Consider the following 50,441-nt stretch of genomic DNA (forward strand, 5'->3'; position numbering starts at 1 on the left):
GCCGCGTCTGCGGCGCGGTGAGATAAGGCGGCAGCGCGTCGGATCCGGCGGCAGGTCGGGGCGTCTCGCCCCGGCGGCGGCTGCAGGGGACGCCGTGTTCTCGGAGGGCCTTGGTCATATCAGGCCATGCGCCGGTTCCACCCCGTGTCGGGACAGTCGGCGGGCGCGGCGCCGCCGCCCTCAGAGAACCTCGTAGACGCGGTAGAGGACGCCGTCGCGCTGGCGGACGCCGTACCCGACGGACAGGATTCCGGTGAGCCACGCGTAGCGTGGATCGGCCGTTTCGTAGAGCGGCGCCGTTCGGAAATAGTAGCTCGACGGGTCGACCTCCTCGCCAGCGGCGAGGCGCGCCCTGACGTCCTTCCCCACGTTGTGGACGCCCTGGTAGGTCATCAGGATGTCGGCGCCGTCGTCGGTGCGGAGGCTGATCCGGACGTCGATCCTGTTGAACTCCTTGCCCATCATGAGCCAGTCGGCGCCGACCGGCAGCACCGTGCCCCGCAGCCGCTCCCCTTCGAAGGTCCCGCCGAGGACCGGGACGACGAGGCGCCCCAGTCCGGCGTCGTCCCGCAGATCGATCGACGGGCCGACAAGTCCGGTGACGTCGAACAGGTGCCGTGCCTGGAGTGAGGCCATCCTCGCGATCCCTGACTTTTCCCCCGCGCAGCATGAAAACGCCGAGGCGAATGGTCAAGGTTCCGGTTGGGTCGTGCAGGCGCAGGACAGGCACCCCCGCCGGGATCACGCAATCCGCGGCCGACAGGGGACGCCTCATCCGGTGCCGCCGAACGCCGCCTCCATCTCACGGCGAAACCTCACCGCGGAGTCTTCCGGGTCGACCGCCACGTCGCTCCATCGAAGGCGGGCGCCGGCGGGCACGTCGTGCTTGAGCTTCACGTCATGCGCGAGGCCGAGAGGAAGGTAGCCTTCCCGCAGGGACGTCCGCGCAGGCGTCTGCTTGCCCCACACGCAGAAACCGCCCTCGCCGTCGAGGACCTCGCCCGCCTTCAGGTCGCGCTTGGCGGTCGCGACGACGTCGGAGTTGAAGCAGACGGGCGCGCCCGTCGGCTCCTTCCTCAGGGCGACGCTGGCGACGGAGATTCCGAGCTCGAGGCCGATCATGTGGGTCGGGCGGTAGAGAGCGGCGTATTTCCCGCTGCTGTCCGGCAACGCGTTGTACTCGCGGATGCACTGGCGCGAGTAGGCGCTCTGGCTCTCGAAGACCACGTACACGCCCATCGCGAGGTGGTGCGGGACGTCCCTTCCGTCGCGATACACCGAGGACGTGACCTCGGTGACGCCCTTGGCGAACAGGACGCCGCCGTCCTCGCGCGGTTTGCAGACATCCGCATGCTCGAACCGCGTGGCCGGCGGGAAGGACAGCCCCTCGGGCTGCGACTGCAGGCCCGTGGCGTTGCAGACGGCCGTCATCTCGATGCCCGACTTCGTGCCGTCCACGAAGGAGTTGAACATCTTGGGGTTGATCGACCGGCGGTCGTCGATCTTCAGGTACTTGTCGAGGATCTCCCACACCGTATCGGGCGTCGACTGGTGGTAGGTCGGGTGGTAGCGGGTGCCCTTGCCGGCCGCCACGACGTCGAAGCCGTTGGCGCGGGCCCAGTCGACCTGCTCGCAGATCATGGCCGGCTGGTCGCCCCACGCCAGGGAGTAGACGACGCCGGCCTGTCGCGCCTGCCGCGCGAGAAGAGGTCCGGCGAGGGCGTCCGCCTCGACATTGACCATGACGATGTGCTTGCCGTTGCGGATCGCGGCCTGGCACAGGCGAATGCCGGTCTTCGGATCGCCTGTGGCCTCGACGATCACCTCGATGGCCGGGTGGCGGATCATCGCCTCGGCGTCGACGGTCAGGAAGGTCTTCCCCGATGCCAGCGCATCGTCGAGGGAGGTCGCCGCGAACTGCTCCAGGGGCCACGAGGCCATGGTCAGCTGCGATCGTGCCCGCTCGACGTTCAGGTCCGCCACCGCCACGACGTGGACGCCGGCCGTCAGCCGCGCCTGGCTGAGATACATCGTGCCGAACTTGCCGGCCCCGACGATGCCGACCGTGACGGGCCGTCCCGCCGCCTGCCGTTCGAGCAGCAGCCTGTGAAGGTTCATCCGACGGTCTCCGACCTTTGCTCCCGCGGGGGACCTCGTCCCGACGCCGACGACAAACGTCGCCGGTGCGGGCCGTTGCCTCCACGCGGCCGGCCGCGTCACGGCAGCCGGCTCCCGCGCGGATGCTAGTCACGAACCGGGATGCGCGTAAGGGCCGACGAAGGGGCTTCCGGCAGGATGGCAGGGGACCGGAGAAAGGCGCCTCTCGAGCAGGAGGTTCTTCTGCTAATCTACACGTGCGACATGGACGATCCATGGGAGGGCGCGATGGACGAGTTCCTGACAGACTCGATGCGGGCCTTGCAGGAGAAGTTCGAGACCGTGCGGCTCGCCGAGAAGGTGCGGCAGCGTGCGTTCCGGTCTTCCTTCACGGCGGCCGACAGGGCCTTCATCGACAACGCGATGTTCTTCTTCCTGGCGACCGTCGACGCAGGCGGCCGGCCACAGTGCTCCTACAAGGGCGGATCGCGCGGCTTCGTCCGCGCGACAGGGGACGCTGAAGTGACGTTTCCGATCTTCGAGGGGAACGGCCTCTACCTCTCGGCCGGCAACATCGCCGAGACCGGCCGGGTCGACCTGCTCTTTGTCGACTTCGAGAAGCAGGCGCGCCTGCGGGTCAACGGAACGGCCCGCATCGACGACCAGCATCCGATGCTGGGCCGGGTCAGGGCGGCGCAGCTCTTCATCCGCGTCGCGGTCGAGGAGATTCACCCGAACTGCTCGCGGCACGTGCACCGCATGACCTTCGCCGAGGTCTCACCGCATACCCCCGGAGGCGACGGCGACGACGTGGGGAAGGCGGACTGGTTGGAGGTCTATGCCGAAGTCCTGCCGGACTACATGAAGCCGAAGGACATGGCCTGAGGCGCTCCGGCATCCTGCCTGCACCGCACGATGCAGCTTCAGCCGGACCGGGGAATCCGACCGGCAACCTGCGTCGGCGCGTCGAAACGATGTGGCTGCCGGGGACGTCCCTCGGCATCGACGGCATGCTCGTGGAAGGAGTCGAAGCCGGCCGGAACGACCGTGTCGTGCCGGGCGGACCCGAGGAAGATGTGCCGCGCGTTCCCCGGGGCGATCTCGAACCATTCCGGATCATCGAAGGTCCCGGCGTAGACCCCGATGACCTCGGGAAACCGCTCGAAGGAGAGGTAGAGCTTCGTCCCGCAGGCTGGGCAGAAGTGAATGCGAACGATCCTGCCGCTGCCGACGGAGCGCGTCTCGTAGACCTTCGGCTCGCCTGCGACGACCTCCACGGCATCGCGCTGGAAGATCGGCTCGACCATGTAGGCCGACCCCGTGGCGCGCTGGCAGAAGCGGCAGTGGCAGACCGTGACGCGCAGCGGATCCGCCGTGGTCCGGTAGCGAACCGCGCCGCACAGGCAGCCGCCCTCATGGGTGCTCATCCTCGCCTCCCTTGCCGAGGCGCCGAAGGCCTCGTTCACGTCGGGTCGGAACAACTGCCGCACTGGCCGGACATTCGTCGGCGACGCTCGTGGCGCCACGGAGAGGCGGCGGGCCCCTCAGCTACTTCTTCCAGGGCAGCGTCGCGTCGGCGATCTGCATGCAAGTCATCAGCGCGACGTAGCTCCTGGCAGCCTGGGTCTGGGCACCCACGCAGGTGTTGCGCATCCCCGGCTTGGCCGCCGCCCAGACCTTGGCGATCTGGTCGCGCGCCGCAGTCTCGTCCTTCACGCACCCGTTGAACTTCTCACCGGTGCCGTTGGCGGCACCGGTCGAGGCCCGGCAGCTCGCCGCGATGTCCCAGCGCGGCGCCTCGTCGGCCACCGGCACGAGCAGCGCCGTGGAGATGGCGAGGATTCCGATCTTCAGCATGTCTCGTCCCCCTGCGTTTCCGCCAGCCGCCCCCGCGGCATCGGCAACCTCTTCGCCGGCCGGGCCCCCGTCCAGCTCAAGGTCAGACTACGCAACACAGGTGTTGAATGGAAGGGAGGCTGCACGCCGGCCGACGGGGTACGATCCACGGTACCGCCGTGCGCCATGCGGGCCGGGGCGACCTCCTCCGGCCGGGCATGAAATCGGTAACCTTTCGGCCAATAAACCGCTTTGGTCGCGTGTGGATTCACTCTCGTTCAAACTCTCTCTGCAACCTTAGATCGCAGGTTTTCATGCAAGGAGAGCGAGCCATGAACCTGCTGAAGCGTTTTGTCCGCAACGAGTCCGGCGCCACCGCCATCGAATACGGCCTCATCGCCGCGATCATCGCCGTCGGCCTGATCGCGTCGCTGCAGGCTCTGCGTGGCAACCTCCAGGACACGTTCACGAACATCGGGAACGCGGTGAAGTCCGCCAACTGACGCGACGCCCCAAGGCGACGCCACGAAAGCCCCGGAGCGAGCACCGCTCCGGGGCTTTCGCGTTTCAGGCCTCGGACCCAGTCCCGCCCTTCGGGCGCTCCGCGCGGCAGCGGTCGGAGCAGTAGCGCACCTCGTCCCAGACGCGCGCCCACGCCTTGCGCCAGGCGAAGGGTCGGCCGCAGGTGCGGCAGGTCTTGACGGGCAGGTCGCCCTTCTTGCGCATCTTCGGCATCTCAGAGATCCAGGCGAAGCTGGCGCGCGGCGGCGCGGGCACGGCCGGCGGCGACCGCGCGGGCCTTCCCGGGATCGTCGGCATCGGGCCGGCGCTTGCGGCTGCCGTGGCGCCGGTACACGTCCATCGCCGCGGCCCGGTAGCCCGGCTCGCGGCGCAGACGGGTGAGCCGGTCTCGCGCAGCCCGGGCCGCGGCCTCGTGGTCCACGACGGGCGCGGGGTATCCGGCACCGGGCCGGTCCGACGGGTCGGCCGGCAGGCGCCACGGCTCGTGCAGGAAGGCCTGAGGCACGTCGGCGAGCTCATGCACCCACCGCCGCGTGAAGATGCCGTCCGGGTCCTGGTCGTGCCCCTGCTTCACCGGGTTGTAGATGCGCGGCGTGTTGATGCCGGTCTGCCCCGCCTGCATCTGCACCTGCGGCCAGTGGATGCCGGGCTCGTAGTCGGTGAAGAGGCGCGCCAGCCGCAGCCCCACGGCGTGCCAGTCGAGCCCCAGGTGATAGGTGGCGAAGGCCGTCACCATGGCCCGCATGCGGAAGTTGAGCCAGCCAGTGGCCACCAGGGACCGCATGCAGGCATCGACGAAGGGAAAGCCGGTGCGACCGGTCGCCCAGGCCTCGAGCAGCGGATCGTCGGGAAGCATCGGCCGGCGCGCCGCCTCGTGCACCGGGTGCAGCGAGCGGGTCTCGATCGCGGGCTCGGATTCGAGCTTCTGGATGAAGTGACAGTGCCAGTAGAGGCGCGCGACGAGGCTGTCGACCGCACCGAGCGGCACCGGCCGATCCTGCCACGCCAGCGATGAAAGCCGGTCGCGCGCGGCGAACAGGCGCTTCAGCACCTCGCGGATCGAGACGGCGCCCGTCGAGAGGCCCACCGACAGACGCGAGCACGAGGTCTCGCCGGCGAGCGGCGTGGACATGTCGCGCCGGTAACCGGCGCCGCGGCCGGCGAGGAAGCTGTCGAGGCGGGAGAGGGCGTCGGCCCGGCTGCCGGGCTGGGGGGCAGCACATCCGTCCGGCGGAAGGCCCAGCTCCTCCGCCGTCGGGATCGCGCCCGGATCGACGTCGGGACCGCCGAGCGACAGCGGCTCCGGCCAGGGCGGGTCACGCAGGAAGGCGGCGTGGAGCGCGCCCCAGCGGTCGCGGTCGAGGGGGCCGCGGACGACGCCGAACTGCCGGTGCTCGACGACAGGGATGCCGGCCTTCCGGCAGAAGCCTCGTACGGCGCGGTCGCGGGCGAAGGTCCACCCGTTGCCCGTCTCCTCGTGCGCAAGGAGGCGCGTCAGGGCGTGGCGTTCGTGAAGTTCACGCAAGACGGCGACCGCCTCTCCCGTGCGAACCACCAGCGGGAGACCCAGCCCGGCAAGGCGGTCGCGCAGTTCCTCCAGCGCCGGGCGGATGGCGAGCCACTGCCGGCGGCTGGTGTCGGGCAGGCGCCAGTAGCCCGGCTCGACCACGTAGAGGGGGATGACCGGTCCGGCTCGCGAGGCCTCCAGCAGGGGCCTGTGATCAACCGTGCGGAGATCCCGCTTGAACCAGACGACCTGAACCATGCGGCGGGGCGCTGCGTAACCTGATGCCGAAAGACGGACGCCATGCCCGCCACCTGCCTCCCTTACGTCGCCGCCCCCCGCACCGGATTGCCGGGGCCCCAGCCCAACGGCGCCGGAGACGAGCCGTGACGACGCTGCGCCTCATCCTCGGCGACCAGCTCACCCGGTCCGTTTCCGCGCTCCACGGCCTTGATCCGGCCCGCGACACGGTGCTGATGGTCGAGGTGGCAGACGAAACGCGCTACGTGCGGCATCACCGGCAGAAGATCGTGCTGGTCCTCTCGGCGATGCGGCACTTCGCCGCCGCCCTGCGCGCGGAGGGCATCCGGGTCGACTACGTGACGCTCGACGATCCGGACAACACCGGCTCGTTCACCGGCGAGGTGCGCCGCGCCATCGCGCGCCACCGCCCGGAACGCCTCGTCGGAACCGAGCCGGGCGAGTGGCGGGTGTGGGCGATGATGCGGGAGTGGTCGGCGCAGCTCGGCATTCCCGTCGAGATCCGCGAGGACGACCGCTTCTTCTGCTCGCGGGGCCGCTTCGCCCGCTGGGCCGGTGACCGCAAGACGTACCGCATGGAGTTCTTCTACCGGGAGATGCGGCGGGAGACCGGCTTCTTGATGCAACCGGACGGCGAGCCGGTCGGGGACCGCTGGAACTTCGACGCCGAGAACCGGCGCGCCCTGCCCGCTGGATACCGTGCGACGGAACGGCTGCGCTTCGCGCCGGACGCCGTGACGCGCGAGGTCATGGAACTCGTCGAACGGCGCTGCCCGGACCACTTCGGCGACCTCGACGGCTTCGGCTGGCCGGTCGACCGGGCCGGGGCGCTGCAGGCGCTGGAGCACTTCGTGACCGCCTGCCTTCCGTCCTTCGGCGACACGCAGGACGCGATGAAGGCGGGCGAGCCGTTCCTCAACCACGCGATGCTGTCACCCTGCCTCAACATCGGCCTGCTGACGCCGCGCGAGGTGTGCGAGGCGGCGGAGGCCGCGTGGGAGTCCGGGACGGCGCCGCTCAACGCCGTGGAGGGCTTCATCCGCCAGATTCTCGGCTGGCGGGAGTACGTGCGCGGCATCTACTGGCTGCGCATGCCCGACTACGCCGCGACGAACGCCCTGGGGGCCCACCGGCCGCTGCCATGGTTCTACTGGTCGGGCGAGACCGACCTGGCCTGCATCGCCTCGGTGGTGGACGAGACCCGGCGCAATGCGTACGCGCATCACATCCAGCGCCTGATGGTGACCGGCAACTTCGCGCTGCTGGCCGGGATCGACCCGGCGCAGGTGGAGGCGTGGTACCTTGCCGTCTATGCCGATGCCTTCGAGTGGGTGGAGCTGCCCAACACCCACGGCATGGCCCTGTTCGCCGACGGCGGGCTGCTGGCGTCGAAGCCCTACGCCGCGTCAGGGGCCTATATCGACCGCATGTCGGACTACTGCGACGGCTGCCGGTACGATCCTAAGTTGAAGACCGGGCCGAAGGCCTGCCCGTTCAACGTGCTCTACTGGCACTTCCTGATCGAGAACCGCGACGCACTGAGCCGCAACCCGCGCATGGCGATGCCGTACCGCACGCTCGACGCCATGCCTGCGAACCGGCGGGACACGATCGTCGCGGAGGCCCGGACCTTCCTGGACGGGCTCGACCGGCCCGGCGCGGCGCACCCGCGGCAGCTCGGGCTGGACCTGTAGCGGCCGCTAGATCCCGGCGAGCGCCTGCTCGAAGTCGGCGACGAGGTCGTCCGGATGCTCGAGGCCGGCGGAGAAGCGCAGCAGCCCGTCGCCGACGCCCATCTCGGCCCTCGCCTCCGGCGTGAAGCGCTGGTGCGTCGTGGTGGCGGGGTGGACGATCAGGGACTTCGCGTCGCCGAGGTTGTTGGAGATGCGGATGAGGCGCAGCGCGTCGAGCACGCGGAACGCCGCCGCCTTGCCGCCGCGGACCTCGAAGACCGCAAGGGTCGAGGCTCCCGACATCTGCCGGGCGATGATGTCGGCCTGCGGGTGGTCCGGCCGGCCGGGATAGATGAGGCGCGTGACCTCCGGACGCGCGGCGAGCCAGTCCGCCACGATGCCGGCGGTCTCGGTCTGGCGGCGCACGCGCAACGGCAACGTCTCAAGCCCCTTCAGCATCACCCAGGCGTTGAAGGGGGACATGGCCGGGCCGGTCTGGCGCAGGAGCGTGTGGTAGTTCTGGTCGATCAGCGCCTTCGACCCGAGGATGAGCCCGCCCAGACATCGACCCTGCCCGTCGATGTGCTTCGTCGCGGAGTAGACGACGCAGTCGGCGCCCAGCGCGAGCGGGCGCTGCCACAGCGGCGTGGCGAAGACGTTGTCGACGACGAGCCTCGCCCCGCACTCCCGGGCGATGGCGGCGACGGCGGCGATGTCGATGATCTCCAGGGTCGGGTTGGCCGGGCTCTCCAGGAAGAAGACCTTCGTCTCCGGCCTCACCGCGGCGCGCCAGGCGGCGAGATCGGTGCCGTCGACCAGCGTCGAGGCGACGCCGTAGCGCGGCAGGTGCTCCTCCACGACGTAGCGGCAGGACCCGAAGAGGGCGCGCGCGGCGACGACGTGGTCGCCAGCGCGCACGAGACCCATCAGCGCCGTCGTGACGGCGGCCATCCCCGTGGCGGTGGCGCGGCAGGCCTCGGCGCCCTCGAAGGCGGCCATGCGGGCCTCGAGCATCGCGACGGTGGGGTTGGAGAAGCGGGCGTAGATGAAGCCGGGGTCCTCGCCGGCGAATCGGGACTCGCACTGCCCGGCGCTGTCGTAGACGTGCCCCTGGGTGAGGAAGAGCGCCTCGGACGTCTCGCCGAACTGCGAGCGGAGGGTGCCCGCGTGAACGAGTTCGGTCTCGGGGTGGCGGGTGCGGACGGTGGCCATGCCTTATTACCTCTTCGGCGTGTTGTTCTCCGTACCGCAATCGGATCTGTTCGTAAATGCGAACGTTTCGTTTCTTTCGTCAAACGCGCTGGCCCGGACCTCGTCATCGGGATGCATATCGCGTCGCGACGACGCTATATGGACTGGATGACAGAAGGACCGGCCATGACCGACACCGCCGCCGCCAATCCGCTCCTCGACTCGTGGGCGACCCCCTTCAAGCTGCCGCCGTTCGACCGGATCAAGCCGGCGCATTTCCGGCCGGCCTTCGAGAAGGCCTTCGCCGACCACAAGGCGGAGATCGAGCGGATCGCCGGTAATCCCGCACCGCCGACCTTCGCCAACACCATCGACGCGCTGGAGCTCAGCGGCGAACTGCTGTCGCGCGTCGGCGGCGTGTTCTGGAACCTGGCGGGTTCCCACACCAATCCTGATCTTCAGGCCATCGAGCGGGAGATCGCTCCGGTCGCGGCGAAGCACTACAGCGACATCGGCATGAATGCCGGGCTGTTCGCGCGGATCGACGCCCTTCACGCGCAGGCGGGAACGCTCGACCTGACCGACGAGCAGCGGCGGGTGCTGGACCTGACGCACCGGCGGTTCGTGCGGTCCGGGGCGAAGCTGGCGACCCAGCACAAGGCGCGGCTCTCGCAGATCGTCGAGCGGCTGGCCACGCTCGGCACGCAGTTCAGCCAGAACGTGCTGGCCGACGAGGCCGGCTACCAGCTGGTGCTGGAGAGGGAGGAGGACCGCGCCGGCCTGCCGGACTGGCTGCTCTCGGCCGCCGCGCGCGTCGCGAGCGAGCGCGGGCTCCCCGGCAAGCACGTCATCACCCTGTCGCGGTCGATCATCGAGCCGTTCCTGCAGTTCTCGACGCGGGGCGACCTGCGCGAGGCGGCGTTCAAGGCGTGGATCAGCCGCGGCGAGACCGGCGGGCCGACCGACAACCGCGCCATCGTGGCCGAGACGCTGGCGCTGCGGGTGGAGCGGGCGAAGCTGCTCGGCTACCCCACCTTCGCGGCCTACAAGCTCGACGGCTCGATGGCGAGCACGCCGCAGGCGGTGAACGGGCTCCTCGAGCAGGTCTGGCCGCTGGCGCGCGCGCGAGCCGAGGAGGAGCGGCGCGAACTCGAGGCCATGGCCGGCGGGCCGGTCGACGCCTCGTCCTGGCGCTTCTGGTCGGACAAGGTGCGCAAGGCGCGCTACGACCTCGACGAGGCGGAGGTGAAGCCGTACCTGCAGCTCGACACCATGATCGAGGCGGCGTTCGACACCGCGACGAAGCTGTTCGGCGTCACCTTCGAGGAGCGTCGCGACCTCGCCCTCTACCACCCTGACGTGCGGGCCTGGGAGGTCAAGGACGAGCGGGGCCAACACGTCGCGCTGTTCCTCGGCGACTACTTCGCGCGGCCCTCGAAGCGCAGCGGGGCGTGGATGAGCGCCTTCCGGGGACAGCGCAAGCTCGGCGGCGACGTCCGTCCCATTATCGTCAACGTCCTGAACTTCGCGCAGGCGGCAGCGGGTGCCCCGACGCTGCTGAGCTTCGACGACGCCCGCACGATCTTCCACGAGTTCGGGCATGCCCTGCACGGCATGCTGTCGCAGGTGACCTATCCGTCCGTGGCGGGAACCTCGGTACCGCGCGACTTCGTCGAGTTCCCGTCACAGGTCTACGAGCACTGGCTGATGCGGCCCGAGGTCCTCTCGCGCTTCGCGATCCACGCCGAGACCGGGGAGGACATGCCGGCGTCGCTGCTGGAGCGAGTGCATCGGGCCCGCACCTTCGGACAGGGCGCCGCCACGGTGGAATACACCGCGTCCGCCATCGTCGACATGGAGTTCCACGCGCTGGAGGATCCGGCGACCGTTGATCCGATGGCCATGGAACGGTCGATCCTCGACCGGCTCGGCATGCCGGAGGGTCTCGTGATGCGGCACCGCACGCCGCACTTCGCGCACGTGTTCTCCGGAGACGGGTATTCCGCCGGGTACTACTCCTACATGTGGTCGGAGGTGCTCGACGCGGACGGATTCGCCGCTTTCGAGGACAGCGGGAACGTGTTCGACCCCGTGCTCGCCGCGCGGCTGAAGGACCACGTCTACGCGGCCGGCAACCGGCGCGACCCGGCCGAGGCCTACCGGGCGTTCCGCGGCCGCGACCCCGACGTGCAGGCGCTGCTGCGCAAGCGCGGCTTCCTCAGCGAGGTGGCGGAAGCGGGCGGCGAGGAGCGCTGATCAGAGCCCGATGAGGCGGTGCACGGCATCGGCGTCGCGGGCGAGGTCCGACGACGACCCGGTCCAGACCGTGCGTCCGCGCTCGATCACCACGTGCCGGTCGGCGATGCGCTTGAGCACGCCGAGGTTCTTGTCGACGAGCAGGATCGACTGCCCGGCCGCCTTCAGGTCCTCGATGCAGCGCCAGATCTCGGCGCGGATCACCGGTGCGAGGCCTTCCGTGGCCTCGTCGAGGATGAGGAGGCGCGGGTTCGTCATCAGCGCGCGGCCCACCGCCAGCATCTGCTGCTCGCCGCCGGACAGCGTGCGGGCGGACTGCCCCTGACGCTCGCCGAGCCGTGGAAACAGCGCGAAGATCCGCTCCAGCGTCCACGGGCTGGGCGACCCGAGGCGGTTGGCGGCGGTGGCGACAAGGTTCTCGCGCACCGTCAGCGTCGGGAACACCTGCCGCCCCTCCGGCACGAGCCCGATGCCGAGGCGGGCCACCGCGTCGGCCCGCCACCCGGCCACAGGCCGCCCCGCGAACGTGACCTCTCCCCCGCGCGGGCGGTTGAGACCCATGACGGCGCGGATCGTCGTGGTCTTGCCCATGCCGTTGCGGCCGAGCAGCGTCACGACCTCGCCCTCCGCGACGTCGAGCGACACGTCGAAGAGCACCTGGCTGGCGCCGTATCCGGCCTGGAGTCCGCGAACGCTCAGCATCAGGCGTCCCCGTCGCCGAGATAGGCCCGTTGGACCTCGGGATTGGCTTGGATTTCCGCGGCCGAACCGGTCGCGATGACGCGCCCGTAGACCAGCACCGAGATGCGGTCGGCGAGGGCGAACACGGTCTCCATGTCGTGCTCGACCAGCAGCATGGCGATGCCGCCCTTCAGCTCGGCGAGCAGATCAAGCATGCGGCGGCTCTCGACCGGGCCGAGCCCCGCCATCGGCTCGTCGAGCAGAAGCAGGCGCGGCGCACCGGCGAGGGCAACGGCCAGCTCCAGCTGCTTGCGCTCGCCGTGGGACAGCGACGACACCGTGACGCGGGAGCGGGCGCCAAGGCCGACGCGGTCCAGCAGCGCGGCCGCCGGCTCGGTCAGCGACGGGTCGCGGTCGGCGCGGGCGAAGAAGCGGAAGCTGTGGCCCTGCCGCGCCTGCACGGCGAGCGCGACGTTGGCGAGCGCCGTCTCGTCGTTGAGGAGTTGCACGATCTGGAAGGTGCGGCCCAGCCCATGCCGCACCCGCTCCGGCGTGCGCCAGGCCGTGATGTCGTCGCCGTCGAAGCGGATCGAGCCCGCGTCGGGCCGCAGCTCACCCATCAGCTGGCCGATGAAGGTGGTCTTGCCGGCCCCGTTCGGGCCGATCACCGCGTGCAATTCCCCCTCGCCGATGGTCAGCGAGATGCCGTCGCTGGCGGTGAGGCCGCCGAAGCGCTTGGTGAGGCCCTCGACACGCAGGAGCGGATCAGCCACGCCCGCCTCCCCACCGCGCGAGCAGGCCGCCGAGCCCGCCGCGCATGAACAGCACGATGAGCACGAGCACCGGCCCGAGGACGACCTGCCAGTGCTCGGTCCACGAGGCGAGCGCCGTCTCCAGCCCGATCAGCACCACGGCGCCGAGGGCGGGGCCGAACAGGGTGCCGACGCCGCCGAGGATCACCATGATCATGAGTTCGCCGGACTGCGTCCAATGCAGCATGTCGGGGCTGGCGAAGCGGCCGAAATTGGCGAGCAGCGCTCCGGCGAGGCCCGTTCCCATGCCGGACAGGACGAAGGCCGTGAGCTGGTAGCGGTAGACGCCGATGCCCATGGCGGCCATGCGCCGCTCGCTCTGGCGGATGCCGCGCAGGACGGCGCCGAAGCGCGAGCGCACGATGCGCGCCAGGAGCGCGTACCAGAGGACGGCGACGACGAGGCAGACGAAATAGAACGTCGTGTCGTCGCGCATGTTCAGGCCGCCCGGCAGCGCATTGCGACGGCGGATGATGAGGCCGTCGTCGCCGCCATAGGCCTTCAGCGAGACGAACAGGAAGAACACCATCTGGGCGAAGGCCAGGGTGATCATGATGAACTGGATGCCGCCCGTGCGCAGGCTCAGCGCGCCGATGACGGCGGCGGCGAGGCCGGCCATGACCATGGCGACCGGCAGCGTCACCAGCATCTGCTCGGTCCCCGGGATGAAGCCGAACAGCGGCTCGCGCAGGTGGGCGAAGAGGATGCCGACGGTGTAGGCGCCGACGCCGAGGAAGGCCGCGTGGCCGAAGCTCACCATGCCGCCGTAGCCCAGCGCCAGGTTGAGGCTGCCGGCGGCGATGGCGAAGATCACCATGCGGGTGGCGAGCGTCACCAGCGACGGGTCGCCCAGCACCGTGGCGGCGAACGGCAGCGCGACGAGCGCGGCCAGCACCGCCAGCATCGCCACGGCGCGGCGTCCGTCGCCGGCGGAGGAACCCGCGTCAGCCATGGGCGGGGAACAGGCCGCGGGGGCGCACGAGCAGCACCGCCGCCATCAGGATGTAGACGCCCATCGAGGACAGGCCGGCGCCCAGCGCGTCCGCCTCCGGACCCGTGGTGAGCGTGCGCAGGATCCCCGGCAGGAACGCGCGCAGCAGCGTGTCGACGAGGCCGACGAGCAGCGCGCCGAGGAAGGCGCCGCGCACCGAGCCGACGCCGCCGATGACGACCACGACGAAGGTGAGGATGAGGATGCGCTCGCCCATGCCGACCTGCACGGCGCTGAGCGGGCCGGTCATCAGCCCGGCGAGGCCGGCGAGCAGCGCGCCGAGGCCGAAGACGAGCGTGTAGACGAGGCGGATGTCGATGCCGAGCGCCTGCACCATCTCCCGGTTGGTGGCGCCCGCCCGCACGATCATGCCGAGCCGGGTCCGGTTGATCAGAACGTAGAGCCCCGCCGCGACCGCGAGCCCGACGCCGATGATGACGAGACGGTAGACGGGGTAGGTGAGGCCCGGCAGCAGCGTCACGGCCCCGTCGAGCATCGGCGGCACGGTGACGAAGAGCGGCTGGCGCCCGACGAACACCACCGTCAGCTCGTTGAGGAAGAGGATCAGGCCGAAGGTGGCCAGCACCTGGTCGAGGTGGTCGCGGTCGTAGAGCCGCCGGATGACGAGGAACTCGACCAGCATGCCGACCGCGCCGGCGGCCGCGAGGCCCGCCATCGCGGCGGCGACGACGCTGCCCGTGCGGGCGGCGACGAGCGCCGCCGCATAGGCGCCGACCATGTAGAAGGAGCCATGGGCAAGGTTGATGATGCCCATGATCCCGAAGATGAGGGTGAGGCCGGCGGCCAGCAGGAACAGCGTGACGCCGAACTGCAGGCCGTTCAGCACCTGCTCGATGATCAGCGTCATCGCCGTCCGCTCCCTGGCGCCGGCCTTCTGTCAGGTCCTCAGAGCTTGCACTGGGCGGCGTAGAAGTCGCCGTGGTTGGTCATCACCTTGCCCTTGGTGACGATCGCGGGCTTGCCGTCGGCGCCCTTCTCGACCTTCAGCGCGTACCAGTCCTGCACGGGGTGCTGGTTCGGGCCGAACTTGAAGTTGCCGCGGATGGACTTGAAGTCCGCCTTGAGCATCGCCGTGCGGAAGGCTTCGGTATTGTCGACGTTGCCGTTGGTCGCCTTGAGGGCGGCGCCGATGGCGAGCGCCGTGTCCCAGCCCTGCTGGGCGTAGTAGGTCGGGACGCGGTTGAACTTCTTCTGGAACGCCTCGACGAAGGCCTTGCTCTCCGGGATGTCGAGGTCGGTGTTCCACTGCGCCGTCAGGTTGACGCCGAGCGCCGCGTCGCCCACGGCCGCGAGCGTCGTCGAGTCCATCGACGGGGAGGCGACCACCATCGGGATGGTGATGCCCGACTGCGCGTACTGCCGCATGAAGGCGATGCCGAGGCCACCCGGGTGGAACTGGAACACCACGTCGGGGTTGGCGGCGCGGATCTGCGCGAGCTCCGCGGCGAAGTCCGTCTGGTCGAGCTTGGTGTAGATCTCGCCGGCGATCTGGCCCTTGAAGTAGCGCTTGAAGCCGTCGAGCGCGTCCTTACCGGCCTGGTAGTTCGGGGCGAGGATGAACGCCTTCTTGTAGCCGAGGTTGGTGGCGTTCTGGCCGGCGCTCTCGTGCAGGCTGTCGTTCTGCCAGGAGACGACGAAGTAGTTCCGGTGGCACTCCTTGCCGGCGAAGTTCGACGGGCCCGCATTGGGGCTGACGTAGATGCCGCCGCCGTCCAGCACGTCCGGCACCACGGCGCCGGCGACGTTCGAGAAGACGATGCCGGTGAGCAGCTTCACCTTGTCGCCCTTCATGAACTTGTCGGCGATCTGCTTGCCCTGGCCGGGCTTCAGCGCGTCGTCCTCGACGAGCAGCTGCACCGGAACGCCGCCCAGCTTGCCGCCACCCTGCTCGATGGCGAGCTGGAAGGCGTCACGGATGTCGGCGCCCAGGTACCCGCCGGGACCCGAGAGCGTCGTGATCATTCCGATCTTCACCGGCTGCTGGGCCAGGGCCGGCATGGCCGCGATAGCGGCGATGCCGAAGGCGGCCAGCGAACGGAAACCCATGCGCATGTCGTACCTCCCGTTGTGGGCCGCCGGGCTGCGTCTCGACCGCATTCACCCGTGCCCGATGGGCCGAAGCCCGATCCAGATATTTAACATCTAAAATAATTCGCGGCCATCAGGCAATGGGGTTCCTCGGCCTTTCGCGCAGCTTAGCCGAACCCCGGACGGGGCCAAGGGGGGCCGGCGGCGGGAAGGCACGGGACCGATGGAACCGGGAGCGGTGGCGCGCGTTGAATCGGTCGCCCCGGCCATTGCCGGGCGGGGCTGCCGCGGAGATCTCGACCGGATGACGGGCGACGCGGCCGCTCCGGTGCGGCCCGACAGTACTCCCACCCCCGACTACCGGGCGCTGTTCGCGAGCGCGCCGAACCCCTACGTGCTGCTCGATCCTGCCCTTCGCATCGTGGACATGAACGACGCCTACCTCGCGGCGACCATGAGCCGGCGGGAGGCCATCGTCGGCAAGGGGATCTTCGATGCCTTTCCCGACGGAGAGCCCGACGCTGGCGGCCGGGGCTCCGAGATCGTGCGACAGTCGCTGCTGAAGGTCGTCGAGGATGGTCGCCCCGACCATCTTCCGGTCGTCGCCTACTCCATCCGGACCGCGAGCGGCGCCTTCGAGCGGCGCATGTGGAGCGCGACGCACGTCCCGATCCTCGACGAGCGGGGCCGCACGGCCTTCGTGCTCCAGAACACCGTCGACATCACGGACGTCATCCGGCGCCAGGCGGACACGGCCGGGGATCACCAGACGGCAGGGGAAATCCTCGGCCGCGCCCGGGCGGTCCAGGCCGTCAACCGCTCCCTCTGGGCGGAAAGGGCCCAATTGCGTCGCCTCTTCGAGCAGGCCCCGGGGTTCATGGCCGTGCTGCGCGGCCCCGATCTCGTGTTCGAACTCGCCAATGCCGCCTTCATGCGGCTCGTGGGGCGCGACGACCTCGCGGGCCGGCCGGTGCGGCATGCGCTGCCGGAGGTCGAGGGGCAGGGGTTCATCGAGCTGCTGGCGGACGTATCGCGCACCGGCGAGCCCTTTGTCGGCCGGGGCATGCCGATCCTCCTGCAGCCCTCGGCGGAAGGCCCGCCCGAGGAGCGCTTCGTCGACTTCGTCTACCAGCCGGTGATGGGCCGCTCCGGCGCCGTCGACGGCATCTTCGTCCAGGGACACGACATCACCGAGCAGAAGAAGGCGGAGGCGGCGCTGCGCGAGCTCGCATCCACCCTCGAGGCGCGGATCGGCGAGCGCACGGCGGCGCTGGAGCATGCCCATGGCGCCCTGCGCGCGGTGAACGCCAACCTCGAGGCGATCGTCGCCGCCCGCGTCGCGGACCTGAAGGCCGCGAACGAGGAGATCCAGCGCTTCGCCTACATCGTCAGCCACGACCTGCGCTCGCCGCTGGTCAACGTGATGGGGTTCACCAGCGAACTGGAGGACGCCAGGTCCGTCGTCGCGCAGTGGCTCGAGACGATCGAGACCGCCGTTCCCCCTGCCGTCAGCGCGGCCGTCGGGGAGGACATCCCCGAGGCCATCGCCTTCATCCGCGCGTCGACGGGGCGCATGGACCGGTTGATCAACGCCATCCTGCGCCTGTCCCGCGAAGGGCGCCGGACGCTCGCTCCGGAGACGATCCGGCTGCGCGAGCTCGTGGCGTCGCTGGCCGAGAGCCTCGCACCCCGCGCTGACGCGACTGGGGCGAGCGTGACCGTCGGCGACCTTCCTGACGTGGTCAGCGACCGGCTGGCACTCGAGCAGGTGTTCGCCAACCTCCTCGACAACGCGCTCAAGTACCTCCGGCCCGACGTGCCGGGACGCATCCACGTGCGCGGCTGGGAGGACGGGCCCAACATCCGCGTCGCCGTGGTCGACAACGGCCGCGGCGTGGAGGCGCGGGATTTCGAACGCATCTTCGACCTGTTCCGCCGCGCCGGCGCGCAGGATGTCCCCGGGGAAGGGATCGGGCTCGCCCATGTCCGTGCGCTGGTGCGCCGGCTGGGCGGCGTCGTGTCCCTGTCGAGCGAACCGGGCGAGGGAACGACATTCATCGTGACGCTGCCGCGGGTCCTCGCCGCGCCGGACGTCGGGGAGGCCGCCTGACCATGCCACGCCAGCAACCGGTCACGATCATCATGGTCGAGGACGACGAGGGCCACGCGCGCCTGATCGAGAAGAACATCCGCCGGGCAGGCGTGTGCAACGACATCCTGCACTTTCCCGACGGGACCTCCGTGCTCCGGCACCTGTCGACGGACCTGGCGCGGGGAGGGCCGATGTTGATCCTGCTCGACCTCAACCTGCCCGACATGAGCGGGACCGACATCCTCGCCCGCCTGAAGAGCGACGAGACACTGCGCCGGGCCCCCGTGGTGGTGCTGACGACGACGGACGACCAGCGCGAGGTCCAGCGCTGCTACGACCTCGGCTGCAACGTCTACATCACCAAGCCCGTCGAGTACGAGACCTTCGCCCAGGCCATCCGGCAGCTGGGGCTCTTCCTGTCGGTGATGCAGGTGCCCGAGACCCCGTGACCGCCGTCGAACCCTTCCCCGCGCTGCGGATCCTCTACGTCGATGACGACCCGGCCCTGGGACGCCTGGTCGAGCGGCAGCTCGGTCGCCGCGGCTTCTCCGTCACCCATGCCGGGGACGGCGAGCAGGGTCTGCGCCTGCTCGACCAGACCGGCTTCGACGCCGTCGGGCTCGACCACTTCATGCCCGGCCGTACGGGCATCCAGCTGCTGGACGACATCCGCCTGCGGCCGGACGCCCCCCCCGTCATCATCGTCACCGGGGCGGACGAGGGCCGGATCGCCGTCGCGGCGCTGAAGGCGGGTGCAGCCGACTACGTCATCAAGGACGTGGACGGCGCCTTCGTGGACCTCTTCGAGACCGCCGTCGTCCAGGCCGTCCAGCAGCGGAGGCTGGAGCGCGACAAGGAGAGGGCGGAACGCGAGATGCGCGAGGCCCGCGAGCGCGCGGAGATCCTCCTGCGCGAGGTGAACCACCGCGTCGCCAACAGCCTGCAGCTCGTCGCCTCGCTGGTGACCATGCAGCAGAAGACCGCAGGGCTCGATCCGGCCGCGCGGGGAGCACTGGTGGAGGCGCACAACCGCATCCACGCCATCGCGCAGGTGCACCGGCGCCTCTACACCTCCGACGACGTGCGCTTCGTGGCGCTGGACGCCTACCTGCAGGGTCTCGTCGAGGAGCTCGAGGCGGCCATGAAGGCCAGCGGCCGGGCCCACGACATCCTGGTCTCGGCACAACCCGTGCGGGTGGCCACCGACAAGGCCGTGAGCCTCGGCGTCATCGTCACCGAGCTCGTCACCAACGCCTTCAAGTACGCCTACCCCGAGGGTGTCCGGGGCACGATCCGCATCCGGCTGGTGCGCGAGAACAGCCTCTGCCGGCTCGAGGTCGAGGACGACGGCGTCGGCTGGACGGGCGCCGGAAAACCCCAGGGCAGCGGGCTCGGGACGCGGATCGTCCGGGCCATGACGAGTTCGCTCGGGACCCGGGTCAGCTACCGCGACAGGGCGCAGGGCACCTGCGCCGTGCTGGAGTTCGAACCCTAGCCGGCGACCGTAGGCGGCTTGCCCGCGCGCGTCAGACGTCGAGGTTGGAGACGCTCAGCGCGTTGCTCTGGATGAAGTCGCGGCGGGGATCGACGACGTCGCCCATCAGCTTGGTGAAGATGTCGTCCGCGTCGGCGACCTCCTTCACCCGCACCTGCAGCAGGGAACGGACCGAGCGGTCGAGGGTCGTCTCCCACAGCTGCTCGGGATTCATCTCGCCGAGGCCCTTGTATCGCTGCAGGGTCAGGCCCTTGCGGCCGACGGCGGTCATCGCGTCGAACAGACTGACCGCCCCCGTGACGAGGCTCTCGTCGCCCTTGCGGACCAGCCGGGCCGGCGCCGCGAACACGTCGCGCAGGGAGCGGGCGTGCTCGTCGATCTTGCGGGCGTCGGCGGAGGCCAGAAGCGCCGCGTCGATCGTCGCGACCGAGCGGACGCCCCGCAGCGTGCGCTCGAAGACGAAGCCGTCGTTCTCGATCGAGCCCGACCAGCCCCGCTCGATCTCGTCGGCCACGAGGTCGAGGCGCCTGACGATATCGGCCACCGCGGCGGCGGCCGCCTCGGCGCTGGCGATCGGCCGGAGCGCCCCGGCGAGCGCCACCTGCTCGACGACGGAGCGGTCGTAGCGAGAATGGAGGCCGTTCAGCAGGTTGCGGACGATGCGGGCCTCCTCGACGAGGTGGCGCAGGTCCTGCCCGGCACGGTCCTCGCCATGGGAGAGGCGCAGGACCGCGCCGTCGACGCCCTGGTCGATCAGGTAGTCCTCCAGCGCCCGCTCGTCCTTCAGGTAGGACTGCGACTTGCCGCGCGTGACCTTGTAGAGCGGCGGCTGGGCGATGAAGAGGTGGCCGCGGTCGATCAGGTCCGGCATCTGCCGGAAGAAGAACGTCAGCAGGAGCGTGCGGATGTGGCTGCCGTCCACGTCCGCGTCCGTCATGATGATGATCTTGTGGTAGCGCAGCTTGTCGGCGTTGAACTCCTCCTTGCCGATGCCCGTGCCGAGCGCGGTGATCAGCGTTCCGATCTCCTGGCTGGACAGCATCTTGTCGAAGCGGGCGCGCTCGACGTTGAGGATCTTGCCGCGCAGCGGCAGCACCGCCTGGTATTCCCGGTTGCGACCCTGCTTGGCGGAGCCACCGGCGGAGTCACCCTCGACGATGAAGAGCTCGGCCTTGGCCGGGTCCCTCTCCTGGCAGTCGGCGAGCTTTCCGGGCAGGGACGCGATGTCGAGGGCGCCCTTGCGCCGGGTGAGCTCGCGCGCCTTGCGGGCCGCCTCGCGCGCCGCCGCCGCCTCGACGACCTTGCCGACGATGCTGCGGGCCTCGCTCGGGTTCTCCTCGAACCAGACGCGCAGCGCCTCGTTGAGGACGCTCTCGACGACGGGGCGCACCTCCGAGGACACGAGCTTGTCCTTGGTCTGCGACGAGAACTTGGGATCGGGCACCTTGACCGACAGCACGGCGGTGAGGCCCTCGCGGCAGTCCTCCGCGGTGGGGGCGACCTTCTCCTTCTTGGTGAGCCCCGAGGACTCGCCGTAGCCGGTCACCTGCCGCGTCAGCGCGGCGCGGAAGCCGGCGAGGTGCGTGCCGCCGTCGCGCTGGGGGATGTTGTTCGTGAAGCAGAGCACGTTCTCGTGGTAGCTGTCGTTCCACCACAGCGCGGCCTCGACGGTAATGCCGTCGCGTTCCGACCTGACCATCAGCGGCGCACCGATGATCGCCGTCTTGGCACGGTCGAGGTAGCGCACGAAGGCCTCGAGCCCGCCCTCGTAGATCATCTCCTCGCGGCGCACCTCGGCGTGCCGGCTGTCGGTCAGGATGATCCGCACGCCCGAGTTGAGGAACGCCAGTTCCCTCAGCCTGTGCTCCAGGGTGTCGTAGTCGAACTCGACCTGCGTGAAGGTCAGCGGAGACGGCAGGAAGGTCACCTCGGTGCCCCGCCGGCCGCTGGCCTCGCCGGTGACGGCCAGCGGCGCGTCGGCGTCACCGTGCGAGAAGGTCATGGCGTGCTCGAGTCCGTTGCGCCAGATGCGCAGGCGCAGCCACGACGACAGGGCGTTGACCACCGACACGCCGACGCCGTGGAGACCGCCGGAGACCTTATAGGAGTTCTGGTCGAACTTACCGCCCGCGTGCAGCTGGGTCATGATGACCTCGGCCGCGGAGACGCCCTCCTCGGGGTGGATGTCGGTCGGAATGCCGCGCCCGTTGTCCGTGACGGTGCAGGAGCCGTCGGCGTTCAGGGTCACCGTCACCTCGGTCGCGTGGCCGGCCAGCGCCTCGTCGATGGCGTTGTCCACGACCTCGTAGACCATGTGGTGCAGGCCCGAGCCGTCATCGGTGTCGCCGATATACATGCCGGGGCGCTTGCGGACGGCATCCAGGCCCTTGAGAACCTTGATGGATTCCGCGCCATAGGCGTCAGGGGCATCCTCGCGGCGGGCTGGCTCGGCCATCATCTCTCCAGAAGCGGTTCAGAGGCAGGGATCAAGCGGCGCGAAGCCGTTGATTCGCAGTGGAAATCATAAGGACAAACGGGGGCTTTTTCACGGCCGGAGAGGGCTTTTCCCCGCCCTCAGGCGCGCGTCGCGATCGCCGCTGCCGCGCCGGCCATGACCAGCCCGGACGTGCGGTTGATCGTGCGGATCGCCTGCGGGCTCGTGAACAGGCGCCGGGCCCTCGCAGCCAGCGCCACGTAGCCGCCGAAGACGACGGCGAGAACCCCGGCCGTGACGGCCACCAGCTCGGCATAACCAAGGCCGTCGAGGGCGGTCATGTCGATCAGGCTGGGCAGGAGCGCCAGGTAGAACACCATCACCTTGGGGTTGCCCATGGTGACGGACAGGCCGGCGAGAAAGAGCCGCAGCGGCTTTTCGGCCGGCACGCCGGCCTCCAGCACCTGCGTCTGGACGGGCGCGGACCACAACTTCCACGCGAGGAAGAGCAGGTAGGCGGCGCCGACGTACTTGATCACGAGGAACACGCCGTGGAAGGCGGAGGCGAGGGCCGCGAGGCCGGTGACCGCCACCGTCAGCCAGACGATGTCGCCCATGGCGACGCCGGCCGTGAAGGCGAGCGCCCCGCCGGTGCCCCGACCGAGCACACGCGCGACGATGGCCGCGATGCCGGGGCCCGGCGAGGCCGCGGCCACGAAGAGGGCAAGGGCGAAGACCGCAAGGCTCTCGAACGTCATGCGCCCCTTATAGGGGCGACCCGCCCCGGCGTCACCTCGAACGTCCGGGACCCGGCCGGAAGGGCCGCAAAGGCCGCCGGATCGGCGCCGGTCATCCACACCTGCACCCCGAGGTCGCTCAGGATGGCGAACAGCGCCCCGCGGCGGCGAGGGTCGAGGTGGGCTGCGACCTCGTCGAGCAGGACGATCGGCCCGGTTCCCGTCATCGCCGCCACGAGCCGGGCGTGCGCGAGCACGATCCCCACCAGCAGGGCCTTCTGCTCTCCCGTCGAGGCCTGCGCCGCGGCGACATTCTTGGGTCCGTGACGAACCGTGAGGTCGGAGGTCTGCGGCCCCGTCAGCGTCCGCCCGGCGGCCCGGTCCCGGGCGCGGCCGGCGCGCAGCCAGTCGCGGAACAGGTCCTCGACATCGATCGCCGAGCGCGTCGCGAGTTCGGCCTCGAGCGCACCGTCCAGCGCCACCGCTGCCCAGGGGAACGGCGAGGCGCCCTCGCGGCCGGCGGCGACGAGTGCCGACAGCCGCTCGACGGCCTCCCGCCGCGCGGCGGCCACCGCGACGCCGGTTTCCGCCACCTCGCGTTCCACCGCGTCCAGCCAGCGCGGGTCGGCGCGCTCGTCCTCCAGAAGCCGGTTGCGCGACCGCAGCGCGCGTTCCAGGGCATTGACGCGCGTTCCGTGCGTTGCATCGACGGCGAGGACCAGCCGGTCGAGGAACCGGCGACGATCGCCGGCGGGCCCGGTGAAGAGGCCATCGAGTGCGGGCGTGAGCCAGACGAGGCGCAGGTGGTCGGCGAAGGCGGCGGGCGACGAGGCGGGGGCGCCGTCGATGCGGCAGCGGCGGGCAAGCCCCTCCCCGTCGGCGCGTTCGGTGCCGGTGCCGAGGCGCCGGCCGGTCCCGGCGAGCCTGACGGATACGGAAAAGGTGCCGTCGCCCGGCACCCGCGCCATCTCGCCGAGCTCGGCGCGCCGCAGGCCGCGGCCCTGCGAGAACAGCGAGATGGCCTCGAGGATGTTGGTCTTCCCCGCTCCGTTCTCGCCGACCAGGGCCACCATGCGCCCGTCGACGTCGAGATCGAGCGCCGCGTAGGAGCGGAAATTCGCCAGAACGAGGCGGTCGATCGCCGGTGCGGCGCCGCCGTCGGCGGTGTGGGGCTCGGTCACGTCCGGCATGGGCCCTCGGTTCCGCCGCTCCGGCGCGCGGCGACGGGCGCCGAGGCGGGGATCAGACCCGCATCGGCATCAGCACGTAGAGCGCGCTCGCGCCCTCGCGATCCTGGATCAGCGTTGGCGAGCCCGGATCGGCGAGCCGGAACAGCGCCGTGTCGCCCTCCAGTTGCGCGGCGATGTCGAGCAGGTAGCGGGCATTGAAGCCGATGTCGATGGCGGGGGCGTCGTAGTCGACCTCCAGCTCCTCGACCGCCGAACCCGAGTCGGGGTTGGTCACCGAGAGCGTCAGGCGCCCGTCCGCCAACGCCATCTTTACGGCGCGGCCGCGTTCCGAGGAGATGGTCGACACGCGGTCCACGGCCGCGGCGAAGTCGCCCTTGTCGACCGTGAGGTGCTTGTCGTTCCCGCTGGGGATGACGCGCTGGTAGTCGGGGAACGTGCCGTCGATCAGCTTCGAGGTGAGGACCACGGCGCCCAGCGTCAGGCGGATCTTGGTGGGCGACAGCTCGACCGTCACCTCCTCGCCGGCATCGTCGACGAGCTTGATGATCTCGGCGACCGCCTTGCGCGGCACGATCACGCCCGGCATCCCGGCCGCCGACGGCGGCGCATCGGTCTCGACGCGGGCGAGGCGGTGGCCGTCGGTCGCGACGGCCCGCAGCACCGGCCGGCCGTTGCTGTCCATCGTGTGGAGGTAGATGCCGTTGAGGTAGTAGCGGGTCTCCTCGGTGGAGATCGCGAACTGCGTCTTCTCGATGAGGCGCTTGAGCTCCGTCGCCTTCAGCGTGAAGCGATGGCCCATGTCGCCGGCGGCGAGATCGGGGAAGTCGGATTCCGGCAGCGCCTGCAGGTTGAAGCGGGACCGGCCCGAGCGGATGAGGATCTGCGCGGTGTCCCCGGTCATCTCCAGCGACACCTGCGACCCGTCCGGCAGCTTGCGGACGATGTCGTAGAGCACGTGCGCGGGCACCGTGGTGGCGCCGGCGTGGGCGACGTCGGCCGCGATGCTCTCCGTCACCTCCAGGTCGAGGTCGGTGGCGCGCAGGCTGAGCTCACCCGCCTCCGCGCGGATGAGCACGTTGGACAGGATCGGGATGGTGTTGCGTCGCTCGACGACGCGATGGACGTGCCCCAGCGACTTGAGCAGGGCGCTACGTTCGATCGTGACCTTCATGTCCGTTCCCGAGAGCCTGGAGGCGGTCTCCCGCGCGGGTCGCCGCGCGGGACAGGCACATTGGCGTGCGCCCCGGCGGCGTGCAAGCTTCAACGGCGCGAAAGCGCGGCCGTTGCTGGGGTTTTCACAGGAACCGCGCCGGCAGGGCTATTCCTGCAGCATCCGCTTCAGGAGCTCGATGTCCTCGCGCAGCGTCGGGTCGGCTCCCACGGCGTTCTCGATCTTGCGGACGGCATGAAGAACCGTGGTGTGGTCGCGCCCCCCGAAGCGCCGGCCGATCTCCGGCAGGGACCGCAGCGTGAGCTGCTTCGACAGGTACATCGCGATCTGCCGCGGCTTGACCACGCCCGCCGACCGGCGCGACGAGAGGATATCGGCCCGGCTGACATTGTAATGGGTCGCCACCAGCTTCTGGATGTCCTCGATGCGCACCTTGCGGGGCTCGCGGGAGCGAACGAGGTCGCGGATCGCGGTCTCGGCAATTTCCACCGTCAGCGCCGCGCCCGTCAGCGTCGTGTGCGCGAGCAGGCGGTTGACGGCGCCGTCGAGGTCGCGGCCGTTCGTCGTGATGGCCCGGGCGACGTAGGTCAGCACCTGCGCGTTCACGTCGAAGCCCGGCTGGTGGACGCGGGCCGCGGCGATCCGCGCCTCGAGGATCTTCACCCTCAGGGCCTCGTCGAGCGCCCCCATCTCGACCACGAGGCCGCCCGCGAGGCGCGAGCGCACCCGCTCGTCGAGGCTCTCCAGGTCGCCCGGTGGGCGGTCGGCGGCGATGACGACCTGCCGCCCGGCGTCGATGAGGGCGTTGATGGTGTGACAGAACTCCTGCTGGATCGACTTGCCCTGCAGGAACTGGACGTCGTCGATGACGAGGAGGTCGATGCCTCGCAGGCGCTCCTTGAAGGCGAGCGCCGTCTGCGCCTTCAGCGCGGCGACGAAGCCGTACATGAAGCGGTCAGCGGTCAGGTAGATCACCCGACGGTTGGCGGCGAGGACCTCGTGGGCCACGGCCTGCAGGAGGTGCGTCTTTCCCAGGCCCACCGCGGAATGGATGTAGAGCGGGTTGTAGAGCGGCGCGGCGCCCGCCTCGATGCGGGCCACGCGTTCGGCTGCGGCATGCGCCAGCGCGTTGGATTTCCCGACGAGGAAGCTCGAGAACGTCAGGCGCCGGTCGAGCGGGGAACCCTGGATCCCGTCGAGCTCGGTCGCGGGCGTCCTGTCGGCGACCGGCACGGCCATGACCGCGGCGGGCCGCTCGGCCACCGGATGGCGCCCGTTCACCGCGCCGGCGCCCTGGGCGACGGCCGGAGGCTCGGCCGCGGTGCGGGCGTGGGCCCGCGTCATGGCCCCGCGGAAGCCGAGCGTGATGTCGCGCACGCCCTCGATCTCCGCCGAGGCGAGCGAGCGCACCTTGTCGAGGTAGTGCGACTGGATCCAGCTCTTGAGGAAGCGCGTCGGCACCGTGAGGTGCGCCACGCCGTCGCTGACACCGACCAGCTCGAGCCGGCCGAACCAGCTGGAGAAGACGTCATCGCCGAGTTCGGCCCGAAGACGCCTGAGGACCCGCTCGAACGCCTGGTCCCGATCCGCACGCTGCTGCTCGAGGCTGCCGATATCCGTCATCGCCAGCTCCGCCGCCACCTGTTCTGATTGAAGCATCGACATGACCTCGCGCGCGCCGTCTGTCACCGGTGCGCACCGCTGTTCCAAAGAAATCGGTTTCGGTTTCTGAGGCGGCCTCGGCCGCCGGGGCGCCCGTTCAGAGGGCCTTCAACACGACCGGCCGGGAGGCGCCGATTGATCAACCCGAAGGGGGCGCGAGCTCATGACGTCCACCAGCTCCCGATCCTTCCGACAATGATCCGTCTTGCGCCGCACGGTCCGCCCCTCCTGAATTCCGCCGGCACGCCGCCGCGTTGGCCTCAACGCGCGCCGGACAATCCGCCCCTGTTCAACAGCCAATACGCATTTGACAAACGCAAATGTCACTCGACGTTTACGCAACAAACCGTCGTCCCCGGAATCCGGGAGCGATTACTTCGGTCGTTTTTGTTGAAACCTTGGGGCCGGGCCCCGAGGTGAGGTCAACTTACACAGCGGGGTGGGGGGGTGCAACACGACTCAACCCCCCCGGCAGGCCGCCGGGACCCCACGGCCGTGTCCAAGCTGGCGGGCGCCGCGCCAACCTTTTGACACCGTTCAGAATTCCTTAAGCTTCAGCCAACCGGGGCGCCGCGACCTTTTTTTTGCCGCCTCAGCCGCCCGTCCCGCCGAAGGGGCCGGATTCAAAGTCCCCCTCTCCGCTTGTCCCGTAAGCTCTTGGGATTTAGGCATTTTTCTTGTCCGCTGGAGGCACGTAACCCCCGGCCGTCCGCGTCAATTTCGACACTTCGATGTCAATGGGTAAATGGACGGGGAACGACCGCCAAAGGATACATCGCAGGCGTCTGATGCAAGATTGCAACGCCGCGAAGAGGGGCGCGCGGGCACAAAAAAAGCCCGGCCAGAAGCCGGGCTCGAAGACGTCAAGTCGCCGCTAGACAATCGAAGTCTAGCGCGAGCTTTCAACCGTTGATGGAGCTGATCGCGTGGGCCAGGCGCGAGACCTTCCGCGACGCGGTGTTGCGGTGGACGATGCCCTTCTGCGCGGCCCGCATCAGGATCGGCTCCGCTGCCTTGAAGGCCTCGGCGGCCGCCGTCTTGTCGCCCGCGCGGATCGCCTCCTCGACCTTCTTCACGAAGGTGCGCATGCGCGAACGGCGGTTGCGGTTGATGGCGGTGCGGCGCGCGATCTTGCGGGTCGCCTTCTTCGCCGAAGTCGTGTTGGCCATCGGTCGTCCTCAGTCGCGCCCGCGTGCCGTCCCGGAGGACCATGACCGGCGCGGAAATGGTGAAAGGGTCACGGCCCGGGCGAGGCCCGGCCGCTGTGAGTGCGCGCTTATAGCGACGCTGCCCCCGTGCGTCAACGGGTCAGCCGCCGGCAAGCAGGCCCGCCACGGCCCGGCGCCACGGATTGGCCGGGTCGAGCAGCAGGCGCGCGGCCGTGGCGCAGCAGACCAGGATCAGGAGCGGACGGATCAGCGCGGCGCCCTTCCGCATGGCGAGGCGCGATCCGAGCTGGGCGCCGACCATCGCCGACACGCCCATCGCGAGCCCCACCGGCCAGACGGCCAGCCCCACCGCGATGTAGAAGAGCAGGGAGGCCACGTTGCTGGCGGCATTCAGCAGCTTGGTGTGCGCGGTGGCCCGCACGAGGCCGAGGCCGAGGAGGGTGACGAAGCCCACCATATAGAAGGAGCCGGCCCCGGGACCGAAGATCCCGTCGTAGAAGCCCACCACGGGGGCGACCGTCAGGGCGAAGAGCCATGGCGGCATCCGGCGCCGCACATCGGCCTCGCCCATGCGCGGGCCCAGCCAGAAGTAGAGCGCCACGCTGACCAGCAGCACCGGGACCGCGGCGGCGAGCAGCGTCGGCGACAGCAGCCGGACGGCACCGGCACCGGCGACGGAGCCGACGGCGGCGGCGGCGGCCATGGGCAGCGCGTCGCGCCAGTCGATCCGTCCCGCCCGGGCGAAGGCCACGGTGGCCGAGAGGGTGCCGAAGGATCCCTGCAGCTTGTTGGTCGCCACCGCGGCGACGGGATCGAAGCCCGCCAGCAGCAGCGCCGGTACCGTCAGCAGGCCTCCGCCGCCCGCAATGGCGTCGAAGAACCCTGCACACAGCGCCACGGCGGCCAGCGCCGCGACGGTCTCCAGCCCGATCTCCACCCCCGATATCCGGCGACGGTCAGCGGTTGCCGAACGCGGGCTTCCGCTTCTCGGCGAAGGCGGCCATGCCTTCCTTCTGGTCGGCGGTGGCGAACATCGCGTGGAACACCCGCCGCTCGAAGCGGATGCCCTCGGCGAGCGTCGTCTCGTAGGCGCGGTTGACGCTTTCCTTCGTCATCATGGCGATGGGCAGCGACATGCCGGCGATCGCCGCGGCCGTCCGCAGCGCATCGTCGACGAGATCGGCAGCGGGGACGACCCGCGAGACGAGGCCGGACCGCTCGGCCTCGGCCGCGTCCATCATGCGTCCGGTCAGGCACATCTCCATCGCCTTCGCCTTGCCGACGAAGCGGGTCAGGCGCTGCGTGCCGCCGGCGCCCGGCATCACGCCGAGCTTGATCTCGGGCTGGCCGAACTTCGCCGTGTCGGCGGCGATGATGAAGTCGCACATCATCGCCAGCTCGCAGCCGCCGCCGAGCGCGAAGCCGGCCACCGCCGCGACGATCGGCTTGCGCCGCGCCGCCACCCGGTCCCACGCGGTGATGAAGTCGTCGAGGTAGGTCGCCGGATAGGTCTTGTCCTGCATCTCCTTGATGTCGGCGCCGGCGGCGAAGGCCTTTTCGGAGCCGGTGATCACGATGCAGCCGATGCCGGGGTCCTTCTCGAAGCCGTCGAGGGCCTCGTTCAGTTCGGCGACGAGGGCGGAGTTGAGCGCATTGAGCGCCTGCGGCCGGTTGAGGCGGACAAGGCCGACCTTGCCGTGCGTCTCGACCAGAATGTTCTCGTAGGCCATCGCGGTTCCTCCCGTTCGAAGGCAAGGGCTAGCCGAGTGCCGGCGCCGCCGCAAGGAGGCGACGGGTGCCGACGGCGCAGGGCGGGTCAGCGCTGGCACACCCCGCAATAGAAGGTCGAGCGACCGGACTGGACGGTCCGGCGCACGACCCCGCCGCAACCGGGGGTGGGGCAGGGCTGCCCCTCCCGGTCGTAGACGCGGAAGGCGTGCTGGAAGTAGCCGAGCGAGCCGTCCGTGTGGGCATAGTCGCGCAGGGTGGAGCCGCCCGCCGCCACCGCCTCCTCGAGCACCGCGCGGATCGCTGCCGCGAGCCGCGTCGCCCCGGCGGTGGGGCTGCCGTCCCTGCGCGTTAGCGTGCCGGCTGCGCGGCGCGGCGAGAGGCCGGCGCGGTGGAGCGCCTCCGACACGTAGATGTTGCCGAGCCCCGCGATCAGGCGCTGGTCCAGCAGCGCGGCCTTCAGCGGTGCCGCCTTCCCCGCGAAGAGACGCGCCAGGAGTTCTCCGTCGAGTGCGTTGCCAAGAGGCTCGACGCCGATGCCCCTGAAGAGGGGGTGTTCCTCGAGGGCGGAGCGCCGCACGAGCGTCATGAAGCCGAAGCGGCGCGCGTCGTTGTAGGTCACGCGGGCGCCGTTCGAGAGGTGGAACACGACGTGGTCGTGGGCCGCGAGCCCTCCGGCCTCGTGGTGGAACTCGCCCGGCCGGACGTCGCCCTCCGGCAGCGCCACGGTGAACCGGCCGGTCATCCCGAGGTGCATGACCAGCACTTCCCCGTCGTCGAGATCGGCGAGGAGATACTTGGCGCGGCGGCCGAGGGCCATGATCGTCCGGCCCTGCAGGCGGGCGGCGAAGCCGTCCGGAAAGGGGAACCTCAGGTCGGCGCGGCGCTGCTCGACCCGCTCGAGCCGCGCGTCGACCATGGCCGGCGCCAGGCCGCGCCTCACCGTCTCCACCTCGGGCAGTTCGGGCATGCGCCCCTCCTCCGGGCCCGCCGGGGGCCGCACGAAAGTCCGCCGCGACGCATAGCGCGGTCGAACGCGAGGCGCTATGGTCCGCGCCCGAAACGGACGGACGGAGCCACGATGCGCAGCGCGGGCAAGGACATGCGGGACGAAGCCGCGGAGGGCGGCGCGCAGACGCATTTCGGCTACACGACCGTTCCGCTGGACAAGAAGCAGGATCTCGTCGACGACGTGTTCCACAAGGTGGCGCGGCGCTACGACCTGATGAACGACCTCATGTCCGCCGGCCTCCACCGGGCCTGGAAGGACGCGCTGGTGTCGTCGCTGCGCCCGCCGCGCGACCGCGCCTTCGCCCATCTCGACGTGGCCGGCGGCACCGGCGACATCGCCTTCCGCGTGCTCGACGCCGCGGGCCCCAGGACGCACGTCACCGTGCTCGACATCAACCCCGACATGCTGGCCGTCGGCCGCGAACGCACGCCCGCGCGGTTCGAGGAGCAGATCGAGTTCGTCGAAGGCAACGCGGAGAGCCTGCCGTTCCCCGACCGCCGGTTCGATGCCTACACCATCGCCTTCGGCATCCGGAACGTGCCGCGGATCGAACTCGCGCTCTCGGAGGCGTACCGGGTGCTCAAGCGCGGCGGGCGTTTCCTGTGCCTCGAGTTCTCGCAGGTCGACGTGCCGCTGCTCGAGACGATCTACGACGCCTATTCCTTCGCGGTCGTGCCGGCGATGGGCAAGGTGGTGACCGGCGACGGCCAGCCCTACCGCTATCTCGTCGAGTCGATCCGCAAGTTCCCCCGGCCCGAGCGGTTCGCCCGCATGATCCGCGACGCCGGCTTCGGCCGCGTGACGCACCGGGCCATGTCGGGCGGCATCGTACGCCTGCACTCCGGCTGGAAACTGTGAGCGGTCCCACGTGCTGAGCGGCATCGTCCATGCCTTCCGCCTCGCGCGGGTCGGCTTCGTGCTGGCGCGCGAAGGCGCCTTCGGGCTCGTCGACCCGGCCGAGTTCCCGCCCATCGTACGCTTCGGCCTGTGGCTGGCGCGGCGGATCGAGCGGCGCGATGCGGGCGACGGCGCGCAGCGGCTCGCCAAGGCCCTGACGCGGCTCGGGCCGTCCTACGTCAAGTTCGGCCAGTTCCTCGCCACCCGCCCCGACGTCGTCGGCACGCGGGTCGCGCGCGACCTCGAGGCGCTGCAGGACCGCATGCCGGCCTTTCCGCAGGCGGAGGCGGTGGCGACGATCGAGGCGGCCCTCGGGCAGCCGATCGACGAGGTCTTCGTCCATCTCAGCGATCCCGTCGCGGCCGCCTCGATCGCGCAGGTCCACCGCGGCACCGTCCAGGGCCCGGACGGCCAGCAGACCCTCGCGGTCAAGGTGCTGCGGCCGGGCGTGCGCAGCCGGTTCCGCCGCGACCTCGCGGCGATGGCCTTCGCGGCGCGCATGATGGAGCGCATCGCGCCGGAGACGCGCCGCCTGCGGCCGGTCGGCGTCGTCGACACGCTGGCGCGCTCGGTGGCCATGGAGATGGACCTGCGGCTGGAGGCGGCCGCCCTCTCGGAGATGGCTCAGAACACCAGGGACGACCCGGACTTCCGGGTGCCGGAGGTCGACTGGGACCGCACTGCCCGCGACGTCCTGACCATGGAATGGGTGGAGGGCCTGCCGCTCAACGCCATCGGCGAGATCGAGAAGGCCGGGCACGACCGCGTGGCGCTGGGGCGGATCGTGATCCAGTCCTTCCTGCGGCATGCGCTGCGGGACGGCTTCTTCCATGCCGACATGCACCCCGGGAACCTCTTCGTCGACCCGCAGGGGCGGCTGTGCGCGGTCGACTTCGGAATCATGGGCCGGCTCGGGCCGCGGGAACGGCGCTTCCTGGCCGAGATCCTGCTCGGCTTCATCACGCGCGACTACCACAAGGTCGCCGAGGTGCACTTCGAGGCGGGATACGTGCCGGCGCACCACTCGGTCGAGGACTTCGCGCAGGCGATCCGGGCCATCGGCGAGCCGATCCACCGCCGCACCGCCGACCAGATCTCGATGGCCAAGCTGCTGACGCTGCTGTTCGAGATCACCGCCCTCTTCGACATGCGCACGCGCACCGAGCTGGTGATGCTGCAGAAGACGATGGTCGTGGTGGAAGGCGTGGCCCGCAACCTCGACCCGCGCCTCAACATGTGGACCACGGCCGAGCCGGTGGTACGCGAGTGGATCGAGCGCAACCTCGGGCCGGTCGGGCGCATCGAGGAGGCGGGCCGCGGCGCGCTGTCCATGGCCGCGATGGTCGGCAGCCTGCCGCGCATGGCGGCGCGGCTGGAGCGGCTCGCGACCTCCCTGGAGGAGGGCGCCGAGCGCGGCTTCCCGCTGGCGCCGGACAGCGTCGAGGCCATCGGCCGCGCCGAGGCACGGCGTGCGCGGTGGGGCAACGCCGCGCTGTGGGCGATCGCGGCAGCGCTGCTGGCGCTGGCGGTCCGGCTGGGCTCGTGACAACCTGCGCGGCGAACGGACAGGTCGGCCCGCCATGAGCACTTCACGCGTCCTCCTCGTCATCGGCGGGGGCATTGCCGCCTACAAGGCGCTCGAACTCATCCGCGCGCTGCGCAAGCGCGGCTATGCGGTCCGCTGCGTCCTCACCTCGGCGGCGCAGCAGTTCGTCACGCCGCTCTCCGCCGGCGGCCTGAGCGGCGACACCGTGTACAGCGACCTCTTCTCGCTGACCGACGAGGCGGCGATGGGGCACATCGAGCTGTCTCGGGACGCCGACCTGCTCGTCGTCGCGCCGGCGACGGCCGACCTGCTCGCGAAGATGGCGCATGGCCTCGCCAACGACCTCGCCTCGACGGTGCTGCTCGCCACCGACAAGCCGGTGCTCGTCGCCCCGGCCATGAACGTCCGCATGTGGCTGCACGCCGCCACGCAGCGCAACGTCGCGACCCTGCGCGCCGACGGCATCGCCTTCGTCGGGCCGGACGACGGAGACATGGCGTGCGGCGAGTATGGCCCCGGCCGCATGGCGGAGCCGGAGGCCATCGCCGCCGCGGTGGACGGCCTTCTGCGGCCGGTGGGCCCCGGCCCCCTCGACGGGCGCCATGTGCTGGTGACCTCCGGTCCCACGCACGAGCCGATCGACCCGGTGCGCTACATCGCCAACCGCTCGTCCGGAAAGCAGGGCCATGCCATCGCCCGCGCCTGCGCGGCGCTCGGCGCGCGCGTGACGCTGGTGTCGGGTCCGGTCACGATCCCCGATCCGCAGGGGGTGTCTGTGGTGCACGTGGAGACCGCGCGCCAGATGCTGCAGGCGGTCGAGGCCGCGCTGCCGGCCGATGCCGCCGTCTTCTGCGCCGCGGTGGCGGACTGGCGCGTCGCGGCGGAGGGCGGCGAGAAGCTGAAGAAGGACGGCAAGGGCCCGCCTCCGCTGGCCCTCGTCGAGAACCCCGACATCCTTGCCACCATCGCGCGGCGCGCGGAGGGGCGGCCCCGGCTGGTCGTCGGCTTCGCGGCGGAGACCGAGAAGGTCGTCCCGCACGCGCAGGAGAAGCTGAAGCGCAAGGGCTGCGACTGGATCGTCGCCAACGACGTGTCGCCCGCCACCGGGGTAATGGGCGGCGACAGCAACACGGTGCACATCGTCTCGGCCGATGCGGTCGAATCGTGGCCGACCATGGACAAGGACGCCGTCGCCCGCCGCCTCGCGGCACGGCTCGCCGAAGCACTGGGGGACACGCGATGGGTGTGACCGTGCGTGTGATCCGCCTTCCCCACGGCGAAGGTCTCGCTCTTCCCAATTATGCAAGCGAAGGCGCTGCCGGGCTCGATCTCCTTGCAGCAATCGGGGAAAGCGAAAAAATCACACTCGAACCTGGGAAATGGGGTCTTGTACCGACGGGCCTCAGCCTCCAACTCCCGGAAGGTCACGAAGCGCAGGTCAGGCCGCGGTCCGGGCTGGCGTTGAAGCACGGAATCACCGTGCTCAACGCGCCGGGCACGGTGGACGCGGACTATCGGGGCGAGGTGGGCGTGGTGCTGATCAACCACGGCTCCACGCCTTTCGAGATCGTCCGCGGCATGCGGATCGCGCAACTCGTGGTCGCGCCCGTCACGCGCGCACGTCTCGTCGAGGTGGAGAACCTGGACGAGACCCGGCGAGCGGCGGGCGGTTTCGGTTCGACGGGCCACTGACCAGGCGGCCCGTCCTCGTTTGGGAGGGGCCCGAATGATCCTGCTGTCCCGGCGAAGCCTCTTGGCCATCGCCGCCGTCGTCGACATCGCCTTGCACGCCCGACCATCGCCGGTCGCGGCCAAGCACCTTGCCACCCGCCACAACCTGCCGCCGCGCCATCTCGAGACGATGCTGCAGGCGCTCGTGCGCGCGGGCATCCTGAAAGGCGTCCGGGGACCGCGCGGCGGCTACGAGATCGCCCGCGAGCGCCGCCGGATCACGGCCGGCGACATCGTGCGTGCCGCCATGGCCTCCACCGGCGAGGATTCCATGCCGCCGGTGCCGGAATCACGCCTCGTCGACTCGGTCGTCGGCCCGATGGTGGCCCACGCCGGCGGATCGTTCCTGCGCGAACTCGACGCCGTGACCGTCGACGACCTCTGCCGCCAGGCGGAGACGACCGGCGTGTTCGGCGACGCCCCCGCCGAGGCCGATTTCACGATCTAGATCGTGTGAATTCAGCTTCATCGACATTCTCACGTGGTTTGTCTAAGGTCGGTCGCGCCCTTTGACGGGCCTGAGCGACAGGGGAATGACGATGGCTGGTTCGAAAGCCTCGCAGGACGAGCGTCCCGTCGGACGCGGCCGCATCTACGACTCGATCACGGACACGATCGGCGACACGCCGATCGTGCGTCTCGATCGCCTCGCGCGCGAGCGCGGCATCAAGGCGAACCTCCTGGCGAAGCTCGAGTTCTTCAATCCGATTGCCAGCGTCAAGGACCGCATCGGCGTCAACATGATCGACGCGGCGGAGCATGCCGGCGCGATCAAGCCGGGCGCCACGCTGATCGAGCCGACCTCTGGCAACACCGGCATCGCGCTGGCCTTCGTGGCCGCCGCCCGCGGCTACAAGCTCATCCTCGTGATGCCGGAGTCGATGTCGATCGAGCGCCGCAAGATGCTGGCGCTGCTCGGCGCGCAGCTGGACCTCACCCCGGCCCCGCTCGGCATGAAGGGCGCCATCGCCCGGGCCGAGGAGCTCAAGGCCTCGATCCCCGGCTCGATCATCCTGCAGCAGTTCAAGAACCCGGCGAACCCGGACATCCACCGGCGCACGACCGCCGAGGAGATCTGGAACGACACCCACGGCCACGTCGACTACTTCGTGTCGGGCATCGGCACGGGGGGCACGATCACGGGCGTCGGCCAGGTGCTCAAGGCCCGCCGGCCGTCGCTGAAGGTCATCGCCGTGGAGCCGGAGGATTCCCCCGTGCTGTCGGGCGGCCAGCCCGGCCCGCACAAGATCCAGGGCATCGGCGCCGGCTTCGTGCCCGACGTGCTGGACCGCAGCGTCATCGACGAGGTCGTCACCGTCGGCAACCAGACGGCGTTCGACACCGCGCGTGCGCTGGCCCGCGTCGAGGGCATCCCTGTCGGCATCTCGTCCGGCGCCGCGGTGGCGGCCGCCCTCGAGGTCGCGGCCCGGCCCGAGGCGGCCGGCAAGAACGTGGTGATCATCATCCCCTCCTTCGCCGAGCGCTATCTGTCGACCGCGCTGTTCGAGGGGCTCTGAGCGCGGTGATCCCGGCTCGTCAGGCGGTGTGGCACACCGCCTCGATCCGGTTGCCGTCGGGATCGATCAGGAAGGCTGCGTAATAGCGCGCGTGGTAGTGCGGGCGCAGGCCGGGAGGACCATCGTCGCGTCCCCCGGCCGCCAGTCCCGCATGCCAGAAAGCGTCCACCTGCGAAGCCGTTGCGGCCTTGAACGCGACGTGCGCCGTCGTCGCGGGGACGACCCGGTCCGACCGGCGGAGCGACAGGTAGGACCGTTCGGGTGCGCCCGCGTCCGACCGCAGGCCATACCCGACCCAGCCGTCCGCTGCGTCGATGCCGACAGCCGGCACGCCCAGCGCCGCCATGACCGCGTCGTAGAAGCGGCGGGACCGCTCGAGGTCGGTGACGGCGATGCTGAGGTGGTCCAGCATCAGAGCATGGACGGCAGCACGCGGTCCGGCGGACGGTGGCCGTCCATGAAGGTCTTGATGTTGACGATGACCTTCTCGCCCATGTCGATGCGGCCGTCGATGGTGGCCGACCCCATGTGCGGCAGCACCACGACGCGGTGCTGGCGGGCGAGCTTGAGCAGTCGCGGGGAGATGGCAGGCTCGTGCTCGAACACGTCGAGGCCGGCGCCCGCGATTTCGCCCGCCTCCAGCATCCGCGTCAGGGCGTTCTCGTCGATGATCTCGCCGCGCGCCGTGTTGACGACGATGGCGTCGCGCTTCAGCAGCTTGAGGCGGCGGGCCGAGAGCAGGTGGTAGGTGGCCGGCGTGTGCGGGCAGTTGACCGACACGATGTCCATGCGTGCCAGCATCTGGTCGAGCGAATCCCAGTAGGTCGCCTCCAGCGCCTCCTCGATCTGCGGGCTCACGCGGCGGCGGTTGTGGTAGTGCACCTGCAGCCCGAACGCCTTGGCGCGGCGCGCCAGCGCCTGGCCGATGCGGCCCATGCCGACGATGCCGAGGCGCTTGCCGGTGATGCGGTGGCCGAGCATCCAGGTGGGCGACCAGCCGTTCCACGTCTCGTCCGGGATGACGCGCGCGCCCTCGGCGATGCGGCGGGCCACCGCGAGGATCAGCGCCATCGTCATGTCGGCGGTGTCCTCGGTGAGGACGCCGGGCGTGTTGGTGACGGTGATGCCGCGCGAGAGCGCCGTCTGCACGTCGATGTTGTCGACGCCGTTGCCGAAGTTGGCGATCAGCTTCAGCCGCTCGCCGGCCTGGGCGAGCAGCGAGGCGTCGATCTTGTCCGTGACCGTGGGCACGAGCACGTCGGCGGTCTGCACCGCCTCCATGAGCTCGGCCTGCGTCATCGGCTTGTCGTCGACGTTGAGGCGCGCGTCGAACAATTCGCGCATGCGGGTTTCGACCACGTCCGGCAGGCGCCGGGTGACGACGACGAGCGGCTTCTTCTTGGTCATGACCCCCACCCAGCGCTGGGCCGGACCGACGCCTCCGCGGGAGGCGCTTCACCGACCGTTAACCGCAACGACGCCAGAACGGACGGCAAGCCGGCGTCGGGCGTCCCGACCTCTCTAGCGAGGCCTCGGGGCAAACACAACGTCCGGCCCGACCGCCCTTTGGACAGAGCAGAGGACCACGCCATGGCCCACCCGATGCCATCCGCTCACGGCACCCGGCGGGACATGCGGCGGGAACGGCCGGGACGGGCTGCAGCGGCGCTCGCGGCGGCCCTTCTGGCGCTGGCCGGAGCGGGCGCCACTGGCGCGGTCGCCGCCGAGGCGCTGGCGATGGGGCCGGTCTCCAAGCTGCCGGTGCCGCGCTACGTCAGCCTCAAGTCGGACCGCGTGAACCTGCGCGAAGGCCCCTCCAAGGACCACCGCACGAGCTGGGTGTTCCAGCGCTCCGGCCTGCCGGTGGAGATCACCGCCGAGTTCGAGACCTGGCGCCGCATCCGCGACGCTGAGGGTGCCGAGGGCTGGGTGCTGCACAGCCTGCTGTCGGGTCGGCGCACCGCGCTGGTCGCGCCGTGGTCGAAGGGCGACCCGCTGCCGCTCTACACGCGCCCCAGCGCGAAATCGGAGGTCGAGGCGCAGCTGCAGCCGGGCGTGCTGGCGTCGGTGAAGTCCTGCGACGGCACGTGGTGCCGCGTCTCGGGGGGCGGCTTCGACGGCTACATGGCCCAGGATCGCCTGTGGGGCGTCTATCCCAACGAAAAGGTCGACTGAAGCCGGGTCGGCTCGGTCGCCTCGCGCGAAGGCGAGGCGGTTGCGCCCCGCTCAGGCCGGGCGCTTGCGGCGCACGCGCACGACGACGTCGACGCGATCGATCTCCATCCCCTCCGGCGGGACCGGAAGCGACGCCACCTCGACCTGCCCGTGCGGGATGTCGACGAGGACGTTCTCGCCCTCGATGAAGAAGTGGTGGTGGTTGCCGACGTTGGTATCGAAGTAGCTCTTGGCGCCGTCCACCGCGACCTCGCGCAGCAGGCCGGCTTCCGTGAACTGGTGCAGCGTGTTGTAGATCGTCGCCAGAGACACCGGTACGCGGGCCTTCGTGGCTTCCTCGTGCAGGAGTTCGGCGGTCACGTGCCGGTCGCCCTTGGCGAACAGCAGCCAGCCGAGGCCGACGCGCTGGCGGGTGGGGCGCAGGCCAACCTGCCGGAGGCGGCGGCGCAGGTCGTGGAACGGGCACCCGCTCTGCTCAGGCCAGCCCCGCGAACGCGAAACCGGGAGGCCCTGGCCGGGCGCGGCGCTGGAAGAAGACGACATTCGTTCGGAGACCGTCGGACACACTGCCTGTATCATAGGGACCGACCCGGGCCGCCGCAACCCGCGGGCAATTCCGGACGGTCCGGCGCCGCCCCTGAAAGGAGGCGGACGTTGCCGCGCGTTGCGCCTTTCGGCGTTGCGAACGCTGTGTTAGGACACGCGCGACGTCGCCGGCCGGTCGCCGGCGCGACGAGTGCGGTTTGGACGGAGCCCCCCGGGGTCATGCAGCAGCGATCGAGCTACGAATACGAAGACCTTCTCGCCTGCGGACGCGGCGAGATGTTCGGTCCCGGCAATGCGCAGCTGCCCCTGCCGCCGATGCTGATGTTCGACCGCATCGCCGAGATCAGCGAGACGGGCGGCCCCAACGGCAAGGGCTTCGTGCGGGCGGAGCTCGCCATTCGGCCGGACCTGTGGTTCTTCCCCTGCCACTTCAAGGGTGACCCGGTGATGCCGGGCTGCCTCGGGCTCGATGCCCTGTGGCAGCTGTGCGGCTTCTTCCTCGGCTGGCTTGGCGCGGAAGGGCGCGGACGGGCGCTCGGCGTCGGCGAGGTGAAGTTCGCCGACCAGGTGCTGCCCAGCGTCAAGCAGGTGGTCTACGGCGTCGACCTGAAGCGCGTGTTCCGGTCCAAGCTGGTCCTCGGCATCGCCGACGGCTGGCTCGAGGCCGACGGCCGGCGCATCTACGAGGCCAAGGACCTGCGCGTCGGCCTCTTCAAGACCGGCTCCTGAGCCCAGCAATCCCATTTCAGCGCCCGGGCCGCGGCGGACGGGCGGAGCAGCAAGGAGAGCGAAACCATGAGGCGCGTCGTCGTCACCGGCATGGGCATCGTCTCGTCGATCGGCAACAACACGCAGGAGGCTCTGGCCTCCCTGCACGACGCGAAGTCGGGCATCGTGCGGGCCGACCGCTATGCCGAGCTCGGCTTCCGCTGCCAGGTGCACGGCGCGCCCTCGCTCGATCCCTCCGAGGTCGTCGACCGCCGCGCCATGCGCTTCCACGCCACCGGCACGGCGTGGAACCACGTCGCCATGGACGAGGCCATCCGCGACGCCGGGCTCGAGGAGAAGGACATCTCCAACGAGCGCACCGGCATCATCATGGGCTCGGGCGGCCCCTCGGCTCGCACCATCGTGGAATCGGCCGACATCGCCCGCGAGAAGGGCCCCAAGCGCGTCGGCCCGTTCGCGGTGCCGAAGGCGATGTCCTCCACCGCCTCGGCCACGCTCGCCACCTGGTTCAAGATCAAGGGCGTGAACTACTCGATCTCGTCCGCCTGCGCGACGTCGAACCACTGCATCGGCAACGCCTACGAGATGATCCAGTACGGCAAGCAGGACGTCATGTTCGCCGGCGGCTGCGAGGAACTCGACTGGACGCTGTCCGTGCTCTTCGACGCCATGGGCGCGATGTCGACCAAGTACAACGACCGCCCGCAGGTCGCCTCGCGCGCCTATGACAAGAACCGCGACGGCTTCGTCATCGCCGGCGGCGCGGGCGTGCTGGTGCTGGAGGAGCTGGAGCACGCCAAGGCGCGCGGCGCCCGCATCTACGGCGAGATCGTCGGCTACGGCGCCACGTCGGACGGCTACGACATGGTCGCCCCCTCGGGCGAGGGCGCCATCCGCTGCATGCAGCAGGCGCTGGCGACCTACAAGGGGCCGATCCACTACATCAACCCGCACGCGACCTCCACGCCCGTCGGCGACCAGAAGGAGATCGAGGCGATCCGCGCCGTGTTCGGCACGGGCGACAAGTGCCCGCCGATCTCGGCCACCAAGTCGCTCACCGGCCACTCGCTCGGCGCCACCGGCGTGCAGGAGGCGATCTACTCGCTGCTGATGATGAACAACGGCTTCATCTGCGAGAGCGCCAACATCGAGGAGCTCGACCCGCAGTTCGCCGACATGCCGATCGTGCGCAAGCGCGTCGACGGGGCGAAGCTCGGCGCCGTGCTGTCGAACTCCTTCGGCTTCGGCGGCACCAACGCCACCATCGTGATGAAGCGCCTCGACGCCTGAGCGTCCCGGACGGACCACGGAGAACCGGGATGACCTCCCATACGCAGGGCGCCCCGGCGCAAGGCCTATCCATGCTCGGCACGCTGATGAAGGGCCGCCGCGGCCTCATCATGGGCGTGGCCAACGACCACTCCATCGCCTGGGGCATCGCGAAACGAGTCGCCGAACAGGGGGCGCAGCTCGCCTTCACCTACCAGGGCGACGCGCTGAGGAAGCGCGTGGAGCCACTCGCCAACAGCGTCGGCTCGTCGCTGGTGCTGCCGTGCGACGTGGAGGACCTCGCCTCGGTCGACGCCGTGTTCGCGGCGCTGCAGGAGGCGTGGGGCGGGCTCGACTTCGTCGTCCACGCCATCGGCTTCTCCGACAAGAACGAGCTGAAGGGCCGCTACGCCGACACCACGCGCGAGAACTTCTCGCGCACCATGGTGATCTCCTGCTTCTCCTTCACCGAGATCGCCAAGCGCGCGGCGGCGATGATGGGCCCGGGCGGCTCCATCCTGACGCTGACCTATGGCGGCTCAACCCGCGTCATGCCCAACTACAACGTGATGGGCGTGGCCAAGGCCGCGCTGGAGGCCTCGGTGCGCTACCTCGCCAACGACTTCGGCCCCCAGGGCATCCGCGTCAACGCGCTGTCGCCGGGCCCGGTGCGCACGCTGGCGGGCGCCGGCATCACCGACGCGCGGCTGATGTTCAACTACCAGAAGCGCCACGCCCCCCTGCGCCGCACGGTGGTGATCGAGGAGATCGGCGGCTCCGCCCTCTACCTCCTCTCCGACCTCTCGTCCGGCGTCACCGGCGAGATCCACTACGTGGACAGCGGCTACAACATCATCTCCATGCCGCATCCGGAAGCGCTGAAGACGGTGGACGCGGCCGAGCAGGCGGCGGAAGAGGCGGCGGCGGGGAAGGCGGCCGGCTGAGGCCCTCCCCCGGAACCGCAGGTGTGATCACGGCGGGCCGAGGCCCGTCGCGATGCCCTTGGCCAAGGCGGTGGCGCCGGAGATGACGTAGAGGCGGTTGGGCATCGCCAGCGTGGCCAGCGACGCGGCCTCGCGCGAGCCGAATTCGTAGTAGAGGTCGATCATCGCCGCCGTGGCGTTGCCGCTGTACTTCAGCGGCTGCAGCGACTGCGGGTTTCCGCCTTCGTGGTAGGCGAGGCCGCGGGCAGTCTTGGCCTCCACCGTACCGTCGACGAGGCCCTGCGTGCCGACGTAGTGGCGGCGGACGCCTGCCGCGAAAATCGCGGTGCAGGCGCTGGCGCACCACGAACTCCGCGCGTCGACGAGCGTCGCCCAAGGGCACAGACCTGCAGCCGACGATAAAAGGGCGACCCGAGGGCCGCCCTTTTCGTGCCTGATCGGCGAAGACGTGCCGCAGCGGTCACTCGCCGGCGGCAGCCTCCGGCTCATCCTTCTGCTTCTTCTCCAGGTCCTCGCCGGTCTGCTGGTCGACGACCTTCATGGAGAGGCGGACCTTGCCGCGCTCGTCGAAGCCGAGCGCGTGGATCAACGCAACAGAAGACCCCAGAAAAGACTGACCCCGGGAGCATGCCTGATGGCAGAGGCCGGCCCGGGGTGTACGATGTTTCGTTTCGCATAACTCTGGTCATTTTGCAAGGTTGCACATTGCGCAACGCAACGGTCGACGAGGCCCTGAAGGCTTCGCTTTCTCTCGAACGGCTCGGCAAGTACCTGTCTGCCTGCGATGGCGACCTGAGCCGTGCGCTTACCCTTTACGAGCGGAACACGCGCCTTTCGGAGGCGCTCTACGCGCCGCTGCAGTCGGTCGAGGTCTGCCTGCGCAACGCGCTCGAACGGTCACTCGCCGCCCGCTACGGCGCGCAGTGGATGCACGACGATGGGGTTCCGCTGGCGCGTCGCACCCGCGATGAGATCGCAGCGGCTGAAGCCGCCGTGTCCCGGGCGGCCACGCCCACCGTCGGCGCCATCGTCGCTGAACTGCGCTTCGGCTTCTGGGTGGGTCTGCTGGGGCAGGGCTATGACCACACGCTCTGGCGGCAGGCTCTGCACCGTGCCTTTCCCCATGGGCGAGGTCTCAAGCGCCGGCTCGTGCACGGACGCTTCAACATGCTGCGGCGCCTGCGGAATCGCGTGGCGCATCATGAGCCGATCCATGACCGGGATCTGGCGCAGGACCATGGCGAACTGATCGAAGCGATCCGCTGGGTCTGCCCTCACACGGCGGCCTGGACCGCCTACAACAGCCGGCTGCTGGTCGAACTCGGTGCGGAATGAACGGGCGTAGGCTCCACGAGAAAGGGCGGCCCTCGCGGGCCGCCCCTATACCATCAACCGAACGCCGCAGCGATCACTCGCCGGCGGCAGCCTCCGGCTCATCCTTCTGCTTCTTCTCCAGGTCCTCGCCGGTCTGCTGGTCGACGACCTTCATGGAGAGGCGGACCTTGCCGCGCTCGTCGAAGCCGAGGAGCTTCACCTTCACCTTGTCGCCTTCCTTGATCACGTCCGTGACCTTGTTGACGCGGTTGGCGGCGAGCTGGCTGATGTGGACGAGGCCGTCCTTGGCGCCGAAGAAGTTCACGAAGGCGCCGAAGTCGGTCGTCTTCACCACGGTGCCGTCATAGATCATGCCGACCTCGGGCTCCGAGGCGATCGACTTGATCCAGTTGAGCGCGGCCGTGATCGAGGCGAGGTCGGACGAGGCCACCTTGACGGTGCCGTCGTCGGAGATGTCGATCTTGGCGCCGGTCTTCTCGACGATCTCGCGGATGACCTTGCCGCCCGAGCCGATGACCTCGCGGATCTTGTCCGTCGGGATCTTGATCGTCTCGATGCGCGGCGCGTACTGGCCGAGCTCCTGGCGGGCGCCGGAGAGGCCCTTGGCCATTTCGCCGAGGATGTGCAGGCGGCCGCCCTGGGCCTGGTCGAGGGCGACCTTCATGATCTCCTCGGTGATGCCGGCGATCTTGATGTCCATCTGCAGCGAGGTGATGCCGTTGGCCGTGCCCGCAACCTTGAAGTCCATGTCGCCGAGGTGGTCCTCGTCGCCAAGGATGTCGGAGAGCACCGCGTAGCGATCACCCTCGAGGATGAGGCCCATGGCGATGCCCGCCACCGGGGCGCGAAGCGGCACGCCGGCATCCATCAGCGCGAGCGACGAGCCGCAGACGGTCGCCATCGACGAGGAGCCGTTCGACTCGGTGATCTCCGAGACGAGGCGGATCGTGTAGGGGAACTCGTGGTGCGGCGGCAGCATCGGGCGCACGGCGCGCCAGGCGAGCTTGCCGTGGCCGATCTCGCGGCGGCCGGGCGAGCCCATGCGGCCGGTCTCGCCGACGCTGTAGGGCGGGAAGTTGTAGTGCAGGAGGAACGTCTCCTTGTACGTGCCCTCCAGCGCGTCGATGAACTGCTCGTCGTCGCCCGTGCCGAGCGTCGCGACCACGAGGGCCTGCGTCTCGCCGCGGGTGAACAGGGCCGAGCCGTGGGTGCGCGGCAGGATGCCGGCCTCGGCGACGATCGGGCGCACGGTGCGCACGTCGCGGCCGTCGATGCGCTTGCCGGTGTCGAGGATGTTCCAGCGCACGATCTTGGCCTCGGCGTCCTTGAACACCGTGGCGACGAGGTTCTTGTCGAGCGGGTTATCGACGCCCTCGCCGCAGAGCGCGGCCATGACCTTGGCCTTCGCGGCAGCGACCTTGTCCTGCCGCTCCTGCTTGGCCGGGGTGGTGAAGGCGTCGCGGAGATCGGCCTCGACGAGGTCGAGGATGCGCTTCTCAACCGCCGAGTTGTCCGGCGTCTGGAAGTCGCGCGGCTCCTTGGCGGCGCGCTCGGCCAACTTGATGATCGCGTCAATCACCGGCTGGAAGCCCTTGTGGCCGTGCATGACGGCGCCGAGCATCACGTCCTCGGGCAGCTCCTTCGCCTCGGACTCGACCATCAGCACCGCGTCGGCCGTGCCGGCAACGACGAGGTCGAGCTGGCTGTCGGCCATCTCGGCGATGGTCGGGTTCAGGCGCAGCTGGCCGTTGATGTAGCCGACGCGGGCGGCGCCGACCGGGCCCATGAAGGGCACGCCGGAGAGCGTGAGCGCGGCGGAGGCGGCGACCATCGCCACGACGTCGGGGTCGTTCTCGAGGTCATGCGACAGCACGGTCACGATGACCTGGGTGTCGTTGCGGTAGCCCTCGACGAAGAGCGGGCGGATCGGACGGTCGATGAGGCGGGAGACCAGCGTCTCCTTCTCGGTCGGACGGCCCTCGCGCTTGAAGTAGCCGCCGGGGATGCGGCCGGCCGCGAAGGACTTCTCCTGGTAGTTGACGGTGAGCGGGAAGAAATCCACGCCCGCCTTCGGCTCCTTGGCGGAGACGACGGTGGCGAGCACGGTGGTCTCGCCGTAGGTGGCCAGCACGGCGCCATCGGCCTGGCGGGCGATCTTGCCGGTCTCGAGCACGAGCTTGCGCCCGGCCCACGTGAGCTCAACACGTTGAACGTCGAACATTGCGGTCCTTTGCCTTCCTGGCCGGACCGACGCCATGTGCAAGACGGCGGGATGCTCGGGCGCGGGGCCCGCGAGCATCCGGCGATCCTGCCATGAATCGTCGGCCGGCCCTCTGGTGCGAGGCGGAGGCACCATTGCCGCCCGCCTGACGCTTGCCCCGGCTCCCTACGCGGCCGGGCTACGCGGTGCGCGGAAGGCCTGCGGCCCTCCGCCGGGTGATCCTCGCCGCAACCGTGTGGCGCGGGAAGGGCAGGCGGCTGCGGCGAGCGGTCGCCGCAGCGGGATGGTCGATGACCTGCGACCGTACCGGAACGGGCCGGCGCCGGGCGGTCAGCGGCGGATGCCGAGACGCTCGATGAGGGTCTTGTAGCGCGTCTCGTCGATGCGCTTCAGGTAGTCCAGCAGCGAACGGCGCTGGGAGACGAGCTTCAGCAGGCCACGACGGGAGTGGTTGTCCTTCGTGTGCGACTTGAAGTGCTCGGTCAGGTTGGAGATGCGCTCGGTGAGGATGGCCACCTGCACCTCGGGGGAGCCGGTGTCGTTCGCCTTCGTGGCGTAGTCCTTGACGAGCTGCGTCTTGCGTTCGGCCGTGATCGACATCGGATGATCCTTGCTCTTGATGTTGTTGGGCGGCCGTGCCGGGATGTCGTCCAGCACGGTCATGCGAGATGCCGCCCGGGCCCGGGGCGCGGACGGTTGCGCGGCTTATACACGAAACGGCCGTCGAGGCCAGCCTTATCGCGCCGCCGCGGCCGCGGCGGGCCCGGAACGGGGAGACGGCATGCTCTTCATGGTGATCGAGACCTTCGCGGACGCCGACATGCGTCCCGTCTACCGGCGCATGCGGGCGGCCGGGAGGGGCCTGCCGGATGGGCTGCGCTACGTCGACAGCTGGATCGAGGCCTCGATGCGCCGGTGCTTCCAGCTGATGGAGACCGACGACCCGGCCCTCCTCCAGCAGTGGGTGCTGCACTGGCAGGGCTGCGGCGTGTCGTTCGAGTTCGTGCCGGTGGTGCCGTCGGCGAAGACGCGGGCGATCGTCGAGGGGACGCCGGACGCACGAAGCGCGTGAGGCGCGCCGCGTCGTCGGAAGCGGGCTGGCGAGGCTCAATAGGGCAGGTTGAAGACCCGCACGGGGACGAACTCGCCCTTCTCGACCTGGCCGACGGCGATGACCACGCCGCCGCAGGCGCCGTAGACGGGGCCGCCCTCGGCCGGCGCGTCGCGGCCGCGCAGGATGATCGGCTGCCCGCGGCGCAGGCGCGCGGCGGCGTCGCGGTTCAGTACCACGCAGGGCAGCTCGACGAGGCCGCCCTCGACCGGCAGCAGGAACTCGTGCGCCTTCTCCTGCGCCGCCTCGAGGTCGGCGAAGGGCACGGCGTCCTGCAGGGAGAACGGCCCCACGCGGGTGCGGCGCAACGCGACGACATGGCCGAGGCAGCCGAGCGCCCGGCCCATGTCGCGGGCGATGGCGCGGACATAGGTGCCCTTGCCGCACTCGGCCTCGAAGGTCGCAGTGTCGGCGTCGTGCGCGACGAGCCGCAGGGCGTGGATGTCCACCGTGCGGGCCTGCAGCTCGACCTGCTCGCCGTCGCGGGCGAGGTCGTAGGCGCGCTCGCCGTCGATCTTGATCGCGGAGAAGCGCGGCGGCACCTGCTCGATGGCGCCGATGAAACGCGGCAGGACGGCCTCGATCTCGGCCAGCGTCGGCCGCAGGTCGCTGGTGGAGACGGCCGGGCCCTCGCTGTCGTCCGTGGTCGTCTCGGCGCCCCAGCGCACGGTGAAGGTGTAGGCCTTCTCGCCGTCCACCACGTAGGGCACCGTCTTCGTCGCCTCGCCGAAGGCCAGCGGCAGGATGCCGGAGGCAAGCGGGTCCAGCGTGCCGGCGTGGCCGGCCTTCTTGGCGCTGAAGATGCGGCGGACGGCGGAGACGGCGTGCGTCGAGGTCATGCCGACCGGCTTGTCGAGGACGATCCAGCCGTTGACCTCGACCCGGTGCCTGCGCGGCGCGTTCATGGCGTCACTCTTCGTCGTCGTGCCGCGGGGCGGCGATGTCGCGCTGCACGGCCGGCGAGCGCAGCAGGGCATCGATGCGCGCGGCCTCGTCGAGCCGGTCGTCGATGCGGAAGCGGATGTCGGGGGCGAACTTGAGGTTCACCCGGTGGGCCACCTCGCCGCGCAGATGCTTGCGGTTGGCCTCCAGCGCCTGCAGCACCGCCTTCTCCTCGCGCTTGTCGTGCAGCGTGACGAAGATGGTCGCGAGCCGCAGGTCCGGGCTCATCCGCACCTCGGGGATGGTGACGAAGGCCCGCGCCAGCGCGGGCTCCGGCAGTTCGCCGCGCGCCAGGATCTCGGTGAGGGCGTGGCGGACCAACTCGCCCACGCGCAACTGGCGCTGGGAGGGGCCGGACGATCGGGATTCGGTATCGCGTTTCATGGATCTCTCCCGCCCGGGATCGAACCGGTGCGAGGGTTCTGACCTCTCCCCGCCGCGGGGAGAGGCCTGACGATGACGCTACGGAAGGCGAGCGCCCATCCGTGGCAGGTGGTCGACGCGCCCCGGCGGCCGGGGGCGCCTGCCGGATCAGAGCGTGCGCCGCACTTCCTCGACGCGGTAGCACTCGATGATGTCGCCGGTGCGCATGTCCTGGTAGTTCTCGAAGGCCATGCCGCATTCCTGGCCCGAGGGAACTTCCTTGACCTCGTCCTTGAAGCGCTTGAGCGTCGAGAGCTTGCCCTCGTGGATGACCACGTTGTCGCGGATGAGGCGCACGCTGGCGCCACGCTCCACGCGGCCGTCCTGCACGAGGCAGCCCGCCACCTTGCCCACCTTCGACACCGCGAAGACCTGCAGGATGCGCGCCTCGCCGAGACGCTCCTCGCGCAGGGTCGGCGAGAGGAGGCCGGACATGGCCTGTTTCACGTCGTCCACGAGGTCGTAGATGATGTTGTAGTAGCGGATCTCGACGCCGGCACGCTCGGCGGCCTCGCGGGCCTCCTTGTTGGCGCGGACGTTGAAGCCGATGACCACGGCACCGGAGGCCAGCGCGAGTGTGATGTCGCTCTCGTTGATGCCGCCGACGCCCGCGTGGATGATGCGGGCCGCGACCTCGTCGTTGCCGATCTTCTCCAGCGCGCCGCCGATCGCCTCGACCGAGCCCTGCACGTCGCCCTTCACGAGGAGCGAGAACTCCTTCTTTCCGGTCGCCTTCAGCTGGCTCATCATGTCGGCGAGCGTGCCGCGGGCAACGCCGGCGCGAGCCGCCTGCCGCTCGCGCTTCTGGCGCTGGCGGTAGTCGGTGACCTCGCGGGCGCGGGCCTCGTTCTCGACCACGGCCACGCGGTCGCCCGCCTCGGGCGCGCCGTTGAAGCCGAGGATCTCGACCGGGACGGACGGACCGGCGTCCGACACCTGGGCCCCGAGGTCGGAGACCAGGGCGCGCACGCGGCCCCATTCCGAGCCCGCCACCACGATGTCGCCGGTGCGGAGCGTGCCGCGCTGCACGAGGACGGTGGCGACCGGGCCGCGGCCGCGATCGAGCTTCGCCTCGATGACGGTGCCCTCGGCCGGGCGGTCTGGGTTGGCGCGGATGTCGAGCACTTCCGACTGCAGCGAGATCGCCTCGAGCAGCTTGTCGAGGTTGATCTTCTTGGTCGCGGAGACCTCGACCTCGAGCGTCTCGCCGCCCATGGACTCGACCTGCACCTCGTACTGGAGCAGTTCGGTGCGGACGCGGTCCGGGTTGGCGTCGGCCTTGTCGATCTTGTTGATCGCCACGATCAGCGGCACGCGGGCCGCCTTGGCGTGGTTGATGGCCTCGATCGTCTGCGGCATGACGCCGTCGTCGGCCGCCACCACCAGCACGACGATGTCCGTCACCTTGGCGCCGCGGGCGCGCATGGCGGTGAACGCGGCGTGGCCGGGCGTGTCGATGAAGGTGATCTTGCCGCCGAGCGGCGAGGTGACCTGGTAGGCGCCGATGTGCTGCGTGATGCCGCCGGCCTCGCCGCCCGCCACGTTGGTCTGGCGGATGGCGTCGAGCAGCGACGTCTTGCCGTGGTCGACGTGGCCCATGATGGTCACGACCGGCGGACGCGACTTCAGCAACTCGTCGGTGTCGGGGGCGTCGAACAGGCCCTCCTCGACGTCGGATTCGGCGACGCGCTTCACCGAGTGGCCGAACTCCTCCGCCACGAGCTGGGCCGTGTCGGCGTCGATCACGTCCGTGATCTTCACCATCTGGCCCTGCTTCATGAGGAAGCGGATCACGTCCACGGCGCGCTCGGCCATGCGGTTGGCCAGCTCCTGGATGGTGATCGTCTCGGGGATCGTCACCTCGCGGGCGATCTTTTCCTTGGGCTCGTTGCTCGCGTGCCCCTTCATGCGCTGCACGCGGCGGCGGAAAGCGGCGACCGAGCGCGTGCGCTCGTCGTCGTCCCCCGTGGCGACCGTGACGGTCAGGCGGCCGCGGCGCTTCTCCTCGCCCGGGCGGGTGCGCTCGGGCTTGGGGGGCGTGATGACCTTGGTCGGCATGCCCGGGCGGCGGATGATCCGCTTCGTCTCTTCCTCTTCCTCGGCCGGGACACCGGCCGGGCGCGGAACGCCGACGAGCGGGCGACGGACGGGCGATCCGGGCGCGGCGTCGGGCGTCGACGGGCGCACGCGGTCGCCGCCGGCGGGCGCATCGCCCAGGCGGCGCTTGGCCTCGTCCTCGGCCTTGCGACGGACCTCGTCCTCGCGGCGGTGGCGGGCCTCCTCTTCGCGCTTGCGCGCCTCGGCGGCCTCGCGCTCCTTGCGCTCGCGCTCCTCGCGCTCGGCCCGCTGCCGGGCCTCGACCTCGGCGCGGCGGCGGTCGTCCTCCTCGCGGCGGCGCGCCTCGACGAGGGCCATGGCGCGCTCGCCCTGCTCCTGCTGCTCGACCAGATGCCGCGCAACATGCATCGCGGGACGCCGGCCGCCTACGGCTC

51 protein-coding genes (1 of these 51 only partly in view) are annotated in these 50,441 nt (G+C 70.2%); 20 read left to right on the forward strand and 31 right to left on the reverse strand.

What is annotated here, in order from left to right:
* A protein-coding gene (locus tag ACX9GQ_RS10840) for a hypothetical protein (protein WP_459629540.1) crosses the window boundary here: on the forward strand, positions 1 to 26 show its final stretch. 208 nt of this gene lie to the left of the window's left edge; the window shows 26 of its 234 coding nt (coding positions 209–234); its start codon lies off the left edge, out of view; the stop codon is at positions 24 to 26.
* Positions 27 to 180: 154 nt separating this feature from the next.
* Here ACX9GQ_RS10840 and ACX9GQ_RS10845 read toward each other — a convergent pair whose 3' ends face one another.
* Complete coding sequence (locus ACX9GQ_RS10845; protein ID WP_459629541.1) at positions 181 to 636, reverse strand: DUF3237 domain-containing protein; 456 nt, start codon at positions 634 to 636, stop codon at positions 181 to 183.
* A gap of 135 nt (positions 637 to 771) precedes the next feature.
* Entirely contained in the window at positions 772 to 2,118 is a 1,347-nt protein-coding gene (locus ACX9GQ_RS10850; protein WP_459629542.1) for an NAD(P)H-dependent oxidoreductase, read from the reverse strand.
* Between the two features lie 267 nt (positions 2,119 to 2,385).
* Here ACX9GQ_RS10850 and ACX9GQ_RS10855 point away from each other — a divergent pair, with 267 nt between their 5' ends.
* Entirely contained in the window at positions 2,386 to 2,982 is a 597-nt protein-coding gene (locus ACX9GQ_RS10855) for a pyridoxamine 5'-phosphate oxidase family protein (RefSeq protein WP_459629543.1), read from the forward strand.
* 38 nt (positions 2,983 to 3,020) lie between these two features.
* Here ACX9GQ_RS10855 and ACX9GQ_RS10860 read toward each other — a convergent pair whose 3' ends face one another.
* Together ACX9GQ_RS10860 and ACX9GQ_RS10865 are read right to left on the reverse strand one after the other, a co-directional pair.
* Positions 3,021 to 3,524 (reverse strand): GFA family protein, encoded by a 504-nt coding sequence (locus ACX9GQ_RS10860; RefSeq protein WP_459629544.1) that lies wholly within the window; start codon positions 3,522 to 3,524, stop codon positions 3,021 to 3,023.
* A gap of 121 nt (positions 3,525 to 3,645) precedes the next feature.
* Positions 3,646 to 3,954 carry a hypothetical protein gene (locus ACX9GQ_RS10865; RefSeq protein WP_459629545.1) on the reverse strand — a complete coding sequence of 103 codons (309 nt, stop codon included), beginning with the start codon at positions 3,952 to 3,954 and terminating at the stop codon, positions 3,646 to 3,648.
* A 311-nt stretch (positions 3,955 to 4,265) separates the two neighbouring features.
* Here ACX9GQ_RS10865 and ACX9GQ_RS10870 point away from each other — a divergent pair, with 311 nt between their 5' ends.
* Positions 4,266 to 4,436, forward strand: a complete 171-nt coding sequence (locus ACX9GQ_RS10870) for a Flp family type IVb pilin (RefSeq protein WP_459629546.1) — start codon at positions 4,266 to 4,268, stop codon at positions 4,434 to 4,436.
* A 64-nt stretch (positions 4,437 to 4,500) separates the two neighbouring features.
* Here the strand turns inward: ACX9GQ_RS10870 and ACX9GQ_RS10875 are convergent, their stop codons facing one another.
* Both ACX9GQ_RS10875 and ACX9GQ_RS10880 read right to left on the reverse strand, forming a co-directional pair.
* On the reverse strand, positions 4,501 to 4,668 hold the full coding sequence (locus ACX9GQ_RS10875) for a DUF2256 domain-containing protein (RefSeq protein WP_459629547.1): 168 nt from the start codon (positions 4,666 to 4,668) through the stop codon (positions 4,501 to 4,503).
* Between the two features lies 1 nt (position 4,669).
* Entirely contained in the window at positions 4,670 to 6,220 is a 1,551-nt protein-coding gene (locus ACX9GQ_RS10880) for an FAD-binding domain-containing protein (protein ID WP_459629548.1), read from the reverse strand.
* Between the two features lie 125 nt (positions 6,221 to 6,345).
* Here ACX9GQ_RS10880 and ACX9GQ_RS10885 point away from each other — a divergent pair, with 125 nt between their 5' ends.
* The gene (locus ACX9GQ_RS10885; protein ID WP_459629549.1) at positions 6,346 to 7,914 is read left to right on the forward strand and encodes a cryptochrome/photolyase family protein; all 1,569 of its coding nucleotides are present in this window, start codon (positions 6,346 to 6,348) and stop codon (positions 7,912 to 7,914) included.
* A 6-nt stretch (positions 7,915 to 7,920) separates the two neighbouring features.
* Here the strand turns inward: ACX9GQ_RS10885 and ACX9GQ_RS10890 are convergent, their stop codons facing one another.
* On the reverse strand, positions 7,921 to 9,105 hold the full coding sequence (locus tag ACX9GQ_RS10890) for an O-succinylhomoserine sulfhydrylase (protein ID WP_459629550.1): 1,185 nt from the start codon (positions 9,103 to 9,105) through the stop codon (positions 7,921 to 7,923).
* Positions 9,106 to 9,270: 165 nt separating this feature from the next.
* On the opposite strand from ACX9GQ_RS10890, the gene ACX9GQ_RS10895 reads away from it, so the two are divergent.
* Positions 9,271 to 11,340 carry a M3 family metallopeptidase gene (locus ACX9GQ_RS10895; RefSeq protein WP_459629551.1) on the forward strand — a complete coding sequence of 690 codons (2,070 nt, stop codon included), beginning with the start codon at positions 9,271 to 9,273 and terminating at the stop codon, positions 11,338 to 11,340.
* On the opposite strand, the gene ACX9GQ_RS10900 is transcribed toward ACX9GQ_RS10895, so the two are convergent.
* The 5 genes from ACX9GQ_RS10900 to ACX9GQ_RS10920 are packed head-to-tail and all read right to left on the reverse strand — an operon-like array spanning position 11,341 to position 15,891.
* Entirely contained in the window at positions 11,341 to 12,042 is a 702-nt protein-coding gene (locus ACX9GQ_RS10900) for an ABC transporter ATP-binding protein (RefSeq protein WP_459629552.1), read from the reverse strand.
* Positions 12,042 to 12,794 (reverse strand): ABC transporter ATP-binding protein, encoded by a 753-nt coding sequence (locus tag ACX9GQ_RS10905; protein WP_459629553.1) that lies wholly within the window; start codon positions 12,792 to 12,794, stop codon positions 12,042 to 12,044. Before ACX9GQ_RS10905 ends, ACX9GQ_RS10900 begins: the two co-directional genes overlap by 1 nt.
* Positions 12,787 to 13,785 carry a branched-chain amino acid ABC transporter permease gene (locus ACX9GQ_RS10910; protein WP_459629554.1) on the reverse strand — a complete coding sequence of 333 codons (999 nt, stop codon included), beginning with the start codon at positions 13,783 to 13,785 and terminating at the stop codon, positions 12,787 to 12,789. Before ACX9GQ_RS10910 ends, ACX9GQ_RS10905 begins: the two co-directional genes overlap by 8 nt.
* A complete protein-coding gene (locus tag ACX9GQ_RS10915) occupies positions 13,778 to 14,692 on the reverse strand; it encodes a branched-chain amino acid ABC transporter permease (RefSeq protein WP_459629555.1) in 915 nt (304 codons plus the stop codon). Before ACX9GQ_RS10915 ends, ACX9GQ_RS10910 begins: the two co-directional genes overlap by 8 nt.
* 38 nt (positions 14,693 to 14,730) lie before the next feature.
* Positions 14,731 to 15,891 carry an ABC transporter substrate-binding protein gene (locus ACX9GQ_RS10920; RefSeq protein WP_459629600.1) on the reverse strand — a complete coding sequence of 387 codons (1,161 nt, stop codon included), beginning with the start codon at positions 15,889 to 15,891 and terminating at the stop codon, positions 14,731 to 14,733.
* 286 nt (positions 15,892 to 16,177) lie between these two features.
* Between ACX9GQ_RS10920 and ACX9GQ_RS10925 the strand changes: the two genes are divergently transcribed.
* Genes ACX9GQ_RS10925 through ACX9GQ_RS10935 form a run of 3 tightly spaced genes read left to right on the forward strand, consistent with a single transcriptional unit; the run spans position 16,178 to position 19,460 of the window.
* Complete coding sequence (locus ACX9GQ_RS10925) at positions 16,178 to 17,983, forward strand: ATP-binding protein (protein WP_459629556.1); 1,806 nt, start codon at positions 16,178 to 16,180, stop codon at positions 17,981 to 17,983.
* A gap of 2 nt (positions 17,984 to 17,985) precedes the next feature.
* The gene (locus ACX9GQ_RS10930; RefSeq protein WP_459629557.1) at positions 17,986 to 18,414 is read left to right on the forward strand and encodes a response regulator; all 429 of its coding nucleotides are present in this window, start codon (positions 17,986 to 17,988) and stop codon (positions 18,412 to 18,414) included.
* On the forward strand, positions 18,411 to 19,460 hold the full coding sequence (locus ACX9GQ_RS10935; RefSeq protein ID WP_459629558.1) for a sensor histidine kinase: 1,050 nt from the start codon (positions 18,411 to 18,413) through the stop codon (positions 19,458 to 19,460). The genes ACX9GQ_RS10930 and ACX9GQ_RS10935 overlap by 4 nt, the downstream gene beginning before the upstream one ends.
* Before the next feature lie 31 nt (positions 19,461 to 19,491).
* On the opposite strand, the gene gyrB is transcribed toward ACX9GQ_RS10935, so the two are convergent.
* The 9 genes from gyrB to mutM form a co-directional block, all read right to left on the reverse strand.
* On the reverse strand, positions 19,492 to 21,915 hold the full coding sequence (gene gyrB, locus ACX9GQ_RS10940; protein WP_459629559.1) for a DNA topoisomerase (ATP-hydrolyzing) subunit B: 2,424 nt from the start codon (positions 21,913 to 21,915) through the stop codon (positions 19,492 to 19,494).
* A 119-nt stretch (positions 21,916 to 22,034) separates the two neighbouring features.
* A complete protein-coding gene (locus ACX9GQ_RS10945) occupies positions 22,035 to 22,652 on the reverse strand; it encodes a LysE family translocator (protein ID WP_459629560.1) in 618 nt (205 codons plus the stop codon).
* Positions 22,649 to 23,821: a DNA replication/repair protein RecF gene (gene recF / locus ACX9GQ_RS10950; RefSeq protein ID WP_459629561.1), complete on the reverse strand. Its 1,173-nt coding sequence runs from the start codon at positions 23,819 to 23,821 to the stop codon at positions 22,649 to 22,651. The genes ACX9GQ_RS10945 and recF overlap by 4 nt, the downstream gene beginning before the upstream one ends.
* Before the next feature lie 52 nt (positions 23,822 to 23,873).
* Positions 23,874 to 24,992 (reverse strand): DNA polymerase III subunit beta, encoded by a 1,119-nt coding sequence (dnaN, locus tag ACX9GQ_RS10955; RefSeq protein ID WP_459629562.1) that lies wholly within the window; start codon positions 24,990 to 24,992, stop codon positions 23,874 to 23,876.
* A 147-nt stretch (positions 24,993 to 25,139) separates the two neighbouring features.
* On the reverse strand, positions 25,140 to 26,615 hold the full coding sequence (dnaA, locus tag ACX9GQ_RS10960) for a chromosomal replication initiator protein DnaA (RefSeq protein ID WP_459629601.1): 1,476 nt from the start codon (positions 26,613 to 26,615) through the stop codon (positions 25,140 to 25,142).
* A 941-nt stretch (positions 26,616 to 27,556) separates the two neighbouring features.
* Positions 27,557 to 27,823 (reverse strand): 30S ribosomal protein S20, encoded by a 267-nt coding sequence (rpsT, locus tag ACX9GQ_RS10965; RefSeq protein ID WP_459629563.1) that lies wholly within the window; start codon positions 27,821 to 27,823, stop codon positions 27,557 to 27,559.
* A gap of 139 nt (positions 27,824 to 27,962) precedes the next feature.
* On the reverse strand, positions 27,963 to 28,760 hold the full coding sequence (locus ACX9GQ_RS10970; RefSeq protein ID WP_459629564.1) for a TSUP family transporter: 798 nt from the start codon (positions 28,758 to 28,760) through the stop codon (positions 27,963 to 27,965).
* A 19-nt stretch (positions 28,761 to 28,779) separates the two neighbouring features.
* Positions 28,780 to 29,553 (reverse strand): enoyl-CoA hydratase, encoded by a 774-nt coding sequence (locus ACX9GQ_RS10975; RefSeq protein WP_459629565.1) that lies wholly within the window; start codon positions 29,551 to 29,553, stop codon positions 28,780 to 28,782.
* Between the two features lie 86 nt (positions 29,554 to 29,639).
* Positions 29,640 to 30,521 (reverse strand): bifunctional DNA-formamidopyrimidine glycosylase/DNA-(apurinic or apyrimidinic site) lyase, encoded by an 882-nt coding sequence (gene mutM / locus ACX9GQ_RS10980; RefSeq protein WP_459629566.1) that lies wholly within the window; start codon positions 30,519 to 30,521, stop codon positions 29,640 to 29,642.
* A gap of 132 nt (positions 30,522 to 30,653) precedes the next feature.
* Here mutM and ubiE point away from each other — a divergent pair, with 132 nt between their 5' ends.
* The 6 genes from ubiE to cysK all read left to right on the forward strand — a co-directional run bounded on the left by ubiE (position 30,654) and on the right by cysK (position 36,254).
* Positions 30,654 to 31,421 (forward strand): bifunctional demethylmenaquinone methyltransferase/2-methoxy-6-polyprenyl-1,4-benzoquinol methylase UbiE, encoded by a 768-nt coding sequence (ubiE, locus tag ACX9GQ_RS10985; RefSeq protein ID WP_459629602.1) that lies wholly within the window; start codon positions 30,654 to 30,656, stop codon positions 31,419 to 31,421.
* A 10-nt stretch (positions 31,422 to 31,431) separates the two neighbouring features.
* Positions 31,432 to 33,006 carry a 2-polyprenylphenol 6-hydroxylase gene (ubiB, locus tag ACX9GQ_RS10990; RefSeq protein ID WP_459629567.1) on the forward strand — a complete coding sequence of 525 codons (1,575 nt, stop codon included), beginning with the start codon at positions 31,432 to 31,434 and terminating at the stop codon, positions 33,004 to 33,006.
* 34 nt (positions 33,007 to 33,040) lie between these two features.
* Positions 33,041 to 34,255 (forward strand): bifunctional phosphopantothenoylcysteine decarboxylase/phosphopantothenate--cysteine ligase CoaBC, encoded by a 1,215-nt coding sequence (gene coaBC / locus ACX9GQ_RS10995; RefSeq protein WP_459629568.1) that lies wholly within the window; start codon positions 33,041 to 33,043, stop codon positions 34,253 to 34,255.
* On the forward strand, positions 34,246 to 34,698 hold the full coding sequence (gene dut, locus ACX9GQ_RS11000; protein WP_459629569.1) for a dUTP diphosphatase: 453 nt from the start codon (positions 34,246 to 34,248) through the stop codon (positions 34,696 to 34,698). The genes coaBC and dut overlap by 10 nt, the downstream gene beginning before the upstream one ends.
* A 34-nt stretch (positions 34,699 to 34,732) precedes the next feature.
* Complete coding sequence (locus ACX9GQ_RS11005; protein WP_459629570.1) at positions 34,733 to 35,185, forward strand: RrF2 family transcriptional regulator; 453 nt, start codon at positions 34,733 to 34,735, stop codon at positions 35,183 to 35,185.
* A 91-nt stretch (positions 35,186 to 35,276) separates the two neighbouring features.
* Entirely contained in the window at positions 35,277 to 36,254 is a 978-nt protein-coding gene (gene cysK / locus ACX9GQ_RS11010; RefSeq protein ID WP_459629571.1) for a cysteine synthase A, read from the forward strand.
* 19 nt (positions 36,255 to 36,273) lie between these two features.
* Here cysK and ACX9GQ_RS11015 read toward each other — a convergent pair whose 3' ends face one another.
* Both ACX9GQ_RS11015 and ACX9GQ_RS11020 read right to left on the reverse strand, forming a co-directional pair.
* Entirely contained in the window at positions 36,274 to 36,666 is a 393-nt protein-coding gene (locus ACX9GQ_RS11015) for a VOC family protein (RefSeq protein ID WP_459629572.1), read from the reverse strand.
* Positions 36,666 to 37,661 (reverse strand): 2-hydroxyacid dehydrogenase, encoded by a 996-nt coding sequence (locus ACX9GQ_RS11020; protein ID WP_459629573.1) that lies wholly within the window; start codon positions 37,659 to 37,661, stop codon positions 36,666 to 36,668. Before ACX9GQ_RS11020 ends, ACX9GQ_RS11015 begins: the two co-directional genes overlap by 1 nt.
* A gap of 183 nt (positions 37,662 to 37,844) precedes the next feature.
* On the opposite strand from ACX9GQ_RS11020, the gene ACX9GQ_RS11025 reads away from it, so the two are divergent.
* The gene (locus ACX9GQ_RS11025; RefSeq protein ID WP_459629574.1) at positions 37,845 to 38,429 is read left to right on the forward strand and encodes an SH3 domain-containing protein; all 585 of its coding nucleotides are present in this window, start codon (positions 37,845 to 37,847) and stop codon (positions 38,427 to 38,429) included.
* A 51-nt stretch (positions 38,430 to 38,480) separates the two neighbouring features.
* Here the strand turns inward: ACX9GQ_RS11025 and irrA are convergent, their stop codons facing one another.
* Positions 38,481 to 38,972, reverse strand: coding sequence for an iron response transcriptional regulator IrrA (gene irrA / locus ACX9GQ_RS11030; protein ID WP_459629575.1), 492 nt, complete (start codon positions 38,970 to 38,972; stop codon positions 38,481 to 38,483).
* A gap of 222 nt (positions 38,973 to 39,194) precedes the next feature.
* Here irrA and fabA point away from each other — a divergent pair, with 222 nt between their 5' ends.
* The 3 genes from fabA (at position 39,195) to fabI (ending at position 41,917) form a co-directional block, all read left to right on the forward strand.
* Positions 39,195 to 39,704 (forward strand): 3-hydroxyacyl-[acyl-carrier-protein] dehydratase FabA, encoded by a 510-nt coding sequence (gene fabA / locus ACX9GQ_RS11035; protein ID WP_459629576.1) that lies wholly within the window; start codon positions 39,195 to 39,197, stop codon positions 39,702 to 39,704.
* Between the two features lie 66 nt (positions 39,705 to 39,770).
* On the forward strand, positions 39,771 to 40,994 hold the full coding sequence (gene fabB, locus ACX9GQ_RS11040) for a beta-ketoacyl-ACP synthase I (protein WP_459629577.1): 1,224 nt from the start codon (positions 39,771 to 39,773) through the stop codon (positions 40,992 to 40,994).
* 29 nt (positions 40,995 to 41,023) lie between these two features.
* Positions 41,024 to 41,917, forward strand: coding sequence for an enoyl-ACP reductase FabI (gene fabI, locus ACX9GQ_RS11045; RefSeq protein ID WP_459629578.1), 894 nt, complete (start codon positions 41,024 to 41,026; stop codon positions 41,915 to 41,917).
* A 27-nt stretch (positions 41,918 to 41,944) separates the two neighbouring features.
* Here the strand turns inward: fabI and ACX9GQ_RS11050 are convergent, their stop codons facing one another.
* Together ACX9GQ_RS11050 and ACX9GQ_RS11055 are read right to left on the reverse strand one after the other, a co-directional pair.
* Entirely contained in the window at positions 41,945 to 42,406 is a 462-nt protein-coding gene (locus ACX9GQ_RS11050) for a hypothetical protein (RefSeq protein ID WP_459629579.1), read from the reverse strand.
* Positions 42,378 to 42,506 carry a hypothetical protein gene (locus tag ACX9GQ_RS11055; protein ID WP_459629604.1) on the reverse strand — a complete coding sequence of 43 codons (129 nt, stop codon included), beginning with the start codon at positions 42,504 to 42,506 and terminating at the stop codon, positions 42,378 to 42,380. Before ACX9GQ_RS11055 ends, ACX9GQ_RS11050 begins: the two co-directional genes overlap by 29 nt.
* 65 nt (positions 42,507 to 42,571) lie before the next feature.
* Between ACX9GQ_RS11055 and ACX9GQ_RS11060 the strand changes: the two genes are divergently transcribed.
* Positions 42,572 to 43,252, forward strand: coding sequence for a hypothetical protein (locus ACX9GQ_RS11060; RefSeq protein ID WP_459629580.1), 681 nt, complete (start codon positions 42,572 to 42,574; stop codon positions 43,250 to 43,252).
* A gap of 73 nt (positions 43,253 to 43,325) precedes the next feature.
* Here ACX9GQ_RS11060 and pnp read toward each other — a convergent pair whose 3' ends face one another.
* Both pnp and rpsO read right to left on the reverse strand, forming a co-directional pair.
* Positions 43,326 to 45,473, reverse strand: a complete 2,148-nt coding sequence (gene pnp, locus ACX9GQ_RS11065) for a polyribonucleotide nucleotidyltransferase (RefSeq protein ID WP_459629581.1) — start codon at positions 45,471 to 45,473, stop codon at positions 43,326 to 43,328.
* 330 nt (positions 45,474 to 45,803) lie between these two features.
* Positions 45,804 to 46,073: a 30S ribosomal protein S15 gene (rpsO, locus tag ACX9GQ_RS11070; RefSeq protein ID WP_459629603.1), complete on the reverse strand. Its 270-nt coding sequence runs from the start codon at positions 46,071 to 46,073 to the stop codon at positions 45,804 to 45,806.
* Between the two features lie 181 nt (positions 46,074 to 46,254).
* On the opposite strand from rpsO, the gene ACX9GQ_RS11075 reads away from it, so the two are divergent.
* Complete coding sequence (locus ACX9GQ_RS11075; RefSeq protein WP_459629582.1) at positions 46,255 to 46,545, forward strand: DUF3303 domain-containing protein; 291 nt, start codon at positions 46,255 to 46,257, stop codon at positions 46,543 to 46,545.
* A 35-nt stretch (positions 46,546 to 46,580) separates the two neighbouring features.
* Here ACX9GQ_RS11075 and truB read toward each other — a convergent pair whose 3' ends face one another.
* The 3 genes from truB to infB all read right to left on the reverse strand — a co-directional run.
* Positions 46,581 to 47,489 (reverse strand): tRNA pseudouridine(55) synthase TruB, encoded by a 909-nt coding sequence (truB, locus tag ACX9GQ_RS11080; RefSeq protein ID WP_459629583.1) that lies wholly within the window; start codon positions 47,487 to 47,489, stop codon positions 46,581 to 46,583.
* A gap of 4 nt (positions 47,490 to 47,493) precedes the next feature.
* The gene (gene rbfA / locus ACX9GQ_RS11085) at positions 47,494 to 47,910 is read right to left on the reverse strand and encodes a 30S ribosome-binding factor RbfA (protein WP_459629584.1); all 417 of its coding nucleotides are present in this window, start codon (positions 47,908 to 47,910) and stop codon (positions 47,494 to 47,496) included.
* A gap of 147 nt (positions 47,911 to 48,057) precedes the next feature.
* Positions 48,058 to 50,441 (reverse strand): translation initiation factor IF-2 (gene infB / locus ACX9GQ_RS11090; RefSeq protein WP_459629585.1); only part of this gene is annotated, 2,384 nt, incomplete at its 5' end.

The sequence above is a fragment of the Alsobacter sp. R-9 genome (assembly GCF_054612375.1).

Coding starts and splice junctions, on each gene's coding strand:
- coaBC (WP_459629568.1), top strand. CDS start 33,041: ATGAGCACTTCACGCGTCCTCCTCGTCATCGGCGGGGGCATTGCCGCC.
- ACX9GQ_RS10920 (WP_459629600.1), bottom strand. CDS start 15,891: ATGGGTTTCCGTTCGCTGGCCGCCTTCGGCATCGCCGCTATCGCGGCC.
- irrA (WP_459629575.1), bottom strand. CDS start 38,972: ATGTCGTCTTCTTCCAGCGCCGCGCCCGGCCAGGGCCTCCCGGTTTCG.
- rpsO (WP_459629603.1), bottom strand. CDS start 46,073: ATGTCGATCACGGCCGAACGCAAGACGCAGCTCGTCAAGGACTACGCC.
- ACX9GQ_RS11075 (WP_459629582.1), top strand. CDS start 46,255: ATGCTCTTCATGGTGATCGAGACCTTCGCGGACGCCGACATGCGTCCC.
- rpsT (WP_459629563.1), bottom strand. CDS start 27,823: ATGGCCAACACGACTTCGGCGAAGAAGGCGACCCGCAAGATCGCGCGC.
- ACX9GQ_RS10895 (WP_459629551.1), top strand. CDS start 9,271: ATGACCGACACCGCCGCCGCCAATCCGCTCCTCGACTCGTGGGCGACC.
- ubiE (WP_459629602.1), top strand. CDS start 30,654: ATGCGGGACGAAGCCGCGGAGGGCGGCGCGCAGACGCATTTCGGCTAC.
- ACX9GQ_RS10855 (WP_459629543.1), top strand. CDS start 2,386: ATGGACGAGTTCCTGACAGACTCGATGCGGGCCTTGCAGGAGAAGTTC.
- ACX9GQ_RS10845 (WP_459629541.1), bottom strand. CDS start 636: ATGGCCTCACTCCAGGCACGGCACCTGTTCGACGTCACCGGACTTGTC.
- fabA (WP_459629576.1), top strand. CDS start 39,195: ATGCAGCAGCGATCGAGCTACGAATACGAAGACCTTCTCGCCTGCGGA.
- truB (WP_459629583.1), bottom strand. CDS start 47,489: ATGAACGCGCCGCGCAGGCACCGGGTCGAGGTCAACGGCTGGATCGTC.
- rbfA (WP_459629584.1), bottom strand. CDS start 47,910: ATGAAACGCGATACCGAATCCCGATCGTCCGGCCCCTCCCAGCGCCAG.
- ACX9GQ_RS10880 (WP_459629548.1), bottom strand. CDS start 6,220: ATGGTTCAGGTCGTCTGGTTCAAGCGGGATCTCCGCACGGTTGATCAC.
- ACX9GQ_RS10850 (WP_459629542.1), bottom strand. CDS start 2,118: ATGAACCTTCACAGGCTGCTGCTCGAACGGCAGGCGGCGGGACGGCCC.
- ACX9GQ_RS10910 (WP_459629554.1), bottom strand. CDS start 13,785: ATGGCTGACGCGGGTTCCTCCGCCGGCGACGGACGCCGCGCCGTGGCG.
- ACX9GQ_RS10975 (WP_459629565.1), bottom strand. CDS start 29,553: ATGGCCTACGAGAACATTCTGGTCGAGACGCACGGCAAGGTCGGCCTT.
- dnaN (WP_459629562.1), bottom strand. CDS start 24,992: ATGAAGGTCACGATCGAACGTAGCGCCCTGCTCAAGTCGCTGGGGCAC.
- ACX9GQ_RS10865 (WP_459629545.1), bottom strand. CDS start 3,954: ATGCTGAAGATCGGAATCCTCGCCATCTCCACGGCGCTGCTCGTGCCG.
- recF (WP_459629561.1), bottom strand. CDS start 23,821: ATGCCGGACGTGACCGAGCCCCACACCGCCGACGGCGGCGCCGCACCG.
- ACX9GQ_RS10890 (WP_459629550.1), bottom strand. CDS start 9,105: ATGGCCACCGTCCGCACCCGCCACCCCGAGACCGAACTCGTTCACGCG.
- ACX9GQ_RS10900 (WP_459629552.1), bottom strand. CDS start 12,042: ATGCTGAGCGTTCGCGGACTCCAGGCCGGATACGGCGCCAGCCAGGTG.
- cysK (WP_459629571.1), top strand. CDS start 35,277: ATGGCTGGTTCGAAAGCCTCGCAGGACGAGCGTCCCGTCGGACGCGGC.
- ACX9GQ_RS11005 (WP_459629570.1), top strand. CDS start 34,733: ATGATCCTGCTGTCCCGGCGAAGCCTCTTGGCCATCGCCGCCGTCGTC.
- pnp (WP_459629581.1), bottom strand. CDS start 45,473: ATGTTCGACGTTCAACGTGTTGAGCTCACGTGGGCCGGGCGCAAGCTC.
- dut (WP_459629569.1), top strand. CDS start 34,246: ATGGGTGTGACCGTGCGTGTGATCCGCCTTCCCCACGGCGAAGGTCTC.
- ACX9GQ_RS11015 (WP_459629572.1), bottom strand. CDS start 36,666: ATGCTGGACCACCTCAGCATCGCCGTCACCGACCTCGAGCGGTCCCGC.
- ACX9GQ_RS11020 (WP_459629573.1), bottom strand. CDS start 37,661: ATGACCAAGAAGAAGCCGCTCGTCGTCGTCACCCGGCGCCTGCCGGAC.
- ACX9GQ_RS10860 (WP_459629544.1), bottom strand. CDS start 3,524: ATGAGCACCCATGAGGGCGGCTGCCTGTGCGGCGCGGTTCGCTACCGG.
- ACX9GQ_RS11050 (WP_459629579.1), bottom strand. CDS start 42,406: ATGAGCCGGAGGCTGCCGCCGGCGAGTGACCGCTGCGGCACGTCTTCG.
- fabB (WP_459629577.1), top strand. CDS start 39,771: ATGAGGCGCGTCGTCGTCACCGGCATGGGCATCGTCTCGTCGATCGGC.
- gyrB (WP_459629559.1), bottom strand. CDS start 21,915: ATGGCCGAGCCAGCCCGCCGCGAGGATGCCCCTGACGCCTATGGCGCG.
- mutM (WP_459629566.1), bottom strand. CDS start 30,521: ATGCCCGAACTGCCCGAGGTGGAGACGGTGAGGCGCGGCCTGGCGCCG.
- dnaA (WP_459629601.1), bottom strand. CDS start 26,615: ATGACGGATATCGGCAGCCTCGAGCAGCAGCGTGCGGATCGGGACCAG.
- ACX9GQ_RS11025 (WP_459629574.1), top strand. CDS start 37,845: ATGGCCCACCCGATGCCATCCGCTCACGGCACCCGGCGGGACATGCGG.
- ACX9GQ_RS10925 (WP_459629556.1), top strand. CDS start 16,178: ATGACGGGCGACGCGGCCGCTCCGGTGCGGCCCGACAGTACTCCCACC.
- fabI (WP_459629578.1), top strand. CDS start 41,024: ATGACCTCCCATACGCAGGGCGCCCCGGCGCAAGGCCTATCCATGCTC.
- ACX9GQ_RS10945 (WP_459629560.1), bottom strand. CDS start 22,652: ATGACGTTCGAGAGCCTTGCGGTCTTCGCCCTTGCCCTCTTCGTGGCC.
- ACX9GQ_RS10870 (WP_459629546.1), top strand. CDS start 4,266: ATGAACCTGCTGAAGCGTTTTGTCCGCAACGAGTCCGGCGCCACCGCC.
- ACX9GQ_RS10915 (WP_459629555.1), bottom strand. CDS start 14,692: ATGACGCTGATCATCGAGCAGGTGCTGAACGGCCTGCAGTTCGGCGTC.
- ACX9GQ_RS10930 (WP_459629557.1), top strand. CDS start 17,986: ATGCCACGCCAGCAACCGGTCACGATCATCATGGTCGAGGACGACGAG.
- ACX9GQ_RS10875 (WP_459629547.1), bottom strand. CDS start 4,668: ATGCCGAAGATGCGCAAGAAGGGCGACCTGCCCGTCAAGACCTGCCGC.